The organism is Thalassotalea sp. PP2-459 (assembly GCF_001913705.1).
Classification (GTDB): Bacteria; Pseudomonadota; Gammaproteobacteria; order Enterobacterales; family Alteromonadaceae; genus Thalassotalea_C; species Thalassotalea_C hakodatensis.
Map to the genome: position 1 here is coordinate 1 of NZ_MKQD01000051.1, position 56748 is coordinate 56748.

General features: G+C 38.0%; 45 protein-coding genes and 2 tRNA genes. 17 read left to right on the top strand and 30 right to left on the bottom strand.

All coding sequences use genetic code 11. From position 1 onward, the window contains the following. Window positions 1-246 precede the first annotated feature (246 nt). Window positions 247-642 (top strand): CPBP family intramembrane glutamic endopeptidase, encoded by a 396-nt coding sequence (locus BI291_RS18745; RefSeq protein ID WP_074499129.1) that lies wholly within the window; start codon window positions 247-249, stop codon window positions 640-642. Window positions 643-764: 122 nt separating this feature from the next. Here BI291_RS18745 and BI291_RS12600 read toward each other — a convergent pair whose 3' ends face one another. Both BI291_RS12600 and fahA read right to left on the bottom strand, forming a co-directional pair. Further along, window positions 765-3389 carry a TonB-dependent siderophore receptor gene (locus tag BI291_RS12600; protein ID WP_074499130.1) on the bottom strand — a complete coding sequence of 875 codons (2625 nt, stop codon included), beginning with the start codon at window positions 3387-3389 and terminating at the stop codon, window positions 765-767. 690 nt (window positions 3390-4079) lie between these two features. Further along, complete coding sequence (gene fahA, locus BI291_RS12605) at window positions 4080-5402, bottom strand: fumarylacetoacetase (RefSeq protein ID WP_074499131.1); 1323 nt, start codon at window positions 5400-5402, stop codon at window positions 4080-4082. A 320-nt stretch (window positions 5403-5722) separates the two neighbouring features. Here fahA and BI291_RS12610 point away from each other — a divergent pair, with 320 nt between their 5' ends. Continuing rightward, entirely contained in the window at window positions 5723-7243 is a 1521-nt protein-coding gene (locus BI291_RS12610) for an HD domain-containing phosphohydrolase (protein WP_074499132.1), read from the top strand. A gap of 40 nt (window positions 7244-7283) precedes the next feature. Here BI291_RS12610 and BI291_RS12615 read toward each other — a convergent pair whose 3' ends face one another. The 6 genes from BI291_RS12615 to BI291_RS12640 all read right to left on the bottom strand — a co-directional run bounded on the left by BI291_RS12615 (window position 7284) and on the right by BI291_RS12640 (window position 14306). Beyond that, window positions 7284-8717 (bottom strand): ATP-binding protein, encoded by a 1434-nt coding sequence (locus tag BI291_RS12615; protein WP_083602045.1) that lies wholly within the window; start codon window positions 8715-8717, stop codon window positions 7284-7286. A gap of 99 nt (window positions 8718-8816) precedes the next feature. Next, window positions 8817-9122: a DUF1289 domain-containing protein gene (locus tag BI291_RS12620; RefSeq protein ID WP_074499133.1), complete on the bottom strand. Its 306-nt coding sequence runs from the start codon at window positions 9120-9122 to the stop codon at window positions 8817-8819. Between the two features lie 65 nt (window positions 9123-9187). Beyond that, window positions 9188-10744 (bottom strand): SulP family inorganic anion transporter, encoded by a 1557-nt coding sequence (locus BI291_RS12625; protein WP_074499134.1) that lies wholly within the window; start codon window positions 10742-10744, stop codon window positions 9188-9190. Between the two features lie 217 nt (window positions 10745-10961). Beyond that, window positions 10962-11624 (bottom strand): GntR family transcriptional regulator, encoded by a 663-nt coding sequence (locus BI291_RS12630; RefSeq protein WP_083602046.1) that lies wholly within the window; start codon window positions 11622-11624, stop codon window positions 10962-10964. 95 nt (window positions 11625-11719) lie between these two features. After that, window positions 11720-13243 (bottom strand): aldehyde dehydrogenase (NADP(+)), encoded by a 1524-nt coding sequence (locus BI291_RS12635; protein ID WP_074499135.1) that lies wholly within the window; start codon window positions 13241-13243, stop codon window positions 11720-11722. Between the two features lie 49 nt (window positions 13244-13292). Continuing rightward, entirely contained in the window at window positions 13293-14306 is a 1014-nt protein-coding gene (locus BI291_RS12640) for a 4-hydroxyproline epimerase (RefSeq protein WP_074499136.1), read from the bottom strand. Between the two features lie 356 nt (window positions 14307-14662). Here BI291_RS12640 and BI291_RS12645 point away from each other — a divergent pair, with 356 nt between their 5' ends. After that, on the top strand, window positions 14663-15691 hold the full coding sequence (locus BI291_RS12645; protein WP_074499137.1) for a proline racemase family protein: 1029 nt from the start codon (window positions 14663-14665) through the stop codon (window positions 15689-15691). 4 nt (window positions 15692-15695) lie between these two features. Then, on the top strand, window positions 15696-16955 hold the full coding sequence (locus tag BI291_RS12650; protein ID WP_074499138.1) for an FAD-binding oxidoreductase: 1260 nt from the start codon (window positions 15696-15698) through the stop codon (window positions 16953-16955). Window positions 16956-17017: 62 nt separating this feature from the next. On the opposite strand, the gene BI291_RS12655 is transcribed toward BI291_RS12650, so the two are convergent. Then, window positions 17018-18583 (bottom strand): ATP-binding protein, encoded by a 1566-nt coding sequence (locus BI291_RS12655; RefSeq protein WP_074499139.1) that lies wholly within the window; start codon window positions 18581-18583, stop codon window positions 17018-17020. A 132-nt stretch (window positions 18584-18715) separates the two neighbouring features. After that, window positions 18716-19672 (bottom strand): ornithine cyclodeaminase family protein, encoded by a 957-nt coding sequence (locus tag BI291_RS12660; RefSeq protein ID WP_074499140.1) that lies wholly within the window; start codon window positions 19670-19672, stop codon window positions 18716-18718. Window positions 19673-19801: 129 nt separating this feature from the next. On the opposite strand from BI291_RS12660, the gene BI291_RS12665 reads away from it, so the two are divergent. Both BI291_RS12665 and BI291_RS12670 read left to right on the top strand, forming a co-directional pair. Beyond that, window positions 19802-21250 (top strand): NAD-dependent succinate-semialdehyde dehydrogenase, encoded by a 1449-nt coding sequence (locus BI291_RS12665; RefSeq protein WP_074499141.1) that lies wholly within the window; start codon window positions 19802-19804, stop codon window positions 21248-21250. Window positions 21251-21628: 378 nt separating this feature from the next. Further along, window positions 21629-23062: an MATE family efflux transporter gene (locus BI291_RS12670; protein WP_254849578.1), complete on the top strand. Its 1434-nt coding sequence runs from the start codon at window positions 21629-21631 to the stop codon at window positions 23060-23062. A gap of 323 nt (window positions 23063-23385) precedes the next feature. Here the strand turns inward: BI291_RS12670 and BI291_RS12675 are convergent, their stop codons facing one another. The 6 genes from BI291_RS12675 to BI291_RS12700 all read right to left on the bottom strand — a co-directional run bounded on the left by BI291_RS12675 (window position 23386) and on the right by BI291_RS12700 (window position 31363). Further along, window positions 23386-23607: a calmodulin gene (locus BI291_RS12675; protein WP_074499142.1), complete on the bottom strand. Its 222-nt coding sequence runs from the start codon at window positions 23605-23607 to the stop codon at window positions 23386-23388. A gap of 427 nt (window positions 23608-24034) precedes the next feature. After that, window positions 24035-25552, bottom strand: coding sequence for a parallel beta-helix domain-containing protein (locus tag BI291_RS12680; RefSeq protein ID WP_074499143.1), 1518 nt, complete (start codon window positions 25550-25552; stop codon window positions 24035-24037). A 1-nt stretch (window position 25553) separates the two neighbouring features. Next, complete coding sequence (locus BI291_RS12685; protein WP_254849579.1) at window positions 25554-26729, bottom strand: cytochrome-c peroxidase; 1176 nt, start codon at window positions 26727-26729, stop codon at window positions 25554-25556. A gap of 59 nt (window positions 26730-26788) precedes the next feature. Beyond that, window positions 26789-27403, bottom strand: coding sequence for a cytochrome c (locus tag BI291_RS12690; RefSeq protein ID WP_175573125.1), 615 nt, complete (start codon window positions 27401-27403; stop codon window positions 26789-26791). 167 nt (window positions 27404-27570) lie between these two features. Further along, window positions 27571-28626: an AraC family transcriptional regulator gene (locus tag BI291_RS12695; protein ID WP_074499145.1), complete on the bottom strand. Its 1056-nt coding sequence runs from the start codon at window positions 28624-28626 to the stop codon at window positions 27571-27573. Between the two features lie 127 nt (window positions 28627-28753). Further along, entirely contained in the window at window positions 28754-31363 is a 2610-nt protein-coding gene (locus tag BI291_RS12700) for a TonB-dependent receptor (RefSeq protein WP_074499146.1), read from the bottom strand. Window positions 31364-31647: 284 nt separating this feature from the next. Here BI291_RS12700 and BI291_RS12705 point away from each other — a divergent pair, with 284 nt between their 5' ends. From BI291_RS12705 to BI291_RS12715, 3 genes are read left to right on the top strand one after another with little or no spacing between them, the layout of a single operon-like run. Further along, complete coding sequence (locus BI291_RS12705; RefSeq protein ID WP_083602048.1) at window positions 31648-33120, top strand: DNA-3-methyladenine glycosylase 2 family protein; 1473 nt, start codon at window positions 31648-31650, stop codon at window positions 33118-33120. A gap of 5 nt (window positions 33121-33125) precedes the next feature. Continuing rightward, window positions 33126-33596, top strand: a complete 471-nt coding sequence (locus tag BI291_RS12710) for a methylated-DNA--[protein]-cysteine S-methyltransferase (RefSeq protein WP_074499147.1) — start codon at window positions 33126-33128, stop codon at window positions 33594-33596. 50 nt (window positions 33597-33646) lie between these two features. After that, window positions 33647-34030: a hypothetical protein gene (locus tag BI291_RS12715; protein ID WP_074499148.1), complete on the top strand. Its 384-nt coding sequence runs from the start codon at window positions 33647-33649 to the stop codon at window positions 34028-34030. Window positions 34031-34095: 65 nt separating this feature from the next. On the opposite strand, the gene trmB is transcribed toward BI291_RS12715, so the two are convergent. After that, window positions 34096-34818 carry a tRNA (guanosine(46)-N7)-methyltransferase TrmB gene (trmB, locus tag BI291_RS12720; RefSeq protein WP_074499149.1) on the bottom strand — a complete coding sequence of 241 codons (723 nt, stop codon included), beginning with the start codon at window positions 34816-34818 and terminating at the stop codon, window positions 34096-34098. 158 nt (window positions 34819-34976) lie between these two features. Here trmB and BI291_RS12725 point away from each other — a divergent pair, with 158 nt between their 5' ends. Both BI291_RS12725 and BI291_RS12730 read left to right on the top strand, forming a co-directional pair. Continuing rightward, window positions 34977-36926 carry a methyl-accepting chemotaxis protein gene (locus BI291_RS12725; protein WP_074499150.1) on the top strand — a complete coding sequence of 650 codons (1950 nt, stop codon included), beginning with the start codon at window positions 34977-34979 and terminating at the stop codon, window positions 36924-36926. 9 nt (window positions 36927-36935) lie between these two features. Then, window positions 36936-37643, top strand: coding sequence for an outer membrane protein OmpK (locus BI291_RS12730; RefSeq protein ID WP_074499151.1), 708 nt, complete (start codon window positions 36936-36938; stop codon window positions 37641-37643). A 31-nt stretch (window positions 37644-37674) separates the two neighbouring features. Here the strand turns inward: BI291_RS12730 and BI291_RS12735 are convergent, their stop codons facing one another. Next, complete coding sequence (locus tag BI291_RS12735; RefSeq protein WP_074499152.1) at window positions 37675-38013, bottom strand: 50S ribosome-binding protein YggL; 339 nt, start codon at window positions 38011-38013, stop codon at window positions 37675-37677. 139 nt (window positions 38014-38152) lie between these two features. Here BI291_RS12735 and mutY point away from each other — a divergent pair, with 139 nt between their 5' ends. Both mutY and BI291_RS12745 read left to right on the top strand, forming a co-directional pair. After that, complete coding sequence (gene mutY / locus BI291_RS12740; protein ID WP_074499172.1) at window positions 38153-39247, top strand: A/G-specific adenine glycosylase; 1095 nt, start codon at window positions 38153-38155, stop codon at window positions 39245-39247. Between the two features lie 88 nt (window positions 39248-39335). Next, window positions 39336-39740, top strand: coding sequence for a VOC family protein (locus BI291_RS12745; protein WP_074499153.1), 405 nt, complete (start codon window positions 39336-39338; stop codon window positions 39738-39740). Window positions 39741-39840: 100 nt separating this feature from the next. Here the strand turns inward: BI291_RS12745 and BI291_RS12750 are convergent, their stop codons facing one another. The 7 genes from BI291_RS12750 to BI291_RS12780 all read right to left on the bottom strand — a co-directional run bounded on the left by BI291_RS12750 (window position 39841) and on the right by BI291_RS12780 (window position 47961). Next, on the bottom strand, window positions 39841-41136 hold the full coding sequence (locus BI291_RS12750; RefSeq protein WP_074499154.1) for a PAS domain-containing sensor histidine kinase: 1296 nt from the start codon (window positions 41134-41136) through the stop codon (window positions 39841-39843). Continuing rightward, window positions 41136-42470, bottom strand: coding sequence for a sigma-54 dependent transcriptional regulator (locus tag BI291_RS12755; protein WP_074499155.1), 1335 nt, complete (start codon window positions 42468-42470; stop codon window positions 41136-41138). The genes BI291_RS12750 and BI291_RS12755 overlap by 1 nt, the downstream gene beginning before the upstream one ends. Window positions 42471-42547: 77 nt before the next feature. Continuing rightward, the gene (locus BI291_RS12760) at window positions 42548-43342 is read right to left on the bottom strand and encodes a trypsin-like serine protease (protein WP_074499156.1); all 795 of its coding nucleotides are present in this window, start codon (window positions 43340-43342) and stop codon (window positions 42548-42550) included. 62 nt (window positions 43343-43404) lie between these two features. After that, window positions 43405-44610, bottom strand: coding sequence for an ABC transporter permease (locus BI291_RS12765; protein ID WP_083602049.1), 1206 nt, complete (start codon window positions 44608-44610; stop codon window positions 43405-43407). Window positions 44611-44620: 10 nt separating this feature from the next. Continuing rightward, window positions 44621-45934 carry an ABC transporter permease gene (locus tag BI291_RS12770; protein ID WP_074499158.1) on the bottom strand — a complete coding sequence of 438 codons (1314 nt, stop codon included), beginning with the start codon at window positions 45932-45934 and terminating at the stop codon, window positions 44621-44623. A gap of 17 nt (window positions 45935-45951) precedes the next feature. Continuing rightward, window positions 45952-46665, bottom strand: a complete 714-nt coding sequence (locus BI291_RS12775; RefSeq protein ID WP_074499159.1) for an ABC transporter ATP-binding protein — start codon at window positions 46663-46665, stop codon at window positions 45952-45954. Window positions 46666-46698: 33 nt separating this feature from the next. Next, the gene (locus BI291_RS12780; RefSeq protein WP_074499160.1) at window positions 46699-47961 is read right to left on the bottom strand and encodes an efflux RND transporter periplasmic adaptor subunit; all 1263 of its coding nucleotides are present in this window, start codon (window positions 47959-47961) and stop codon (window positions 46699-46701) included. A gap of 340 nt (window positions 47962-48301) precedes the next feature. Here BI291_RS12780 and BI291_RS12785 point away from each other — a divergent pair, with 340 nt between their 5' ends. The 3 genes from BI291_RS12785 (at window position 48302) to BI291_RS12795 (ending at window position 49046) form a co-directional block, all read left to right on the top strand. Continuing rightward, window positions 48302-48574 carry an oxidative damage protection protein gene (locus tag BI291_RS12785; RefSeq protein WP_074499161.1) on the top strand — a complete coding sequence of 91 codons (273 nt, stop codon included), beginning with the start codon at window positions 48302-48304 and terminating at the stop codon, window positions 48572-48574. A 224-nt stretch (window positions 48575-48798) separates the two neighbouring features. Beyond that, a tRNA-Phe gene (locus BI291_RS12790) sits at window positions 48799-48874 on the top strand. Window positions 48875-48970: 96 nt separating this feature from the next. Further along, window positions 48971-49046 (top strand) — tRNA-Thr (locus BI291_RS12795). Window positions 49047-49196: 150 nt separating this feature from the next. Here the strand turns inward: BI291_RS12795 and BI291_RS12800 are convergent. From BI291_RS12800 to BI291_RS12815, 4 genes are all read right to left on the bottom strand, one after another. Continuing rightward, a complete protein-coding gene (locus BI291_RS12800; RefSeq protein ID WP_074499162.1) occupies window positions 49197-50255 on the bottom strand; it encodes a tyrosine-type recombinase/integrase in 1059 nt (352 codons plus the stop codon). Continuing rightward, complete coding sequence (locus tag BI291_RS12805) at window positions 50248-50481, bottom strand: DUF4224 domain-containing protein (RefSeq protein ID WP_074499163.1); 234 nt, start codon at window positions 50479-50481, stop codon at window positions 50248-50250. The genes BI291_RS12800 and BI291_RS12805 overlap by 8 nt, the downstream gene beginning before the upstream one ends. A 539-nt stretch (window positions 50482-51020) precedes the next feature. Then, a complete protein-coding gene (locus tag BI291_RS12810; RefSeq protein ID WP_074499164.1) occupies window positions 51021-51911 on the bottom strand; it encodes a DUF3037 domain-containing protein in 891 nt (296 codons plus the stop codon). Continuing rightward, window positions 51908-52627, bottom strand: coding sequence for a HipA family kinase (locus tag BI291_RS12815; protein ID WP_139302616.1), 720 nt, complete (start codon window positions 52625-52627; stop codon window positions 51908-51910). The genes BI291_RS12810 and BI291_RS12815 overlap by 4 nt, the downstream gene beginning before the upstream one ends. Window positions 52628-53233: 606 nt before the next feature. Here BI291_RS12815 and BI291_RS12820 point away from each other — a divergent pair. Beyond that, entirely contained in the window at window positions 53234-53458 is a 225-nt protein-coding gene (locus BI291_RS12820; protein WP_074499166.1) for a hypothetical protein, read from the top strand. A gap of 160 nt (window positions 53459-53618) precedes the next feature. Here BI291_RS12820 and BI291_RS12825 read toward each other — a convergent pair. Then, window positions 53619-56748: polysaccharide lyase family 8 super-sandwich domain-containing protein (locus tag BI291_RS12825; RefSeq protein ID WP_175573126.1), on the bottom strand; the 3130-nt coding region annotated here is incomplete at its 5' end.

A 56748-nucleotide genomic window follows, 5' to 3' on the forward strand; every position in this document is an offset into this window, starting at 1 on the left:
GCCCTTTGGGAGCGTGTTAGAGGCGCGATAATTGCGCAAAACGTGTTTGATGTAGAACAACTATACCTGCACACGTTTCGCTTATTCTCCCACCGCTGACATCGCTCTGAACTGACTTAATCTTTATGCGAATTGGTATAACATCTTAGTGGCGGTGTTATCAATCCCATTCATCATGTCTATAAACTTGCTCCTAACATTCTCTGTGTACAAAGGGTCTCAACAAAACACATTGTTCGCATTATTATGTTTTGTACATTTATCAGTATTTGTTTCACGTTTTGCTATCAATGGTTTGACATAGAACAGTCAGACTTTCTTGACAGGTTAAGCGACTCAGCTTTAACCTTATTATTAGGCTTTATTGTTATTTGTCTGATTGGCCCAGTATTAGAAGAGATTGTATATCGAGGAATACTATTTACTGTACTACAACGTACAGGAATGCATACTTCACTTGTACTAATTATAACAACATCAATTTTTACCTTTATACATGTTCAATATGACGCTCAACAACTCGCCTTTATTTTTATTTACGGTTTATTGCTCGGGATCATTAGATACAAAACTAATAATATTCTATTATGTATTGCAATTCACATGATACATAACGTTTACAATTTATTTTTTTATATATAGCTACCCTGGCAGCAATGCACTTTTAGGAAGCGCTTATTCACCTTAAAACCACTTTCAAATGATTGATTATTTAAGATAAAAAACCACGTTAGAAAACGTGGTTTTATCATTGAAATTATGGCTTAGAATTTATAAGTTGCTTTTACGTAATAGAATGCGCCGTTGTAATCAAACGGCCCGCTTTCAAAATACATAGCCCCTGCATAGTCTTCACTTAATTCATAGGGTAGTTCTTCTGCTTCTTGATCAAAGATATTATTTGCACCCGCAGATAATGTCCAAGAATCGCTGAAGAAATAACTCACTTCTGCATCAAAAGTAACAGCAGCATCAGCATCGGCACTTGCACCACCATCATCAGCATGAACAGCCCAGTATTCTCCGTAATAGTTACCACGAATAAACATCGACACATCATCCCAAGACTGTGATATCGTTAGCGTGCCACGATGCTCTGGAATGCCCTCTTCTAATCGACGTACTTTAACTTCACCAGTGGCATCAGAAAACCTATCGACTTCTGTTTCATTAAAGTTATACGCTAAAGCAAATGCGGTATCTCCTCCAAACAATTGCATCGAATAATTTGCAACTATATCAAGGCCATTCGTGGTAGTATCAAAGTCATTCGCAAAGAATGTAACGCTGGAAATTGATTTATCCTCAATACCAAGTTGATCTAACACCGCACGCGTAACTTCAAATTTATCTGTTTGCTGAATACGATCTGTCACTTCTATTTGATAAATATCCGCAGTTAAGAAAAAGTCCCCCTGTTGATAAACTAAACCCGCAGCAAAACTTTTAGACTCTTCAGGTTCAAGTTCTTTACCCCCATAATACATTGATAACGGATTTGTCGGAGGAAACGTTGCCGATTGTACGAGTTCCCCTTCAACAAATGACGTTTGCGTATTTACGACATTAGCTTGTCCCACGGTTGGTGCACGAAACCCTGTACTATGTGATCCACGAACGGATAAATTATCTGTCAATTGATATTGCGCGGTTATTTTATAATTGGTTGTAGCACCAAAAGAATCAAAGTCTTCATACCTTAATGCACCTCCTAATAAAAAATAATCTGTCATCTGAGCTTCGATATCTACGTATGCAGCAAAAGATCTACGTTCTTTTGTACCTTGAGATTCAGGACTAAAACCAGCAAAACCATGAGAACCAACACTAAACCCTTGCGATGCTAAAACACCACTATCCCAAGAGGCTCTCTCGCCGGGCTTAATTTCAAAGCTTTCTTCACGCCACTCAACACCCATTGCAACGCTAGCATCATCCTCCAATCCCCAATCAAACGTTTTATTGATATCGAAATTAAAGGTTTTTTCTAGCTGAACATAACTACCCGTTTTGAAAGAAAGATCACCCTGTTCTGGCCCCATTGAAGGGTTCACGGTATTACGTAATGTATATTCTGATTCATTGCGCCCTACACCACCACTTAAATCAAAAAACCAGCCATCTAAAAAGCCTGATTTAAATTCACCGTCAACTCCCATTGTTAATGAAGTATCATTTATATCTCCAGTAAATTGTGGAGTATAGCCACCAGGTAGTAATTGATTGAACGCCCAACAATTATCATTATTAGCAACTTGTTGATAAGCAGAAGTATCAAGGATATTTGGTACACTGGTATCATTAACGTAATCAACCAATGTGACATCTATAGGACAGCCACTTATGCTATTACCGCTGCTGTCTAAACCTTGTAAGTCACCAACAAGCCATACTTTTCTTGTTGGATTACCATCACCATCACCATCAGGATCCCAAAAGAAATCATTAACGTCTTTACTAAAAACACCACCACGGTTTTGTGGGTTTCGGTAATAATACCCCCCCGTTGCAGTACGTTCAGAGTAGTTACCAAACATGTAAAATTGTTTATCATCTCCCAAATCTAAACCAACATTAGCGAATACCGTTATATCATCATCAATTTCTGGATTACCCCATACCATCGCAGGATCATTAATATGAGTATTACCGGCTTCACTTAACGCTAACGCATCATTACGCTGAACACTTCGACTAGTAGCATCAGCTGTTTTATATTGAAAGCTTAAATTCGCAAAACCGTATTTAGTAAATGGCAACCCGATATTGCCATCAACAGTCGTTGCGGCACCGTCACCTTCACCATACTCACCTCTACGAACAGATATCGACCCGCCGTCTGCATCATCTTTTAAAACAAAATTCATCACACCTGCTATCGCGTCAGACCCATATTGAGCGGCTGCACCATCGCGCAATACCTCAACTTGTTTAAGTGCAATAGATGGGATAACAGAAATATCTGGACCTTGTGCGCCATCATTTACCCCACCACCTTGAAAAGCAATGACTGAGGCACGATGACGTCGCTTTCCGTTTACCAGAATTAACGTACTATCAGAGGAGAGCCCTCTTAGATTTATTGGCCTAATAAAAGATGCGGCATCGGATATAGGCTGTGCTCTTGCGGCAAACGAAGGCACCGCAGCTTGTAATTGATCAAGCATATCTGTTGATGCGTTTTTCCCAAGCTCGTCTGCACCAACAATATCGACGGGAACCGGCGACTGAGCGACAGAACGCGGTGCTGAACGAGTACCAACCACAGCAATTCGCTCAACCTCTTTTTCAGCATTAGACGATTCGGTTTCTTCAGCAAATGAGGGGGATATACCAAGTGCTATGCTAATAGCAAGTGCTAGCTTAGTAGCACGATTTAACTTAGACATATTATTTCCTTCCTGGCGTTTAAATGTATTTAATTTTAATTATTTATTTTTATAATTTTATCGATCTGACGCGATCGCTTAATCACGAATTCAGACCTCTATTGGGTATAAGCTACGATTTAGTGGTTTACAAGTTTGCAGTTTTTACTTAACGAAGTTTAAGAATTAGTAATAAGCGTCATGAATACAATATTAAATAGCTATAAGTGACTCATTGAATTTAATAAAGCTTGTAGAAAGCTTTATAAAACAAAGGTTATTATTATCGACGATAAAGAGAGGTTTTAAGTTGATGACGTAATTTCTACGATTAAAATTATAAAATATTGATATTAAAATACTGAATAAAATAGCAAAAAAGTCTTAAAAACACCCTAAGTAAATGTTTGATAGATCCATAAATTAACCGAATTGATAAGTAAACAATAATTCTTGAATCATATATATAGGCTAAAAAGTTCGAGATTGAATCAAACGTTATACTTAATATTTTACTGAGGGAGGTTACAGAAAAGTAATAGCAATCATTGTAAGTTATCGTGACGGTGAAACGTCGGTATATAGAGGCGAATATTGCAAAAACACGAATATAACACGAGCGTACATTGAACTTTTCAGTTATCTATTGCGCAAATATTGCTAACAATTATCATCAAAATTCAATGCACATTCGTGAGAGTTTTCAAATAACTATTCAGCAGGCAACACTAATGCTTCAACAGAACCAAAGCCAATTCTTACTGCTCCAGCTTTTTCACACCAACCTTTCATTACCACGTTGTCTCCATCCTCTAAGAAGGTACGAGTCTCACCATTTGGTAAGTTAATAGGCTCAGAACCTGCGTTTGATAATTCTAACAACGACCCTGCTTCATCTGGATTTGGCCCTGATTGCGTACCAGAACCAAACATATCGCCAGCCCTCAAATTACAACCGTTAACCGTATGATGTGCCACCATTTGATTGACAGTCCAATAAGAGTCATTGAAGTTAGATGTTGATAGTGGTGTAGCTTCTTGATTAGCTGCGCGCATTTTTTCAGTTTCAAGTAGCACTTGCAATTGAATGTTGTAAGCACCAGTTTCACGGTTTTCTGCTGATTCCAAGTAATCCATAGGTTGCGGATCATCTGAATCACGCGTCCAGGCACCTCGATATGGCATTAGTGCTTCAGAAGTGACTATCCAAGGAGATATAGTTGAAGCGAAGCTTTTCGACAAAAATGGGCCTAATGGCTGATATTCCCATCCTTGTATATCGCGCGCTGACCAATCATTAAATAGACATAAACCAAATACATGATCATCTGCCTTATTGATACTTATTGGCTCACCAAGATCATTACCTTTACCAACAAAAATACCCACTTCAAGCTCATAATCTAAGCGTTTACAAGGGCCAAAACTTGGCTCAGTTGCTGTTGGTGCTTTAGTTTGCCCTTTAGGTCGTTTAAAGCTGCTGCCTGAAATTTCAATCGAAGATGAGCGACCGTGATAACCAATAGGGACCCATTTATAGTTAGGTAATAATGGATTATCTGGACGAAACTTTTTACCGACAGAGGTTGCATGGTGAATCGAAGTATAAAAGTCGGTATAGTCGCCAATATTGCACGGTAATGCATATTCAACATCTGACATATCTACTAAGCAATTTTCCAGCACTTGTTGATGAGCAGAGCCTTCTGATAATGCATCAGACAGTACTTTTCGTAGTTCACTCCATGCTTCTTTACCCATTGCCATAAAATCATTTAACTGCTCTTTTGCGCAAGCAGAAATAGCTTCCGCGGCTAAGCCAGTAAAAACCTTCGCTTCTTTAACTGCAGCTAAATCAACTACTTTATCGCCAATCGCTACACCACCTCGAAAAGACTCCTCATTGCCTTTTCTACGAAAAATAGCAAAAGGTAAGTTTTGAATCGGAAAATCACATTTATCTTGGTTAGCAGAGCTTACCCAGCTTTTAAGTGATGGATTATGCGTCGCATTTAACTTGAGATTAGATGACATTAAAACACTCCATAAGTCAGCATGTTACTAAGGCTGTTAATACATGCTATAAAATTTTTCTCATTATAACAGTGGCCGAAATAAACGCTATGTCGTGGGTTGAACTGCAAGAGAATGTTTGTCACTGCTCTTTGCACATATATGTTTACACTACAGTATGATTATCAATACACTATGCATATGAACCCGCCAAGTCGTGTGTTTACATGAATCATGCAATAAACCATTGGCTACCCTTTGATATATCTCCTTATTTTCTTAAGCAAAATATTTAAGAGTAGGCTATACATTAAAATACCCTACATTAAAATATACTCGTTATGCCTTTATCTTTTTTGACACAAAAAGCAACCGTAGACTCATCTCCTTGGCGTGTTCTCATTGTTGATGATGAAGAAGATATTCATCAGATCACCAAAATGGCATTAAAACGCTTCGAATTAGATGGACGTAAACTTACTTTTTTACATGCATATTCTGCAGAAGAAGCAAAAAGCGTTTTATTAGAAGAACAAGATATTGCGCTGGTGTTTTTAGATGTTGTAATGGAAAGCGATGATGCTGGATTGTTACTAGCCAAATGGATTCGCCAAGACCTCAATAATCAATTTTCCCGTATCGTTTTACGTACAGGGCAACCCGGACAAGCCCCAGAAGAAAAAGTCATCGTAGAATTTGATATTAATGATTACAAAGAAAAAACAGAACTAGATCGTAAAAAACTATTCACAACTGTATTTACTGCACTGCGTGCTTACCGCGATATTATTGAAGTCGATAAAGCGCGAAAATATCAAGAACGGTACCGTTCAGGTTTAGAACGCGTTATTGATGCCACTGGAAATGTATTAGAGCAGCGCTCTCTTAGAGAGTTTTTCAATGGTTTATTAGAGCAAATCATGTCGTTATTACAAATTAACCAACAAAGCATGCTGCTGCAAGTGAAAGGTTTAGGAGCAATTTACACTGAAAATGATTTTCAAGTGATTGCAGAGATATCTAATAACGATGAAAACATTGCTAAAAAACAAGCATTCGAATACCTAAATTTAGCAATCAAAGAAAAACGAAGTATATTTAAAAACAACGTGTTAGTTGGGTATTTCCCCAGTAATAGCGAGAAAATAAGCTTACTGTATTTAAGCGGTATTGAGTCGCTATCAGATATTGACGCAAAACTCCTTGAAGTATTTTCAGGGAATATTAGCTTAGCGTTCGATAATTTATTACTCAATCGAGAGATTGTTGAAACCCAAGAAGAGCTTATTTACCGCTTAGGTGATGTTGTAGAATCTCGTTCCAATGAAGCAGGTAATCATATTCGCCGAATGGCTGAAGTATCTTATATGTTGGCAATCAAATCAGGTATGGATTTGTCTGAAGCTGAATTATTAAAACAGGCTGCTCCAATGCATGACATTGGTAAAATTTCCACACCAGACCGTATATTACTGAAACCAGGGAAATTAACTGATGATGAAATGGATGAAATGAAGCTACATCCTACTATAGGTGAAAGCATTCTTCATGGTTCTAAACGCCCCATATTACAAGCTGCGGCAATCATTGCGGCTCAACATCATGAAAAATTTGACGGTACAGGTTACCCTAGAGGGCTTGCTGGTGAAAATATCCACCTGTTTGCACGTATTGTTTCAGTTGCAGACGTATTCGATGCACTTACCCATAAGCGTTGCTATAAAGATGCTTGGCCACTCGAAAAAGTACAATCTTTTTTGCGTGAAGCTGCTGGAACGCATCTTGATCCCAACATAGTTAACATTATGTTAGAAAACATTACTTTGGCCGTGGAAATTAACCAAAAGTACCAAGATGATTAATTTAAAATCATACTAAAACACATATAACCATAAAATTCAGTTACTTACCAGATGAGTAAGGTAAACTAATTAAATAGGCTAAACCTTTACCTTCTTCACTTTTTACTTTTATTTTTCCTTCCAAAGATTGTACTAAATTATAAATTAAATGTGTGCCTAAGCCACTCCCTCCTTGACCTCGCTTAGTGGTAAAAAAAGGTTCAAATAAACAAGACAATTGTTCGCCTGTTAACCCTTTACCATTATCAGCATAATGAATATTTATCGCAGTTTTTTTACTTCGCACAATAATTTGTATGCGACCATGATCATGTTCATCAAATCCATGAATAAGTGAATTTAAGATCAAATTACTCAAAATTTGTGATAATGCACCCGCATTAATGTTCATCGTTATCTGGTCAGGACATTCAACAATCACCTGATGATTGACTCGTTTTAATTTAGGCTTTAATGATAGTAATATTTCATCAATATATGCCTTTAAATTAATATTACGCGTTTCGTTAGAGGATTGATCAACAGCAACCTGCTTAAAGCTTTTCACTAAAGCTGCGCCTCGTATTGTATTACTTTTTAGTATGGCTAAACCTTGTGCAAGCTCTGTAAAAAAATCTTGTAAGTCTTCTTCTGATAGCATTTGCTCTTCATAGCGGCTTTTAATGAAATTAAACTCCTCCTCCAAATGGCTAACGCCAGTAACACAAATACCTAACGGCGTATTAATTTCATGAGCAATTCCAGCAACTAAGCCCCCTAATGATGCCATTTTTTCTTTTTGCACCAATTCTTGCTGCGTAGTTTGTAAATGTTTAATAGTAATATTTAATTGTTTATTTTGTTGCTCAAGTAACCGGTGTTGCTCGGCAAGCCTCTGCTGTGCATCTCTACGCTGACTTTCATTCACATGGCTTTCAATCGCACTAGCAAGTTGATTTGCAACAAAGTTTAATACCTTTAAGTCGTTGTCAGTATATAGGTTACTGTCTTGATATGTTTGAGCAACAATAACACCATGTAGCGTTTCACCACTAAGCATCGGCGCACCAATCCAACTAGTAAATTCACCCGAACCTAAAACATCTTTTATCTCCCCTTTCGCGATTAAAGTTTCAATAGTACTTTGATTCAAAAGTTGAGGTATTCTGGTTTTTATCACGTAAGAGGTTAACCCCTGTTCTAGCGGGATTATTTTTCCGGTTAGGTCTTTCTCGTCAACGTCTTTTTCATCCACAAAATAAACAAGTTCAATATGCTGTTCTTCTTCATTTAAAAGCGCGATAAAAAAATTATTCGCCTCAATAACAGCATTGGTGATCTCGTGTACTTGCTGATACAAGCTTTGTAGTTCAAGATCATCATGAGAAATTGACGCAATTTTAAATAAAGCATGTTGCAACTTTTCACTATACGTTAGTGCGAGTAGTTCTTGTTCTAATTGTTGGTAACTTGGTTTAAGGTCTTGTTCACTCAATTAAACATTGCCCATTTCATATCTATGTCATGTAAGAATAGACGAAAAATCCACAAGCGGCTTTATAAACCATTTTACAAATAATAAGTGAACGTAGAACTACAATTCAAAGTCACCAAAATCTATATCACTGCTGGTATCAAGTGACTTTTTACTAGGAGGATCAAATAAGGAGGGCTGAGCTTCATCAGCAGTATGTGTTTTTTCTTTCGCTTTAAGTTTGCCATCTTTTCGCTTTTTACGTTGAATACAGCGTTTAATGACTTTTTGTTTATCATCCGAAGTTAAGTTTATCCATAACTGTCTTTCATCACGAGTACGCATACACCCTAAGCAATAGCCTTTGTCATCTGATTGACAAATACCAATACACGGGCTTGGAACATCAAAAAATTCTAATTGCATACATCACGCAGTTAAGGGTCTATAGATTAACTATAACCTATAGACCTATTAAACAAAACTTTCGCTTAAGCAAGCTTATCACTAGCAATATGATAGTCTGGATCTTCAATCACATTAACTTCTACCAAATCACCTGCTTTTTCTAACAACTCTAAGCATTCATTGCTTAAATGTTTCAAGTGCATTTTTTTACCTTGTGCAATATAACGCTCTGCAAGTGTATCTATCGCTTCAATGGCTGAATGATCTGCAACACGAGAGTTTTTAAACTCTACAATGACATCATCACTATCTTTTTCAATCTCAAACTGTTCCAAAAAGCTTGATACTGAACCGAAAAACAGTGGTCCGTTAACTTCGTAAACGGTAGAGCCTTGATCATTTACAAAACGTTCAACAATAACATGTTTTGCATGTTCCCAAGCAAATACTAATGCTGAAACAATAACACCAACAACCACAGCTACAGCCAGGTCAGTGGCAACGGTAACCCCTGAAACTAACACAATGACAAATGCATCAGCTTTTGGTACTTTGCGCATAATACGAAAGCTTGACCATTCAAAGGTACCAATCACCACAATAAACATAACCCCTACCAGCGCCGCCAGTGGTATTTGTTCGATTAGGTCTGATGCAAACAAGATAAAGCAAAGCAATCCAAGTGCAGCAGCAATGCCTGACGCACGACCACGGCCACCTGAATTCACATTAATCATTGATTGACCAATCATGGCACACCCCCCCATACCACCAAAAAAGCCGTTAACGGTATTAGACATGCCTTGAGCAACACATTCTTTATTGCCGCGACCGCGAGTACCGGTTAACTCATCAATTAGCGTTAATGTTAACAATGATTCGATTAAGCCAATAGCAGCAAGCACTAACGCAAAAGGAAAAATAATGCGTAGTGTTTCAAAATTAAACGGGACTTGAGGAATAGCAAACGTTGGCAAGCCTCCAGCAATAGAAGCTGCTGGATCATTTGTCATATCACGTAAATAATCTACCACAGTACGAGCATCTAAATCTAAGCTTTGCGCTAATACTGTAACCACGATAATCGCAACTAAGGAAGAAGGAACCGCTTTAGTTAATTTCGGTAAGAAATGTATAATACCCATGGTAAGTACGATTAAGCCAATCATGGTTGCTAATTGATTGCCTTGCATCCATACGAAGATGCCGTCACTGTTAGCGACTTTAAATTGGCCTAACTGAGCTAAGAAAATAACGATAGCTAAACCGTTTACAAAACCCAACATAACAGGATGTGGTACTAATCGTATGAACTTACCCAGCCTAAATATACCCGCGAGTATTTGTAAAATACCGGTTAACACCACACAGGCAAATAAATACTCAACCCCGTGAAGCGCAACAAGGCTGACCATAACAACAGCCATTGCACCGGTAGCACCTGAAATCATACCTGGACGTCCGCCAAAAATTGACGTAATTAAGCCAACCATGAAGGCTGCATATAAACCGACTAATGGATCCACACCCGCAACAAATGCAAATGCTACTGCTTCTGGCACTAAAGCTAAGGCAACAGTTAAACCAGATAAGACATCATTTTTTAAATTGCCAACTTTGCTGGCTTTTAGTTCAAACATGAGTTTCCCGTGTTTTGTAGGCTATGCCAAAAAATCGGCAGATAAAATATTTAAGAGTCGCTTACTATCTATAAAGCTTAGAAGAAAAGTATGAAAACAAGATGATAAGCGTTAAAAAGCGCGGGAATACTATAGACTCGAAGGGAAAAAGTCAATAAATGCTGATTTTTCAACCGTCAAAATCAGCATTTATTTTATTGATTTTAAATAGAAAACTTTAGCCATTTTCACGTTGCAATAAAAATTCTTTAATTTCATCACGCGAGCCTAAAATATGTTGTTTCATTAATACCATAGCTTTTTCAATATCGCCTGATTTACATAACGCAAGTAATTCGTTATGTTCTGATTCTGCTTTGGAAATACCTCCCGCCCAAAGTAAATGCATGCGAATATAACGATCAGCATTTTTATTCAGCATATTCACAAGTTCTTGTGTTTGTGGTCGATTAGCGCCTGAATATAAACAGTTGTGATAGTCAGAGTTTAATTCACTCCAAGTATTTGCTGCATTCTCTTTGCCAAGGGCTTTATCTAATTTCCCAAGTAGAAGGGTTGCATGCTCTAATGTTTCTTCACTCAAGTTAGGGATTGAAGCAGCCAATAGTTCACACTCTAACATAGCTCGTAATTCGAATAGCTCATCTACCTGTTCAATGTTTAACTCTGTCGCAGTCGCGCCTTTGTGCGGCTCAAACGCAACAAGTCCTTCAGCTTCTAATTGCAATAAAGCTTCCCTGACAGGAATTCGACTAACATTTAATTCTTCAGCTAAAGCAGCTTGACGTAATGGTTGGCCAGCCTTAATTTCACCATTAAGAATTTTCTCCCTTAAGGTCTCAACAACCAATTGGGTTCGTGTTTTGTAAACTATGCTCATAAACGTTTTCCTACTTAAGATGGTGTCCATTATAAGCATTTGTGTATTAAAAAAAAGGAGCTAATGAAATTAGCTCCTTTTTTTATCTAAATTTATCAACTTTTTAACGGTTCAGGCAGTAATTCCTGTGGCATATTTTGATAACAAATTGGTCGTTGAAAACGTTTAATCGCTTCACTACCAACAGAAGTTGCTCTAATATCTGTTGACGCTGGGAATGGCCCACCATGGTTCATTGAGGCACATACTTCAACACCTGTTGGCATTTGGTTGTATATTAAGCGCCCTACTTTATGTACAAGTAATCTAGCAAGAGATTGACTTTGTGCTAAATCATCATCTACGGCATGAATGCTCGCAGTTAAATTACCTTTTAATAATCGTGAAAATTCATACATTTCGTCAAGCGTTTTCACCCGAACCATTAATGCAGATGATCCAAAAACTTCTTCACTTAACATTTCAGTATTTTTAAACGTAGCGAAATCTGTTTGAAATAGAGCCGCAGAGCAATGATGTTCGGCCCCCGCTTTACCTTGTGCTAGAAGTGAAACATTAGGTAATTTTTGCCACTGTGCAACTGTATTTTGATAATTACCAGCAATCGCAGGTGTCAACATGATACCAGCTTCAGTATTAGCAACAGCTTCAGCCGCTGCTGCTTCAAATTCCTGACTACCTTCCCCTTCAACATACACCCAAATTCCAGGACTCGTGCAAAATTGCCCTTGTCCCATCATTAAAGAAGCAACAAGTGCTTGCGCCGTTGAGGTAGCTTCAGCTTTCAACTTATTAGGCATAATAAATTGCGGGTTGATACTACCTAACTCACCATAAAAAGGAATAGGTTCTTCGCGTTCGTTAATTTGTTTTTGCAAGATCATACCAACACGTTCTGAGCCAGTAAAACCTACCGCTTTAACCAATGGATGTGTTACTACTTGACTTGCGATTGCGTAACTCTTCCCTTGTAGTAAAGAAAAAATACCAGGATGAAGTTGGCACTTAGCAATTGCACGGCTAATCGCTTGCGCGACTAATTCAGCAGTTCCTGGATGCGCAGCATGCGCTTTCATTACGACAGGACAGCCGGCAGCTAATGCTGAGGCAGTATCTCCACCAGCTGTTGAAAATGCTAACGGAAAATTACTTGCAGCAAACACACCAACAACCCCTAATGGTAAATACCCTAAACGCGTATCAGGTTTAGGTAATGGTTGTCTATTATCATCAGCTAAATCGATCACGGCCTGGTATTCACCTGATTCAAGTAAATCCGCGAATAAACCTAATTGACCTACGGTTCTACCTCGTTCACCCTGAATTCTCATCGAAGGTAAACCTGTTTCGGCGCACGCCATGTCAACTAATTCATCACCAAGCGCTAAAATTTCGTCGCCTATTGTTCGTAAAAAGTTAGCGCGTTGTAATGCAGGTAATAAATGATAGCTTTCAAACGCTTGATTAGCTTGTTGTATTGCTGTTTCAACTTCTTGTTCAGTTGCGTCTGCAAAGGTAGTTTGCATCGGCTTATTTTCAGCCGCATGAATGGCTGTAAAACCGCCTAAAGTATCACCAGACCATTCTCCGGCAATTAAATTTTTTCCTGAAATAGACATTTTGCCTCACTTTCGTTTCGTTGTGATTACTTTATTTAAATCAATTATCTTATTTAACTGTAAAACCAAATGCATAAGGATCATCATCATCAATGGTGATACAGTTCTTACCAAATACTTTTGCCCAACCTTGAATACTTGGCTTAATAGCGAGTATTTCTTCATTAGCAATATTAAGGGTGACGGTATCTTCAATACGCCCAACAAATTGACTCCCTATATAGCTTTCATGAGTGAAGCTATCTCCTACTTTAAGCAAGCCCTTAGCAAATAATTGTGCCATACGGGCACTTGTACCAGTACCGCAAGGTGAACGATCAATTGCTTTATCTCCATAGAAAACTGCATTAGCGCCGTTTGAGCTTTCATGTTTTGGTGTGCCTGTCCAAAGGACATGACTAATACCGTTTACGGTAGGGTCTTCTGGGTGTTCACAGATTAATACTTCGCTAGCAACTTGGCGTACAATTGGGCTCCAACGTAATATATCTGCTGCACTCCAGTGTTCAATCCCAGGAAAGTTCTCTTGCGGTTCCACGATTACGTAATAATTGCCGCCATAAGAAACATCAACAATTATTGTACCTAACTCAGGAATATCTAAAGCAATATTCTGATGGGCTAAATAAGCAGCAACATTGTAAATTTTTACAAATTCTACCTTATTGCCTTGCATACTGTATTCAACATTTACTTGCCCTGCTGGTACATCAATGATCAATTTCCCAGGAGTTTTTGGGGTCAATAAACCAGCTTCTAGCGCGGTTGTGACAGTACCAATAGTCCCGTGACCACACATAGGTAAACAGCCAGATGTTTCAATAAACAAAATTGAGGCATCAGCATTATTACTACAAGGGGGGTATAGAAAAGCACCGGACATCATGTCATGACCACGCGGTTCAAACATTAACCCTCGTCGTATCCAATCATATTGAGCTAAAAAGCTTTGTCGTTTTTCACTCATTGATTTTCCAGCTAGCTCTGGGTGTCCGCTTGTTACTAGACGCACTGGGTTACCGCACGTATGTGCATCAATACAAAAAAATGTGCCTTTGTTCATTTAAGTCCTAAAATCATTAACTAACATTTCAGCGAGGTTAAATTCGCTATTAACAATACTTCATCGGTAATAATTTTCACTACTGTAACCAAGGCGATAATACCGTCACCCATCTTTGATAATAGAATCTACTATTGTTTTCGTTGCCGAAAAGGTTAATTGGAAAGTCTTCCCTATAATGTCTTGTGACTGCAGAGTAACCACCACGCCAATTAGTTTTCGTCATCTATTTTTACCACATAATGAAAAGGAACTAGCTTTTGTTATTAATTGCTAGAATCAACATGGAATATTGTATACAATTATTTCATCTAGACAAGTATAATATATAAAATTTTTTAATTTGAGCGTGAAAAATGCAGTTTAATCTTAACAAATTAACAGGTTATCAATCAGTAAAAACGATTGATATGCACACTGAGGGGGAGCCTCTAAGGATTATTCTAGCTGGGTATCCAGAGATCATAGGCGATACAATTTTAGCTAAACGTCAATATGTTACTCAGCACTTAGATCATTTACGTAAGTTTCTGATGTATGAACCAAGAGGGCACGCTGACATGTACGGCGCTTTAATTACCACTCCTTGTACACCTAATGCAGATTTCGGAATTTTATTCATGCACAATGAGGGTTACTCAAGTATGTGTGGTCACGGCATTCTAGCTGTAGCCTCTCTAGCTGTTGAAACCCAAGCAATCGAATTAAACAAAAATAAGGGCTATATTGGCATTGATACACCAGCAGGATTAATAAAAGCTTACGTCAAAGAACATGAAAAAACGACGCAAATCAGCTTTGATAATGTACCCGCTTTTGTTGAGGTTACTAATCAAACAATTTTTGTTGAAGGTATCGGTAATGTCAGTTTTGATATTGCCTATGGTGGTGCATATTATGTGTTTGTAGATGCTGATAAAATTTCTGTTTCATGTACACCAGAAAACCAACTTCAGTTGATCAACTTAGGGCGCACCATTAAAAATCTAGTCGCCAAACAATACCAAGTTAAGCACCCTGTTGAACAAGATCTGAGCTTTATTTACGGTACCATTTTTTATTCTAATAAAACCACAGATGCTAAATCACACTCTCGACATGTATGCATCTTTGCCGATGGTGAAGTCGATCGTTCTCCAACTGGCACTGGTGTTTCTGCAAGAATCGCTTTACTTAATCATCAACAATTAGTCGAATTAGGTACACCCATTACGATTGAGAGTATCGTAAGTAGCAAAATGACTGTTAGTGCGACACAATCTCTTGATTACCACGATATTCAAGCAGTGATCCCTCGTGTCAGTGGCCGATCTTACATCACGGGAATTCACGAATTCCTACTAAATCAGCAAGATATTTTCCCGCAAGGCTTCTTATTAAGGTAAAGAGATGACAACAAATAACACCAAACAAGTCGCCATAATTGGTGCGGGGATTATAGGAATAAACTGCGCTATTGCACTGCAAAAGCGTGGCTATGAAGTAACAGTATTTGATCATCGCCCTGTAGGCGAAGGGTGTTCAAAAGCCAATGCTGGGCATTTTGCTACCGAACAAGTATTCCCTCTTGCTGAATTTAGTTTACTCGGACAGTTACCTTACATGTTGTTAAACCCGTTAGGACCTGTGGCAATTTCAATGCGATATTTCCCTAAAGCAATACCTTGGTTTTGCCAGTTTATAGCTAATATGCGTAAATCAAAACGTGAAGAAAACACTAAAGCTTTGCGTTCATTAAATGAACGAGCAATTGCAAGCTATCAATCACTGTTACAAGAAGCAAAAGCCAGCGATTTATTTATAAATCAAGGCAGCTTATTGGTTTTTGAGAACACACCTCTAGAGCAAATTAAGCAACAACAAAAACGCTATTTAGCGCAAGATGTCAAAGTTGAGCTATTAAATAAAGCTCAATTAAAGCAACTTGAACCCAACATTTCAGATAACATAAATTATGCGTTACATTTTACAGAGGTTGCACATACTTGTAATCCTCTAGCATTAACTCAAGCACTAGCAAAATATGCATGCTCTATAGGTGTTAAACTATGCCAGGAAGAAGTGAGTGCAGTAAATCATTATGATCAAGGAATAAACCTTGTGACGGCGCATCAAACTCATTGTTTCGACAAGCTTGTATTAGCTACCGGCGCTTGGTCGAAAAAACTTACCAGCGCATTAGGCTATCGCCTACCAATCGAAAGTGAGAGAGGCTATAGCTTAGATTTACCAAAAAACACAGCAAATACTTTTACGCGGCCCATAGCCTCTGCAGAAAGAAAGTTCATTATCACCCCAATGCGTGATGGTTTGCGCTTAGCAGGCACGGCTGAATTTGCGGGTCTAACTAAACCAATGAATGTAAAACGAGTAGAAATGCTCTATAACAATGCAAGTTATATTATTAAAGATATAATCAAACGAAAAGCCGTTAGCTCAGAAGGATGGGTAGGTTGTAGGCCCTCATTACCAGATTCATTACCTGTGATTGGCAAAGCGCCTAAGCACGAAAATATTATTTTGGCTTTAGGTCATCAGCATTTAGGCCTTACGTTAGGCGCTATTACCGGAACATTAGTGGGTCAAATTATTGATAACGACAAAACTGAGGTTGATATCAGGCCATTTTGCATCAGTCGGTTTAATTAACAGAAATAAGAGCTATTGATTGTTACGCATGTTTCAAGCTTAGCTTTTATCTTCATATTCATTTATGCGATGTAAGCTTTTTCGGCAATAGGTACTTTTACTTGAAAGCCACAGCCTTGCTCTGTAGATAAACAAGTAATTGTGCCCCCCAATTTTACGGTGACTAAATTATACACAATGTTCATTCCTAAGCCTGAACCACCTTGCCCACGCTTGGTGGTAACAAACGGATCAAAAATGCGTTTGCGAATATCAGCAGACAGACCTTTGCCATCATCACGGTAAAGTAAGGTTAAAAAGCCATTTTTATTAGTGAATTCGATCCAAATTTCACCTTTATCTCTGTCTTCAAAACCATGGATATGAGAGTTTGTTAAAAAATTAGTTAATATTTGATTCCAGGCACTAGGGTAAGTTACAAGATTTAATTGTTCATCAACTGATAAATTAATCGTATAGTGTTTACGTTTGAATAACGTTTTAACGGTATTAACAACATCATTCACGTGCTGCGCTAAATTAATATTAATTTCTGGATCTGTGTGCTGTTCAACAGCTACAGATTTAAAACCTCTGATTAATTCAACGGCTTTATTTAAACTACGCTCAATAATTTCTTGGTATTCTACCAACAATGACAAGGTATTGGTTAATTGCGCTTTTGTTAAATTTTCACTTTCAACTGCGCTATTAAGTTCGATAACCTTTTCCTTTAATGCAGAAATAGACGTAACACAGATACCTAAAGGGGTGTTAACTTCATGGGCAACCCCCGCAACAAGTTGGCCTAATGACGCCATTTTCTCTGATTGAACCAACTGATCTTTTGCTAATGTTAAATCATCTAATGACTGCTGTAATTGCTGATTACTTGCTGCAAGTTTAGCAGTACGATCATACACCTTAATTTCTAACTCGCCATTTAACTTGATTAACGCATTTTCAGCTTCTTCAAGTTTCACAATGTCATTTTTCAATGCGATACGCATATTATTAATAGCGTCAGCTAAGTCATCAAGCTCGTCAGTGTGTTCATTTCTATGTTGTAATACCAATGGTGTGTCTAGGGTATCCGTACTAATTTTCTGGGAATAAGAAGTAATATGATAAATATGACGGGTAACCACCCAATGAACTATAAACATGATAAAGAACGCGACGATAAAGGTTTTTATCGATTCAGACATCACAATAAAACCCGCTTGCTCTCGAATATTTAGATATATATCTTCGTAATCAGATACGATCTTTATCACCCCAAGATCGTTCTCGCCATAAAAGATAGGATATTCAACCGTTTTCATCGCTTCAACTTGCGCATCGCCATGCTGATATACTTTGCCAAAACCCGTAGTTATCTCAACAAATTTCACATTCGGTAAATTAACAATCCCTTGAATTTGTTGTTTCACAAGAGGCGCATTAAAATCCCATAGACTAGTAGATATTGATTTAATATAGCTAGATTCAATATTGTCCATTTGTTGATTCAAACGAACAATATCTTTTTGAAAAGCGGAGTACAGCTGTATAGAAATTGACACCAAAGACAATAATGAGCTGCATAATAGTATATAAATTAATACCCTACGACTTAATTTATTATTAAAAGAAACTGTCGAACTCATTAAAAATTAGCTTATATCCATCAGCGATAGTCTAATTAAAAGCAGCTAGATGACGAAAGTCAACAAATACTCCTTTATATTACAAACTGTTAACATTGTTAATTAACTTCGTTGATGCACTCGTCTCTAATATCATTTCGCTTTTACTGCATTTACATGCTCTGCAACTAATCTAGCCGCGGCTAAATCTTCTAGTGCATGGCCCACTGATTTAAAAAGCGTGATCTGTGATGCGCTGCGATTAACAGCTTGCTCCTTTTTGCATAGAGCAAATAAATCTGCGTGAATATCTGAAAGAGTTATAACACCTTCAGCGAGAGGGATCGCTAAATCGCCTGTTTCTCTGATAGCACTTTCTGTGTTATCCACATATATCGATGCTCTTTTAACACATTCATCATCCATTTCGCGCATATCAGGACGGTAGGCGCCGACCATATCTAAGTGTTGACCAGGAACCAGCCACTCACCTTTTATTAGCGGTGATTGGCTTAAGGTGGCGCACGAAATAATATCTGCACCGGCAATATTTTCTTCAATATCGCTAACGGCCTGACAATCAATAGCTAAATGAGCGACCTTATCGCAAATTGATTGTGCTTTTTCTAGTGACCTACCCCAAACTTTCACCTGTTTAATTGGTCTCACTGATGCATGTGCCTCAATTAGCTGCGATGACAAAGTGCCAGTACCAATAACAAACAAGGTTTCACTGTCAATACGAGATAAATAACTTGAGGCTAACGCTGAGGCTGCAGCTGTACGTTTAGCTGTTATTGTAGGTGCATCCATAATAGCCATTAACTGACCATCATCAACATTGAATAATAAATAACTACCCTGAATCGACGGTAGATTTTTTGTGGCATTTTCTGGCGCAACAGTCACGAGCTTAACACCGGCCACTTCTCCTGATTGCCATGCAGGCATAATCAATAACGTTGTTTCTCTGCTAGCTTTTGGGTTTTCAATATCAAAATGTAAACGTGGCGGAACAATAACATCACTGGCAAATGCATACTCCAAAGCAGGAACTAATTTAGGAAATGTAAGTGCTTCATTCACCTTACTTGCATCAATATTTAACATACAAACCTCTATAACAAATAATCCGCCCAATTATTGCATACTGTATACATTTAATAAATATATTCTTTTTCAGGCTTTATAAACTATGCTCTGTTTGAGAAACTAACTGAAAATTGTACGGAGGTGAGAATGAAAGACTTGAAAAACACCGAATTACTAAAACACGGCTCATTTATCAATGGTCAATGGCAAACATCTGATGATAATTTTCCGGTGATAAACCCAGCAACCAACGAAGTGATTTCTAAAGTAGCAGAGGCAACCGCAGAACAAGTAGAACAAGCGATTACTGCCGCTAATACGGCTCAATCTTTATGGCAAGCAAAAACAAGCTACGAACGAGCAGCTAAATTACAACGATGGGCTGCGTTGATCAATGAACATAAAGATGATCTTGCCCTGATCATGACACGTGAGCAAGGCAAAACACTGGCTGATGCCAGTGGTGAAATCGCTTATGGAAAAAGTTTTATCGACTGGTTTGCCGAAGAGGCCAAACGCGTATATGGCGATACCATCTCACAGCATGTTGATAACAAAATGATCAGTGTTATTAAACAACCGGTTGGTGTAGTAGCAGCCATTACACCATGGAATTTTCCAACTGCTATGATCACTCGAAAAGCTGCTGCTGCATTAGCCGCAGGTTGCACAATCGTCATAAAACCTGCATCAGAAACACCGTATAGCGCACTTGCCTTAGCCGTACTAGCTAAACAAGCAGGCATTCCTGACGGTGTATTTAATATTGTCGTTGGCAAAGATTCTCGCTCGATTGGAGAACAACTAACGCAGCACTCTTTAGTTAAAAAATTTACCTTTACTGGCTCAACAAAAGTTGGAAAATTGCTGAACAAGCAATGTGCTGAATCAATTAAAAAAGTATCATTAGAACTAGGTGGCAACGCCCCTTTTATTGTCTATGATGATGCAGATATTTCGTTAGCTGTTAAAGCTTTAGTCGATGCTAAATTAAGAAATTGTGGCCAAACATGTATAAGCCCTAATAGAATTTATTTACACCGCCCTATTGCCGATGCCTTTAAAAAACAATTAGTTGCAAGTTTAGAGAAAATAACACAGGGTAACGGGGAAGCAGCAGAAAGTGATATAGCCTGTTTAATACATCAAGAAGCGGCAGAAAATGTACATAAATTAGTTGAATCTGCTAAAGCTGATGGTGGCAAAATTTTATTAGGCGGCTTATCGCAATCTCCAGACTCAAGTTTTTATCCGATAACCGTGATTGATAACGTCAATCACAGTAGTGATATTACTCAATGCGAAATATTTGGCCCAGTATTTTCCTTAATCACTTTTGATGAACCTGAGCAAGTAATTACACAAGCAAACGATACCGAGTTTGGTTTGGCCAGTTATGTATTTAGTCAAAATATCAACCGACTACAAGAAACAACTATGGCATTAGACTATGGCATGATTGGTGTTAATGATACCGCAATATCACACCCAATAGCGCCTTTTGGTGGTATAAAACACTCAGGCTTTGGCAAAGAAGGATCTAAATATGGCCTTGATGATTACTTAATCATTAAAGCGATCACCTATGGTTTTTAACGCTTTAATTTAACCTCCAAATAGACATAAAAAAGTCGTTGACTTTAACAGCAACGACTGCCATTCTAAGCGTCTATTCAAAAATCCTTGGAGAACAAGACAATGAACAATGTAATCGCTATCACTTCAGCGGATATTGTAGTTTCAGGGATCTTTTTTGGTTGTTTCAACCTAGCATAATCTTTCGATTTTGATTTAAGTTACATCGCAACTCAAAGACTTATAGACTTCTTTATTACACGATAATCATTTGTTAGACAAACATTCGATTTGTTGTCGTTGAGAAAGTCGATCCCATCTATTTATAGTCATCACTATTCATTCTTATTATGAATTAATTTTAGACGCTCAATGAGAGCATGGAAAAGGTTTAACGTTTTGACCACAGAACATAATAATTTAACAACACCCCCAACAACAAAGAGAAAAGTAAGTATATTTGCACTTTTCAAACAGGCGTTAAAGGGAGGACACCAAGATTTAACTTCAGGTTCAATAGGTATTGCTGCATTTATTCTGGCAGTGCCTATGGTACTTGAAATGCTAATGGAGTCAGTATTTGCTATTACTGACATATTTTTTGTTTCAGGTTTAGGCGCAGAAGCAGTTGCAGTAGTAGGCCTGACAGAAGCAGTGTTAACACTTTTATACGCCGTTGCTATTGGTTTGAGCATGGCAGTCACTGCAACAATCGCACGTAGATATGGTGAAAAAAATGTAGAACAAGCAAATGCTGTTGCAGGACAAACCCTTTGGATTGGCTTGGCCGTGGCGCTTATTGTTGGTTTCATCGGACTAAACTTCGCAGAAGATATTCTTATTTTGATGGGAGGTAATGATGCCATTGTTGCCGCAGGAAAGAGCTATACCACGATCATGCTAACTGGCTCAATCACAATTTTGTATTTGTTCTTAATGAATGCGATTTTCCGTGGTGCTGGCGATGCATCAGTTGCCATGCGATCATTATGGTTAGCCAATGGCATAAACATTGTGCTAGATCCCTTGCTTATTTACGGTATTGGCCCATTCCCTGAAATGGGATTAACAGGCGCGGCTGTAGCAACAACAATAGGGAGAGGCGTAGGCGTTTTATATCAATTAAACCACCTATTTGGCCTTGCCGGACGCATCCAAATAAGTATTAAGCACCTAATGGTAAAATTAAGTTTAATTAAACAATTACTTAGTCTGTCATTTTTCGGCGTTATTCAATTTTTAATTGCAACCGCAAGCTGGATTGCTTTAGTCAGAATAGTGTCAACTTATGGTAGTGAAGCCACAGCAGGTTACACCATTGCGATCCGTATCTTTATGTTTGCAATTCTTCCTGCATGGGGGCTTAGTAATGCGGTAGCAACGTTAGTCGGCCAAAACCTCGGCGCTTCAAAGCCTGATCGTGCAGAAGCATCAGTGAAACGTATCGCTAAATATAATATTTACTATATGGTAGGTGTTGCTGCGATTTTCTTGTTGATCCCAAAACAAATTATTGGTTTATTTTCACAAGATCCATTGGTTGTTCAATACGGAGTTGACTGCTTGAGATTGATCAGTCTTGGTAACGGCTTCTTTGCACTTGGCATGATATTAGTACAAGCTTTTAACGGCGCAGGAGATACAAAAACTCCCACTAAAGTTAACTTACTATGCTATTGGTTAATTCAAATTCCATTAGCCTATAGTTTAGCCAAGTTACTTGCTTTTGGACCAAATGGCGTTTTTATCTCTGTAACGCTAGCACAAGCCGTATTTGCCTATGTAGGTTGGCAGTTATTTAAAAAAGGTCAATGGAAACTAAAACTAGTTTAAATTAACCAGAAAAAGCTGCCGTTAAGTGTCTAACTTAACGGCAGCTTATATTTAAATAAATCGTATTATTTGAAATACTCGTACTGGTTGGGAATTACAAATACAAGGTAAATACAGAGTAACCTCAACCTGTATAAGACATACCAATAAATCAAATTTAACAACTAAAATCCGTTTTTATAAATTTGAAGTTAAATTTTTATCTTATTTCAAAATATGTTGAAGAAACGATAGCCCCCTACATTCTTCAACATATTAAGTGTTAGTAAAAAATATTAACTAATGGTATGTATTCCTTATACAAAGCCGAGGTTAAAAATATATTATTCACCTGAAAAGCTTGCAAACTCTTCTTTGCTTAATTCACCATCAGCATTAGTGTCTAATTGATTAAATTGTTCAGCTAGTGCAGCATCTTTACTCGCTTCCTCTGCACTGATAACACCATTACCATCAATATCATATTCGTCAAAGTCTGAACCAGCATAGGCATTAATAGAAGCTAACATCATTGCAGTTGATAAGATCATCGCTAAATTTTTCATAATTTTTTCCTCTAACTAATTGCTTAAATAATTAAGTAAATTTTCTTTAGCACCTAGATAAGGCAAATAATTTTGTGCTTGCCATTATTTTTCAGTGCTTCGATTAGAATATATCAACTTTGGTGCCAAGATTTTAAAAACAAATTAAATCAACGACTTAAAATAAACAGCAATAATAATCTATAAAAAAGTACGTAAAACAGCTTAAAAAGTGTTGCTTCTAGGTGACACCCATGAAGACCCATATTAAAAAATATAGATATTTCAATATATTACAGTGTTGCCCATTAGAGACAGATAAAAAGAAGGTATTCAACCTTGTTGTGGATATGACAAGAGATCTTGCAAACCAAGATGTTTGATAACGAATATTAAGCAAGAATAATAGAAGCTCTTAACTTACTATTATTCTTGCATTAACTAAGACTCAACGAGTGACACTTAGCAAATACTTAGCAACCGCTAATCGTGTATCTTCATCAAGGTAATCTTGCGGTGGCATTTCTGGATAGTCGTCACGTTTTTTCGTTGGTTTGGCAATCCAATCAGCTAAGCCTTGTGGATTGTCCATATAAAGTGCTTGAATAACTTGAACTGGTGGCCCAATCATGCGACCAGTGTAGGTATGACAACCTGCACAAATCCCCATATATACAACTTTACCTCGCTCTGACGGATCTATTTCACGCGCAGGTACTGGTTCATCAAGAATATAACTTTCAACATTTGCAGTATTAGTAAAACTACATTCTTGCCAGTTTTTAACCCCAACCGTAACGTAACGATGGCGATTGATAATGCAGCTATCTCTACTCACACCTACCCGAACAATATCAGGATTACCTTGTTTAAACTCTGTCAACATTAAGGCTTTAGCTTCATCGATGGTATCGTAGCCGTTATTATCCATTACATTATCTAATATCATTACTTTATCAGGCGCAGGATCAGACTCAGGATCTATCGTAGTGTTTGGCGCATTCTGATGATCAGTTATGATGATGCCAGCGGTTTTATTACCCGATATAATGTTACCTTCTACAATAACTTCATCTGCAGCCATGATCAAAATACCAGTACCTGCAGGGATCCCCGCAACTGTAGAGCCCGGTGCGCCAAAGTTTGCCGTGTTGTTGTTGACGATGAAGTTGTGACGAATAATAACGTCAAAAGTCGTTTTTATTGGTAAACCTGGGGTGATAAAAGCAAGTATGCCCCCAGTATTATTATGTACATAGTTATTCTCGACTATGGCATGGCGTGAATTTTCAATTTCTATCCCTGCAACACTATCAAAAACTTCGTTATGCGCAACATGAATATTATCACTCATGCCTACATAAATAGCGGCATCTTCAATGCCAGAGATAATATTATGTTCTACAATACCGTTCTTGCCTAATTGCGGGAATATGCCATATACACCAGTATCAACAATAATGTTATTTCTGATCTCAAAATTGTTACCCGCTTGCCCCATAATGGCGTTGCCTTTGTATTTTGTGATCAACAGGTTTTCAACAACAACATTATTCCCAGAATACAAAATTGCATCGTTAAGCGTCCCTTGACCGTCTAGGGTTGCCCGCTTTCCTTGATCTATTACACCAACAATGCGTATATCGTCTTTGTCGATATAAACCGTTTCATGGTATGTACCAGGCATGATTTGAATGGTATCACCCGGATTTGCCGCTTTTATTGCATCCATGATTAAATCACCAGGATTAATCACATGTGTGACACCTTCTGCTGTTCGGGCTGCAACAGCGCTTTTATTCGCATTTTTTACCGCTATATCAGTTGATTTATCATAACCACCTGAATAGCTAGCACCACCACTACTGCTTGTGATCGTAGGTGATTGTTGACTACTGCCAAAATACATACCGCCGGCAAACGCGCCGACCACTAATATAGCGCCTAAGATTTTACCTGAGCTCATATTATTCCCCATTACCTGTTGCTGAACTATTGTTGTTATGTTTTGTAATACTTAATTGATATTCCTGATCTATGACTGGCAAGCCTGAAGGCACAAATGCTGGTATTGTTGGTGTTAAACTTTCATCAGTGAGTGTGCCTAAAAATTCAACGATCAATTGAATTTCTTCTTTTGTTAGGTTTGGCTCCCATATATGCCAATGTAATTGCAACGATTCGTTTTTAGGTACTGCATGCCCACGCCCCTTTGTGTAGAACTCAACAGAATCAAACAAATTATCAAAGCCGCCCGAATGCATATAAGGCGCGGTTTTAGTAATATTTCTTAACGTTGGAACCTTAAAGCCGCCCCGTAATTTTTTCGCATTGAACGTTTTTTCAGCACCCACATCAAAAGGCATACCTTCTGGCTCAGGAGTGCCTATCACTGCAACTTGATTATTAGTAAACAAAGGTGGTTGGTGGCACTCAGCACATCTAGCGACAAAGGAACGAAAAACATTCATACCCGCTATTTCTCTATCCGTTAACACATAGTGTGCGCCATGTGCATATCTGTCGTAACGGCTATTAAGTGAAATTAATGATGATTGAAATGCGGTTAACACTCGCGTTATTTGCGTTAGCGTAATCATATTTGATTGTGGGAAAACACGTTTGAATAATTCCCGATACAATTTATTTGCATTCACATCTTGTAATAATTTAGTGGGGTTATTACCCATTTCTTTTGGATCAAATAATGGCCCTATCGCTTGTTCTTCAAGTGTCGTTGCACGCGCGTCCCAAAAAAATTTGTCCAGAAAAGCAACGTTCCATAACGTGGGGGCCGAACGCACTACTTTTTCACCCGTCACACCAATACTACGATCACGTTGATCGCTAAAGCCTTTATCGGGTTGATGGCAACTGGCGCAAGACAAAGAACCATCTTTTGAAAGCAGTGGATCAAAAAACAAATATCGGCCTAAGTCTATTTCTGCGGGTGTAAAACCATCACGGTGTTTAGGTAAAGCGGTTTGTGTGCCACCAACACCTCGTCCCTGCACAGAGTTATAAAATTGATACAGATTAACCAGTCGGCAAGTACCATCAGTTGACTTTTCGAAACTCGGTGGACAATCTGACTTCAATATAAAGTCAGTTTTTTTACCCATTACTTGTAAACTCACGTTCATGAACAAAAAACTAATTATGAACGAAAGCGTATGTATTACACAACGTTGGTTCATCATGGTTATTGCTGACTAATAAAGAACAAAATATCTTTCAGCTCTTTTTCATTGACTGTTTTTGCCATCATTGCCATTTGGCGGCCCAGCTTGTCATCAGCATGAGTACCGCGAACGTCTGAACTAAAGTTACGCATTTGTTTTGATAGATATGAACTATGTTGCCCTGCTAACTTGGGGGCATTAAACGATTTATTACCTTGTGCTTGTCCGCCATGACATGCCCCACATTTTGCATGATAATATCGGCTGCCATTTTTTAAATCGCCTGATAATTTTGATACCGCTTTTACTTGAGGTAAGTTAGCAATATAGTACGCTAATGCAGGAACGTCCTTGTTCAAATCTAGCTGTTTACTGATCATCACCATTTGCTGACCAGACACGTCTTCTGGATGCTGGCCACGCTTTCCTGACGCATAATTATTTAGTTGCCGAGTAATATAACTTTCAGACAAGCCGGCAATGGCTGGCGATGAAAGTGCAGTATTACCTTGGCCATTATCATCATGACAAGCAATACATTGCAGATAAGTAGCGGGAGCTTCATCTGCTGTTGATGTTGGAACAATTGCTGTTGAAAGTAGCCCTAAACTTAACACTTTAAAAAAAGATAACACGCGCATCCAACCCAATAGTCATTAATAATTGTCTTTACTATAGGGATGAAGAGCTATGGAGTCTGACGAAATATGAAAAAAAGCTGAGTGATTCTAAAATGGGTACACGAAATATTAAAAAACCAACATAAACCACTGTTATTTAATGAATTATATTTTAGTGTATTTTACGTTGGTTCATCATTAAATACGTGTTTTTTACGATATTCAGTTGGTGTAATGCCATGTTTTACTTTAAAAGCTTTGTTAAATGAACTTAAACTTCTAAAGCCACTTTCCAACGCTAGGGTTAAAACTGGCGTTGTTTTAAAGTCGTTTTGAGTGAGTTGCTCACTCACCTCTGCAATGCGATAGTAGTTCAAAAAATCATTAAAATTACGATAACACAATTCACCGTTGATCAAATTTCTGAGTTTATATTCATGTATTGATAAATGCTTCGATAAACCCGCTATGGTTAAACCATCTTGTCGGTATAATTTATCTTGTTCCATTGATTGGAGAATTTTTTGAATCTCCTTAGATTCTACCGACACCTTTCTCTGTATACTTACCGGCTTTTCGGGGATATCAAAGAGACTGGCGCTTTTTAACTGGAAAAGAACATAATTAACAGCGGTTGTTAACATAGCAAGCAATAACCCTTTAAAATACGCTAGCCCTTGCCACTCAATCTGTAATAACTGCTCTAAAATGATCACCATAATGATATAAAAGCCAGCTGCCGTAATAACACCGCCACGAATATATCGTCGGTCTTGTACTAAGTCGTTTCGCCATTGAACGGCAGAAATGAATAATGCATGACCAATGAGTACAAGTTCTAACAGTAAAGCACCATATTTTATTAAACCATGAATCGCTTCATATTGGCTTAATGAAACAGCAAAGAGTAACTCAAAAAGCTTAGCGGTTAACGGTACTGCAAGTGTTAAGGATGCAACTACATATTGCCAAGGTTTGATAAATTTTTGCTCGCCAAAAACACTAATGCTAACCAACCAAAAAACCCCCGGCAGCGCATTGCCTCCCATATGCCCTAGCCACCATAGCAAGGTATTATTTTCAACTGAAGCATAGACAGTACTTAACAAGTAACCGCTGCCGCAGAACATCAGTAAGATAAAGAGTTTAATCGGTGTGCTGCGATGACAAGTAGCAGATAATAACAATGCACACATAAGCATTTGTGTTAGCGCAACATGAAAAAAAAATGTGGTCATGGAAGATTGTCTATTTGTTTTTCTACAGTCTAATCAGTAATTAACTGAATGAAAAGCTTTGTTATTTAAATACTAAAAAGCCGCATAGACAAACTATGCGGCGATAAAAAACGTGTTATTTAGTTGGTTAAAATGAGTATTTAAAATCAACACCTGCCTCTAAACCGCGGTTAATTCGCCCCTGAGGTGTGCCAAGTACATCAGCAGTTAAACCACCGATACTTAACATGTAACGATTATCAAGCAAGTTTTTCCCCCATAAACCAACTTCATAAGTATCACTTGCATCAGACCAAGAAAATCGTGCATTGAGGAGCTCTTCATCTTCAAAATATTCATCAACAGCTAACTTATAACTTTCAAGACCAGCAATATCTTTGTTGGTGTTCTCTCTAAAGACATAATCAACATGAAGATTCGTATGGCCAGTGCCTAAGTCAGGCATCCAGTTAAAGGTAAAAGTATAGTTTTTTGCCGCTTTTGATGATGTTTTAGTCGCAGCTACTAATTCTCCTTCACCATTATAAAAATCAGGTGAAGCATTTTCAGTAGAGCGAATTTCTGTCACCATGCCAAATTGCACAGAATCAGACATTTTCCATCGAAGATCTGCTTCAAAGCCTTTTATTTTTCTATCTTCGTTAATAATCGTCGGTATCGCTTGAGTACTTCCCGGCGCTTTTGAATCTATAGAACGTTGTAAGTTATCAAGTTCTAGATAGTAAGCACTTAAATTAGCAATAAAACTTCCGCCTAATACCGCTTTGTAGCCCACTTCCATATTCGTCGTATCTTCGGGTGCAAACGCAGACGAGCTCGGCGCTAATGAGTCAAAGCCACCGGATTTATAGCCAGTAGAATACGAAGCAAAAATCATTTGATCATCATCTAACTGATAACTTGTCACCAAACGACCCGTCACTTTGTCCCATTCGTCAGATGCAGCAAGGTCTACCTTTGGAAAAACTAAATTTCCTACGCCAGGGCGAACCGCGTTAAAGCTATTTTGTGGAATTAGCCATGTGAAGTCTTTCTTATCTTTTGAATACCGTAAACCAGCGATAATACTCCACTTGTCATTAATTTTATAATCAACATCAGCAAACACACCCCAATTTGTGAAATCACCCGTATTATTTACGGTTTCTTCCCAAAATTGTCCTCCCAACCCTGGGCCAAATATTTCAGGAAAACCTAATTGCATCGCTACAATGTCATAGGTTACATCGCCGGTTAGCGCAACAACTTCAGGTGTTAACGGCATGCCCGCCATACCAATAGCAGCCATAATATCATCAGCAAAACCTAAAGCATTTAACGCACCTGACCATTCATTTGTATTCCAAATATGGCTCATTGGAAAGCCTGAAAGTGCATATAAACTATCAACTGCACCGGCAAATGTAACTCCAGGGCCAAATGCAGCTTCCGCATGTGCGTCGGTATTACCGCCAATCATCGAAACAAGTTCTTCAGCTACGCCGCCTTTAATAAAAGTATTTACCTCTCCAGTTACTAGACGTGCCGCAGTATCTGTTGTCATGTTCAGCTCTGTAGTCTGGTGTACTTTTTCTTTTGAATAAGAAAAACCCGCAACTGCATTAATGTTATCGGATATATAATTGACTTGTAATTCATTATAAAAAATGTCTGAGTCTTCATTGTTTGAGGTATCAAAATATCGGGTATTATCGCCTGTACCATCTTCATCTTGGCGGTTTTCAGTTTCCCAGTCACGAAATGCCATGACATATTTCATCGACCAATGCTGGTCAAATTCATGCATTAGCTTTGCGGTTACACCGTACATGTCACGCGCTTCTATTCCGTTACGTACGTCATTCTCTGCTTTTGATGAAAACGGAGTTTTCCCTTGATTATAAGCATATTCACTGACACCTACAGCCATAGGAGGGCCTTGTTCTAAATCATCCCAATCGTAAGCAATTTGAAAACTAGTAACAGATGATATATCCCACAATAATGACACACGCGCTGCACGATGGTTTTGCTCACCGAGATCCCATATTTTATGATTATCATTCCAATCGGGTTTAGCAACATTTTTCACCATGCCATCTTGTGAAACATCTAAAATATTGGCACGTAAATATATACTGTCACTAAGGGTGATATTAGCCATACCTTCAAATTTTTGTAAGTTATCGGTACCTAAGGTTGCTTTTACAAAGCCCTCGTTTTCATCTCTTGGTGATTTAGGCACCATATTCACCACACCCATCGCCGCATTTCTACCGAACAACGTTCCTTGTGGGCCTTTTAATACTTCAATACGCTCCATATCAGAAAACAGTACATTCTGTGCCGCCCTCGGCATATACACATCATCATAAAATGTTGCAGTAGAAGGATCACCACCAACACTAATATTCGGACTAGAAATGCCGCGCATGGTAATACCTGCTTGCGTCATATTGCTATCGGAAAAATCAAATCCTGGAATAAATTTATCTACCTCTGATAAAAGAACTGAGCCAGACTCTTTAATGAGTTTTTCACTTATCGTGCCCACTGTTACAGGTACTTTTAAGATGTTTTGTACTCTTTTTTGCGCATTTACCGTTACCACTTCAATATCACTGGTGTCGGCTTTTTCTTGCTGTGCAAAACCTGTTGTTGTAATAAAGAATGTGGAAGCTACTGCGGTTGCAATTAAGCTTCTACTCGTTTTGATTCTATTATTACTATTTTTTGCGGCTCGATTAAGTTGGCCCATGTTGTTGCTCTCCCCTTTGTTACCATTTATTGGTAATTTTCATCAACATCATTTGTTGTCATTTTTTTTATTGTCTCTTTGACTATATGGCCACAATCATTCAAAAGCTTATCAAAAGATAAAAAACACTGACGAATAATTAAAAACGCCTGAGTCATTCTTTAAAATAACGCGTTTAAGTGAGCCTTGTTAATATTGCAGTTAAAATACCCTACAAAAATTGCTATTAACTTTTACGCAATCTTTTTTTACATTGATGTCCGATTATCGCGAGAAAATCCTTTATGATGCGATATGCTTATTCGAAAGATTTTATAAGGCTTAACATTTTGGCGCTAGATATTCATACCTGTGAACAGGCTCGGTTAAGCAGAGATGCTAGGTTTGATGGCAAGTTTTATACTGCCGTACTAACCACAGGTATTTTTTGTCGGCCTATTTGCCCAGCAAGGCCCCCAAAACCAGAAAATGTGAAATATTATCTCAGCGCTGAACAAGCTCAACAGCAAGGCTTTACACCTTGCAAACGCTGTTTTCCTGAATTAGCCCCTAGTCATGCACTTCCTAGCCATTTAAATAAATTACTCATTACCTTTGACTATCACGAAGATAATTTAACCTCATTAGCAGAAAAATTTAACATTAGCACGCGACAATTACACCGATTATTCAAACAACATTTAGGTATATCACCTAGCGAATACTTTCAACATCAACGCTTGTTATTAGCAAGAAAATTGATAAAAACAACACAGTTATCGCTAAGTGATATAGGCTTTGCTAGTGGGTTTAAAAGCATACGTCGTTTTAATGAAGCAATAAAACAGCAATATGGTTGTACCCCAAACTCATTGCGACAACGAATAGAAACACCGTCAACTAAAAGCATTGAAATTTTATTACCTTATCGTCCGCCATTTGATTGGTCATTAATGCTCTCTTTTTTTCAAAAGAGGCAGATAATAGGTATGGAACATGTTACAAGCAGTATTTACGCAAGAAATATTACCATCGACCAATGCACCGGCTGGCTCAAAGTTTCGCACCATAAACACAAGCATGCGCTCACTTTACAAGTATCATTGTCTGATTATCGTTACCTAAACGAAGTCATTCAGCGCGTACGTAAAATGTTTGATTTAGATGCTGATATGACTTTGATCCACGATGCATTAATTAAAACGCCTGTACTTGCTAAAATGGTTGCAATGTCACCGGGTCTCCGCCTGCCTGGATGTTGGGATATTTTAGAGTTTTCAATTCGAGCCATTTTAGGGCAACAAGTATCAGTAAAAGCAGCCACTACGTTAGCCATGAGAATTGTTAAACAATACGGTGATTACAATACAGAATTAGCCGAAGAAATTGCATACAGCTTTCCTTCTCTTACCGTGTTAAAGCATGCAGATTTTAACGATATAGGATTAACCCAATCACGTAAAAACACGTTGTATACTTGGCTACAGTTTTTTGAAAACAACAAAGAGGTCTTTAATACCTATCAATCTATTGAAACACTAGAAAAGCAACTATGCACGTTAAAAGGGATTGGACCTTGGACCGTTAATTATATTGCCATGCGTGGCTTAAGTGATCCAGATGCATTTCCTAGTGCTGATTTAGGTATTGTCAAGGCATTAACTCACCAACAACAAAAACCCAGTAATAAGGCAATATTAGCAATTGCAGAGTCATGGCGACCATGGCGTGCCTATGCCGCTATATACCTATGGCATTCTTTGGCTAAAAAGGATTAATCGATATGTACTATACAAGAACACAATCACCATTAGGTGAAATTCTGCTTACCGCATCAACACAGGGGTTAACGGGTTTGTACTTTACAGAAGGAAATGCAGCTTCAATTGATATCGGTACCCATGAAGAAAATACCGACCATTTTGAGCAATCACTGACACAACTCAGAGAATATTTTTCAGGCGAAAGAAAAACTTTTGATTTAACACTTGCACCAAATGGTACCAACTTTCAACAACAAGTATGGCAAACACTTTGCACTATACCCTGCGGTGAAACAAAATCTTATCGCTGGCTAGCAGAACAAATACAAAACCCCAAAGCTGTGCGCGCTGTGGGAGGTGCTAATGGAAAAAACCCCATTGCGCTCATTATTCCTTGTCATCGCGTTATTGGTAGCAATGGTTCATTAACCGGGTATGCCGGTGGTTTATCATTGAAAGAAAAGTTACTTAAATTTGAGGGTGCTATTTAACTAAAAATGATTTACCTTAACGCCATGAATTAGCAGTACCTGATTTTTTGATGGAATTAATCGTAATTATTGCCGTGTTAGCAATTAGCTGGATGGCCTGGCAACTATGGCGTGCAAAACAATTCAACGCCTTTAAGCGCGTTATATTCTCTGAATTCAAACCGCTTGTTTTGGCGCACATTGAACAGCAATTAACCGAGCAACGCTCAAGCCTTTATCCAAATAACGCTATTCATATTCAAGCTGCTCAAGAGTATTGGATCAAATACGCCAGCCGTATTTTACAGTATGCACTCACTGAAGAATTAATTACGGAGCAACAATTGAAACAACAAGGCAAATACCGTTTTTGCCAACATTTATTTCATATAGAAGCTAGTCACATGCATGTTTATCAATCATGTTCCGAACCACCAAACACCGAGACAAATTAATGACACTCTTAGCTGATGTATAGCGGCACTCAATAACTGCCGCTTTATTATAATCAGGTAAAAAGTTAAGTTCGCTCGAACTGTAAATCCCATACGCCATGCCCTAACCGATGTCCTCGTTGTTCAAACTTTGTTAACGGACGATTGTCAGGACGGGGGATATAATCATCTGTTGCAGATAAATTCTTATAACCAGGTGACGATTGCATATCTTCTAACATACATTCTGCATAGTTTTCCCAATCAGTTGCCATATGAAAAACGCCACCAATTTTAAGTTTCTGGCGAATTGTTTCAACAAACTCAGGAGAGACAATACGTCTTTTATGATGCTTTTTCTTATGCCAAGGATCAGGGAAAAATAGCTGAACCGTTGACAGCGATTCATCAGGAATACAGTCGGCTAGAATTTCAATTGCATCATGTTGGTACACTCTTAAGTTTGTTACCTCTTGCTCTTTCGCAAGCGCAATACATGCACCAACCCCCGGACGATGAACTTCTACACCAATGAAGTTTAACGACGGCGCATTTTTTGCCATTTCAACTAATGAAGTGCCCATGCCAAAGCCAATTTCTAAAACAACAGGATTGTTATTACCAAACACAGTTTCAAAAGATAATAAACCGTCTTCATAATTTAAGCCCATCTCTTGCCAGTACAATTCTAGCGCCGCTGCTTGGCCTTTTGTTAAACGCCCTTCACGCTTTACAAAACTACGTACTTTGCGAATATATTTACCTTCTTGTTCGGCTTGTTCAACAGTCTTATGGGTTCTTTCTGTCATAACGAATTTTCTTTGGTCACGCTAAAATTAAGGGCGCATATTATCTACGTTTATCCATTTAAACACAAATAGCTTTATTTTATTTTACCACTGAAGGTGAAATTTTCTTTTTTTCGGCAATACTTAAAGAATAACAATAACTTCTTAGAGTTTTTACAATGAACACCTCTCATTGGCTACGTAACGTATCTATTAGACGATTGCTTATTGCTGTGATAACCCTATCATTGATCACCTTGTCACTACTGAGCATTTCATTAAACAATTATATTTTTAGTCACCTTTTTCAAGAAAATATTGAACAGGATTTATTACCCAATCAACTTGCAAAAGTTAAATACAGAATTAGAGAGCAATTAAGTACACCTTTAATGCTATCGAAATCAATCAGTCAAAACCGGTTTATGCTCGATTGGGCCCTTAATGGCGAATCAGAAGAACAACAACAAAACGTTATTGATTATTTATCACATTTACAAAAAGAAAATAACGCATTAACTGTTTTTTGGGTGTCTAACATCAGTCAAAATTATTACACTCATCAAGGTATTTCTCGACAAGTAAGCCGCCAAGGTGACCCATGGTTTTATCAATTCTTACAAAGTGATGCACCTTTTGAAGTTTCATTTGATGTGGAAAAAGGCACAACAAAACTAACCGCATTTATAAATTACCGTGTTAACTACCAAGGGAAAAACATTGCCATTGCTGGTTTAGGTTACGGTGTTGATGAAATAAGTGCTGCCATTTTATCCAATAAAATTGGTAGAAGTGGTTATGTTTTCGTCACCGATAATCAAGGTAATGTCATTATTCATCCAAAATTATCATCGTTGTCACAACGTAATCTAAGTCGTTTTGATGGCTTTAATAACAAAGCAAGTAAGTTATTAAACAACAATGACAATTATGTTTTTGATACCGTTGAGCATCAAGGTGAAGAATATTACGTCGCAAGTGTTGGACTATCAGAGCTCAATTGGAAAATTGTTGCTATGCTGCCGCGGTCTGAGCCATTATCAAAAGTACACTCAGCATTAACAAAAACGGCCCTGCTAAATCTTATTATTGTTGCTGTTTTTATCTTTCTCATGGTACTACTTGCTAAAAGACTCACCAAGCCGATCGTTGAAATTAGTCAGCGACTTCTAGAAATGGCAGGAAAAGGTGGTGACTTAACACAAAAACTTGATGATGAACGTGGTGATGAGCTTGGCCAACTCGCAAAAGGGTTTAACGCAATATTAAGCAAAGTGCGTGAAATCATGATAGAAATTAAACACACCGAACGTATTATGACCTCTTCATTTAATCAATTAAATGAAATGGCAAACAATGTTAACCAATTAGTCATTAATCAACAATCTGAATCAGACTCAGTTGCTACCGCAACCAATGAAATGAGCCATAGTATTCAGGAAGTCAGTGAACTTGCGACCAACACGGCAACCAAAACCGAAGGCTCTGAGCAACAAATAAATTTTTCTAACCATCAAATTGAAGATACCAGCCAAGTGATGCTCCAGCTACAAAAAAGTAATCTGAGTACCCAAGAAAAAATCACCCAATTAGCCGATCAAACACAAATGATAAGCTCTGTGGTTGATACCATTAGTAGTATATCTGAACAGACAAACTTACTTGCGTTAAATGCAGCTATTGAAGCTGCACGCGCAGGTGAACAAGGTCGAGGTTTTGCCGTTGTTGCCGATGAAGTACGAACACTTGCGGGTAGAACGCAAAGCTCAACACAAGAAATAAACGATGTTATCCAAAGGTTACAACATCAAGCTAATGAAACTGTAACGGCTATGAAAGCTAATACTTCGTTAGTTAGTGAAGGTTTAGAGAAAACCAACGAGGCCAAGAAAGTACTCGGCGAGGTTGTAATTGATATCAATGAAATAACGGCAATGAACACGCAAGTTGCTACCGCAACGCAAGAACAATCAAGCGTTATTAATGAACTTAATGAAAATGTTACTAGAATCGCCGATATGGCAACAGAAATCTCAAGCTTATCCAATACAACAGCAGATATCATTAATGAATTAGATCATCAAAAGCGTCAGCTTGAGCAATTAGTTGCTCAATTTAAAACCGAATAGGAATGAAGTATGAAGCAACTCTTTACATTTACCCATAACTTAATCAAATCAACTGTTCTTTTTGCTGTATTAACTTCCGCGCAATCCAGTGCGGATACTCTATGGTCAGATTACAGCGTAACCTTACTTAAGGGTAATAATTATGAAGTTGGCGATAACGACCGTACCGTGTTTACGTTTGAGCATGCTGCTGGTTACAGTTGGGGCGATAGTTTTCTATTTGTCGATAGATTACATTCAAATAATGGCGACCGTGAAACCTATATAGAAATATCACCACGGTTTCAAATATCTTCCTACCACAACACGCTCTTTGAAAATATCTATATAGCAACTACTGCCGAAGTTGGAGATGGTTTTACTAATTATCTAGTTGGCGTTGGCACCAACCTTAAGGTACCTAATTTTTTATTTTTTAAAACTAACATTTACCATAAAAATAACGATTTAGGTGATAATGCGGTACAAACAACCCTGAGCTGGGCCGTACCAATTGGCCCTTTGATGTACGATGGTTTTTTAGATTATGTTACCGCTACCGATGACGCCAATGCACAAATGAATTTTACCTCACAGCTAAAGTATGACTTAGCGCCAGCACTAAACATTAAATCTAAACTCTACGTAGGCATTGAATATGTACACTGGGATAATAAGTTTGGCATTAAAGGTGTTGACGAGCGAAATGTTAATTTACTTGTAAAATATCACTTCTAACACTCACTCATCAATTGGTGGGTGTTGCGTACTATTCAGCCCACCAAACATCGTATAACTCACTTACAGAAACGGAAACCGCGCCATTTTCTTTAAGCCATTTTTCAACGGCTTCTCTATCGGCGTCTGTACAGCTACCAAGCTTTTCTGTACACACTAAACCGTGCCAAATGGTATCACCTTCACCACCAAAACCTAGGTTATTTGGCTGAATTACTTCAACGAAAAATTTATCAAGAAAGTTATCAACGCCAGCAGAGTCAATATCATCGGGTAATTTCCACGCCACATCAAAACCAAACTCTTTGAATTCGTCAACGCGAAGTTTTTTTCTCAACCTTCTTGAGCGGTTTTTTGCTTGAAATTTCATAATATTCCTTAATACGTATTTTGCCGCCAAATATAGTGGCTGAGCAGTAAAATGTCTACCGAAGTTGATAAATAGTCGTTCGAGCATCATGCATAAAATTGCTGGCATTAACAGTAAATTTCGCTACACTGACGCTCCTATGACACAAAGCATTAGTATTTCATCAAAATCAGCAACAGATTTCAGTGAAGCCGTTGTTAACTGGTATCATCAGCAAGGTAGAAAACATTTGCCTTGGCAGCAGAACAAAACGCCGTATAGGGTTTGGATTTCTGAGATCATGCTACAACAAACGCAAGTTGCAACTGTTATTCCCTATTATCAGCGTTTTATGGAAAGTTTTCCTAATATCACTGCCTTAGCGAATGCAGAGCAAGATCTCGTTCTACATCATTGGACTGGCTTAGGTTATTATGCTCGCGCAAGAAACCTGCATAAAGCAGCGCAAATCATGCGAGATGAATACCACGGTGAATTTCCACAAATTATCGAACAAGTAGTAGCACTGCCAGGCATTGGTCGCTCCACGGCTGGAGCAATATTAAGTTTAGCATTAAAGCAGCACCATCCGATACTTGATGGAAACGTTAAACGTGTGCTATCACGTCATTACATGGTTGAAGGTTATAACGGCCAAAGCAAGTACGAAAAAACACTATGGCCGATTGCTGAAACGTTAACACCAGCAAAACAGGTTGATGCTTTTAACCAAGCAATGATGGACTTGGGCGCAACACTTTGCACCCGTTCTAAACCAGATTGTACCAACTGCCCAATCACATCGACTTGTTTAGCCAACGCTAGTAACGAACAACAGCATTTCCCACAAAAAAAACCTAAAAAGAAAGTACCTGAAAAATCTGTCATTATGCTAATTTTAAAGCAAGGTGATAACGTACTGATGATAAAACGCCCTCCCAGCGGAATTTGGGGCGGTTTATATGGTTTTCCAGAAACAACAACGATAGAAGATATTGATAACGACTTAGTAAATTTAGGCATAAAAGGTGTTGAACAACGCACACTTACTGCTTTTCGTCATACGTTCAGTCATTTTCATTTAGATATCACGCCAATTTTAATCGAGTGCCAGCCTGAACAGCGTGAATTACGTATTTCGGAAAGTGAATCTCATTTATGGTACAACATAGCAAGTCGTGACACCGTAGGTTTAGCTGCTGCTAGTTGTAAAATACTTGATGAAGTTCGCGAGCTATACCATGCTTTAACCTAAGCTAATTTTTACTAACGCTTTGTTTACAGCACGTTAAATAGCGATTAAATTAATCTTTCAGCTCGGAGTGTATACAGGCACTACTAACATGTTAAAAATAAAAGCGATTGATCACATTGTTCTACGTACTAACAAACTTGATGAAATGTTAAATTTTTATTGTCAGGTACTTGGATGTCATATAGAACGTGAAACCGAAGATAGCTTAGGATTAACGCAGTTACGTGCAGGCAATGCATTAATTGATATCGTTACTATTGATAGTGAGTTGGGACAAATGGGTGGAGCAGCTCCATCTGATAGCGGCATTAATGTTGACCATTTTTGTTTACAACTTGAATTGATCAGCGAACAAGATATAGCACAACATCTAAAAAGCCATAATATCCCCTTTAACGGTTTTGAACGTCGTTATGGTGCACAGGGTTTTGGTCAATCGGTATATATACAAGACCCACAAGGTAATACAGTTGAGCTTCGTTCTACTCAATAACAATTTTGAATAACAATGACTTATTATCCTTAAAGTTTTTCTGTTTACAATTTCAAATCCACCGTTAAATGAACAAGATTATTGGTGACTCACATTTACTTTACCTTGGAATAACCACTGATACCGCAAGGCCTCCACCAATACGGTTATGCAAAGAAATTTTACCATCGTGTGCTTCTACAATTTCTCGGCAAAGCGCTAGCCCTAAACCAGTTCCAGACTGTTTAGTAGAATAAAAGGGGATCAAAGCATTGGTTAATACTTGTTCTGACATACCTGCGCCACGATCTTTAACTTCAAATATTGCTTGTTGACTTGTCACCGTTATTTCTAAAGATACTTGCGACAGCGCAGAGCCTGACTCTTGTGCGTTTTTAATCAAGTTGATCATCACTTGTTCTAACTGGCTTGGATCAAACATGATTTCAACATTGGCAATTTTTTCTGGCACATTAAACTCCAGCTGTGTGCGAAGCTGTGCAACAAAGGCATTAATATTGATAGCTTCAAGCCGAGGCGTAGGAAGTTTTGCAAACTTTGCATAACCACTGATAAAGCTATTTAAGTGATCAATGCGTTCTTTAATCGTTTCAAAAATTAGGGGTAACTTATTATCTTGATATTTCTTCGCAATCAATTGGCCTGAGTGCGTAACAGAAGAAATAGGCGCTAATGAATTATTAAGTTCATGGCTGATCACTCTGATCACTTTTTTCCATACTGCAACTTCCTGTCGATTTAATTCGCGTGTCATTTGTTTTAATAAAAATAACTGATGCTTTTTATTGTTTAGCAAAAAGTCGCCTCGCGATAAATGCCAGGTTTCGCTATTGTCTTGTTCTTCAATGACAAATAAACCATCTTGATGTTCAGTTATCGCTTGGCATAACGTTTCAGGCCAGTGTTTCATTAACTGTGTTAATTGTTCACCCTCCATGCGCTTACCTTGATTCAAAAAATGACGCGTCTCACTGTTTGAATAAACAAAATAATCATCATCATCAACCAAAAACATCATAATAGGAGAGCTTTCTATTACTTTATCTAACAACAACTCTCGTTGATAAATACTTTGCTTTTCTGCACGCAATTTATCTGCAACATCATTATACAAGTAACATAATTGGCTTAGTTCATCACTACCTGTAATAGCTAAACTATTCGAAAATTCATTATCTTTAAAATTCAACAACCCTGCTTCTAATGCCACAAGTTTGTTTTCAATAAAGGTGAAAAAATATTGCACGATAGCGATAACAAAAACACTACTAAACGCTAAAGTTAATAACAGTAATAGCCAATCATGCGTTGATAAAAATAAGAATAAAAGACTATTAGATAGCCAAGTAGCGCCTAACGCCGTTATTAATAACCGCCCTTTTAAGGTATTAACCATTACTTATTAATCCCAAACTTTTCCATTCGACGGTAAAAAGCCTGTCGACTTAAACCTAGCGACTTAGCCGCGCGACTGATAACCCCCTGGTTATCCATAATCGCTTGTTCAACCATGTGTTGAGTGATGACATCTTCTGTTTGATGTGATGATTGCATGACATCGTTATTAAGACCAAAATCTTCTGGCTGCCACTCTGCTGATTTTGACAACAACATGGCTCGCTGACAGGCATTTTCAAGCTCACGTACATTTCCAGGCCATGGGTGCGCTGCCAGTACGTGTGCTGTAACTTTAGGCATCACCTTACTATTATCAGTAAAGTGCTCCACTAAAGGAAGAATATCGTCAGTACGTTGATTTAATGCTGGTAGTTCAAGACCAATGACATTGAGGCGATAAAATAAATCTTCACGAAAAGTACCTTGTTTAATGTCGTGAGCAAGATTTGCATTTGTTGCACTCACAACCCTGACATCAACTTTTATCGTTTCATGGCTACCTAAACGTTCAAACTCGCCAGTTTGTAATACACGCAATAGCTTAATTTGCCCTGAAAGCGATAAATTACCTATTTCATCTAAAAAGAGTGTGCCGCCATCGGCAGCTTCGAAGCGCCCTATACGACGCTTGTTGGCACCCGTATAGGCACCAGCTTCGGCACCAAATAATTCAGCTTCCATCAAATCAATTGGCAACGCCCCAACATTAACTTTAATAAAAGGCTTTGCCGCGCGAAAGGAGTTTGCATGAATGATATCAGCAATTTTTTCTTTGCCTGCACCGTTTGGACCAGTAATTAAGACACTAACGTCTGATTTAGCAACCTGAACACTCATATCCACTAAACGTTGCATATTGGTACTTTTAAAAATTAAGCCACATAAATTAGCCTCACTTAAATGCGTTTCGCGCTCTCTATTTTGATTGATCAGCGTTTGAGACGTCTGTCTCACTTCATATAACTCTATTAAATTATTGATGGTGATGAGTAACTTTTCATCATCCCACGGTTTTGCAAGATAGTCTGCTGCCCCATGCTTAACAAGCTCTATTGCTGTCGTTAAGTCTGTCCATGCGGTAAGCAAAATGATCGGTAAATCAGGCAGCATTTCACGCATTTGATAAAAAGCCTGTTTACCTTCCTCACCACTGGTGGTGTCTTGCGTAAAGTTCATATCAAGAATAACCAGTGCAATACGCTGATAGTTAAGTATCGGCATCGCCTCAGCAGGACAACTGGCCGTAACCACTTGATAATCATGTAACTCTAATAAAATGCTTAATGCATTACAGACCGATGGATTATCATCGACTACTAATATTTTTTCCATAAATCAGCTTGTTACCTTAACTTAACTGATATCACCACAAAGGGTATCAGCCTATCAAACTCAATGATTGAAATGAATCAATTTGCTGCAATTATTGATGATATCCATGGTTGATAACTTGATACCCTCACTTGATATGACTTATGGCCATATAACCCAGCTTGAAAATCACTCAAAGGGCCGTCCACATAATCCCATGAAAACATACCTACTAACCACTCACGACCATCTTTTTTGATAATTACAGGTCCACCGCTATCTCCAGAACCATCAATTCCCTCTAACGGTAACGCTTTTTCAGGTTGGTCAAATGCTATCGCTAACCAGTAAGGTGTTACTTCCTCAATTTTATTTTCGAGTTTACGTAGCACTTTATCACGCTTGGTCTCGAAAACTGCACCGCCAATGCCATCTCCTGTAGCGCCTTTTCCGTAACCAATAACGCGCTTACCTAATTCATCTGACTTAGTATAAATAGATAACGGACTGACACTATCAACTGATGTTGATAGCTTTACCAAGGCAATATCACGATTAGCAAACTGAAAATCCATTGTGGCTTTCGTACCTTTGTCCAAGGTGGACGACTCAAGCTTTCGATAATCTTTATGGATAAAAACTGATTCAATTACATATTCTTTGCCCGCAATATCAATCGTTTTACCTTGATAATCATAGAAAATCACATGTGCTACCGTTAAAACCCAGTTTGGGGCAATTAAAACCCCTTGACCTTCATGTGGCATATTGACCAAATATTGTGGTGGTTTCTTAACAACATAATCATCTGCACTTTTGTCATGCCTAATAACTACCGCGAAACTTGTAGAACAAAAAACAAGTAAGATAAACAGACACCATATTTTTTTCATTACACTTTCCTTATAATAAAAGCATTAGCAATTATGCTAATGCTTCCTTTTAAACAACATCACTAGACTGATCGGGTGGCGATAGCCGGTGAAATCTTTGAGGCCTTTAAGGCAGGTATAAATACCGCAATTTCAATGACCACAATAATCCCCACTAACGTTGCGCCAATATAATTAAAAGATAATGCTTCAGAAGAAAAGTAGGTCATCAAGTAGTTATTGAGCACTAGCGCCAAAATAATACCTAAGACAATCCCTAAACCGGCAATCAATGCACTTTCCGTCATAAAGTAACCTTGAATATCTGCGCGACTTGCCCCTAGCGCCCGGCGTGTGCCTATTTGTTTTTGACGACGGTTTACATTAAAAATGGTCATACCGGCAATACCAAGCGCCGTGATAAAAATAAGCACTGCAATGATAACCATCAACATATTCGTCATCAATCTATCACGTTGATAACTTGTCGCTTTCATGTCGGCGATTGTAGAGGCTGGATTAATCACGCGACGATTTTCTAGCTTTAATAGAATATCTTGCACATTTTTAATCATAGTATCAGCTTCACCAGGTTCGACACGAATAGCAAAACGGATAAATTGCTGATCATAAATTGCAGGCAATAACACTGTTTTTTCAACTAACGATGAATGCACCCACGGGCCCTGCATTTTATCCATAATACCAATAACTTGAAAAGGTAAGTCGATACTGTAAATATATTTTCCTAGCGCATCACCGTCTGGAAACAATTCATCTGCTAATGCTTGTGTGATAATGGCAACTTTAGGTGCATTAGCACCGCTATCGCGAATGACCATTTCATCAGGTCGGAAGCTTCTACCTTTAGTGATTTGTTGATCAAACAATTGAGTAATGTTGGAATTTCCAGCGAAAACACCAGCACCAGACGTTAACGCACCTTCCATTTCAGGCTGATTTCTAAAACCCCAAGAATCGCCACTGCCAGAAAGTGGTAGTTGATTTATGCCAGTAGCCTCAATAACGTAAGGCAATTCCATGATTTTTTGCTGATCTACTTGTAATTGTTTGGTGATATCTACATTTTCATCATAGAAATACATTGATAAACCAACAATTTCAGCTTCAGGAATACCACTATTTCGCTGCATATCATCAATACGCTCTTTAATAATGAAAGCCGCATTGCTGACGATTGCTAACGTCAGCGCAATTTGCATAATAATCAAAACAACACTGCTTTTGTTTCGCATCATGGCATTAAAAATGGGAGAAATATGTAACATAATGCAGCTCCTATTGAGTTTTTAAATAAATAGAGGGAAGCGTAGTACACACTCGCCATGCGGGGTAAATCCCTGCCAATACTGTAGCGCTCACCGCAATGATGGGTGCCGCTAAAAACATAGTGATATCCATCGTGGCAACGAAGTCAAAGCCATCAAAATTATTTTTCAATAATGACAAACCAAAATACGCAAATGCTAATCCAAGTAACCCACCAAGCAGCCCAAGTAAACCAACTTCAACTAAGTGTTGAGCAAATACTTGCCCACGGCTAGCACCTAGTGCTCTACGAACGCCTACATGAGGAGCATTCCGTAAGAATTTAGCCAGTAATAAACCGATACTATTCACTAAACATACCACTAAAAACATAAAGCTCACCGCAACCAACACGTATGAGTCGTCACCAACAACATTGTTATAATCAAGCCATTGCTGAACATTGCGTATTAGCCCTTTTGCATCGTCACGTTCAAACCTTGCTAACTTTTGTTGTTGGCTAACATACCCTGATAGAAACTGTGAAAATGTGTCTTGATCTTTTTTCGTTGGCAGTTCTGCCCAGTATTGTGTCCATAAGATTTCAGAGTTGAGCTTTTCTTGGTAATTATTAACACGCTCTTCTTTCCAGCCATTATTATTTCCCCAAGACTGTAACTCGTAAACGCTGGATAAAACGAAGGGAATAAACAGCTGTTCAGTGCTTTGAAACGCGCCATTGTTAACGTCATAAAACTTTGGTTTGGGTTGCCAAGACTCTGTAATGCCAACAATTTGATAGGTCGTTGCATTTAAGAAAATTTCTTTTCCGGTATTATCACCACCACCAAATAGCTTGTCATTTAACTCTTCACTGATCACCACTTGAAAGGTTGGGTTTTCATCGACAGTTTTACTCCATGGGCCGCCATAAAGAAAATTAACGTCAAACATTGAAAAGAAATGACGGGTAGTAACACGGCTTGAACGCAAAACAGGGGCAAACTCAGGGTCAAGCGTACGCACAGAAAAACCCGTTTTATACATGGGTGTGTGTTTTAATTCAGGTAAAGCCCGCATTAAATTAGTTGCATCTTGATAAGTCAATTGTTCAGGTACATTATCTGTGGTGTTCCACGTAGAACTGCTACCCGTTGATTGCAATTGAACTGCAAATAATTGATCTGATTTTTCACTGATCGGGTTATTGCCCGTCATGTGATTTAACGTCAATGCTGTCATTGAAATTCCGATACCACAGGCTATTGCTAATACCATTAACAGCGTAGTACCTATCGTGCTTTTTAAGCTTTTTATCGCAAGTTGAATGTAATAACTAAACATGCTGTTTCCTTAGCCTTTTAGGCGATTGCTTCCTGGTCTTTTGCGGTTGCGCCACCTTGGTACATGGTAAAGTCACAAAGTTGCCCATCAACGATCTGAATATTACGCTCCGCTCTACGGGCAAGTTCAGCATCGTGTGTTACCATGACGATAGTAGTGCCTTGTTTGTTTATTTTTTCTAATAGTTCCATCACTTGTTTTGCCATTAAACTGTCAAGGTTACCGGTTGGCTCATCCGCTAATAAAAACTTAGGCTCACCTGCTAATGCTCTTGCAATGGCAACCCGTTGCTGCTGCCCACCCGATAACTGTGACGGTAAATGTTTCATTCGCGATGCCAACCCAACCAGTTCAAGCGCATGCTCAATTTTTTCTTTTCGCTCTTTAGTACTGAATCCGCGATACCGTAATGGCACATCAACATTTTCAAATAGGTTTAAATCAGGAATAAGATTAAACCCTTGAAAGATAAAGCCAATTTTTTCATTTCTTAAACGTGAAAGTTCTTTATCACTTAACCCAACAATACTTTGACCATCAAGTTGGTAATCACCTGATGAAATATTTTCTAATAAACCAGCAATATTTAAAAAAGTGGTTTTACCTGAGCCTGAAGGCCCAGTAACTGCAATAAATTCTCCCTCTTTTACTGTTAAGTTAAAATCACGTAACGCGTGGGTTTGCACTAATTCCGTTTGATACACTTTATTAATATCTGACATTACTAACATACTGTTCTCCATAGTTTTTTATTTTTAATCGGATTAATAAAGCAATACACGCGCTTTATCATCAAAAAGTTCTAGGCTTGAAATGACTAAGGTGTCACCTTCTTTTGCCCCTTTTACAATTTCGATATGGCTCATACTTGTTGCGCCACTTTCAATCGCAATTCGTTCAGCAGAATCATCATGTACCAAGTAAGCTAACTTGCCTGCTCCACTTTGATAAAACTGACCTCTACGCACCATTAATACATTGTCTTTTTGCTCCAAGATAATGCGAGCACTCACACGTTGGTTTTGTCTTAATCCTGCACCTTGTGTTTTATCCATACGCACTCTTGCCGTCACTTGATTGCCAATTACCTCGGGTGAAATTGACGCTAACTGGCCGTATAATGTTTTACCTGCCATGCTCACCTCTACTGTCATACCTAAGCCCAGCTCATCAGCATATGCTTCTGGTACTTGCAACTCAGCTTCATAGGCAGATAAATCAACGATCATCATCAAAGAATCGTTATTATTGACTTTGGCTTTTTGCTCAACTAACCAGTTACCAACAATACCGTTCACTGGCGACATGATATCGAGCTCATCAACCTTTCTTTGTAACTCCGTTAAGCGTTGCTGCTCGGCTTTAAGTTCTAATGCCTTGTTTTCAACTTCGAACGCTAATGTATCAATAGCCAGTGTTGCTTCTTGTTCTGCATGCTGGGTACGTAAACGTGATTTTGAAAGCTCATCTTGTGCTTGTTCAAAATCAATTTGACTAATAATATTACGCTCAATAGATTGATTAGCGCGACGAGCTTCACGCTCTGCTGCTGCAAGATCAACCTTGGCTAATTCAAGTTTTTGCTGATACTCAAGCTGCTTTCTGCGCGAAGCTAACTTTTCACGGTTTAATGCTGAACTTAAGCGCTGAACCAAGGTTTTTTGCTGTCCAAGGGTTGCCATCAGTTGTGGGCTATCTATTTCTGCCACTTTTTGTCCAAGTTCAACCATATCTCCAGGTTTCACTTTCAACGTAACTAACCCTTGCTCTGGGCTATAAACGATTGGGGCATTTGCTGCGACAATTTTTCCTGAAGCAACGATATCTCTTAATAAGTCGCCACGTTCTACTATCGCTAATTTTAATTGGTCACGCGCAATGCTTTTATCTGCGCTTAACCAAGAAGATGTCGCTTGCCAAGCAACGAACAAAATCGCGCCTATGATCGCAATATATGCAAATTTCTTTACTTTGTTTGAGTTTTTTGAAACGACTTGCGTATCTTGTTGGCTAGTATCCCTGATCATTAATTTTCCTCATCTGTCAGTGCTGACTTGATAAAGCAGACAATGTACCACCATGACAACCCATTGTTTTTAAATGATTTTAAATACACCACCCTGTATAAAAAGTGTCCGCGGACACCTAAGTTACGGACACTTAACGAATGTACGGACAACCGGACACTGAATATATTGTGACGTTAAAACAGCATATTATTCAGCGCTTGTTTATTTACTCAATTTCTAAAGTCAGACGCTCTAACAAGCGATATTACTTAGCTGTACCTTTGTAAAAAGCCAAGAAAATTTAAGCCAGTCACGTTATAATGCGCGCAAATTCAATGCACTTTGATAGAGAACAATTATGAGTAGAATGGTTTTTTGCCAAAAGTTACAAAAAGAAGCGCCAGGTTTAGCCTTTCAATTGTACCCAGGAGACGTTGGTAAACGTATTTTCGAAAACATCAGTCAAGAAGCATGGACAGATTGGCAAAAAAAACAAACGATGCTGATTAATGAACATAAAATGAATATGATGAACCCTGATGATCGCACGGTGCTAGAAAAGTCGATGGTCGATTTTTTATTCAACAATATCGAACCAAATATCGAAGGCTACACGCCAGAGCAAAAATAAACGCCGCTTTAAATTATAGCTAATATGATTAATTCAATCATCATTAGCTATAATATCAACCGATATTCGCTTCAAATGGCAACAATGCGAAGAAAAAAACACCAAACAAACATTTTTTGAAAAAAAAGGGTTGACGCAAGAAACGAAAAACAGTTTAATACGCCCCGTCTTCAAGGCGAAGCCAAAAAGACAAGTACAAAGATAGTATTTAGTATTATCAATGTGCCTCGATAGCTCAGTCGGTAGAGCAGAGGATTGAAAATCCTCGTGTCCCTGGTTCGATTCCGGGTCGAGGCACCATCATTTAGAATGAGTGTTATGTTAATCAACAAACATTGATTCGGTGCCAAGGTAAATCATTCAATAGAATAGTTTTATCGCACACAGCCTTTGTGTGCCGACTTAGCTCAGTTGGTAGAGCAACTGACTTGTAATCAGTAGGTCGCCAGTTCGACTCCGGCAGTCGGCACCATTTACAAAGAGCCTCAGCAATGCTGGGGCTTTTTTCTTTCCTACAAAACGCACTGTTTCCTACAAAAATCCGCTATTTTCTTATTAATAAATCCCTAGCGAATTAAATCTTTAATCCTTTAAAGATCATGTCCAGATAATGCCTACTTAATTATTTTTTTTCAATCTTTTGTTCATTATCCGAATCATCATAAGGCGATAAGGGCTTAACCCTCTGGAAACCATTAAGGTAAATATTCTTAGTTGTAGAATAGTTTCGGTGACCTAGCAGCTGATTTGCGTCAACCATTGATTTACAACTTTGTGCAGCTTTCCTTCTTAAATCCCGTTCTTGAAAACGTTCTTTAAGTTGTCCGGAGTCTAATGCTTTGTCCATATAACGTCTCCACATAGTTCCAAAGCCATCTTCGGTGTAAGGCTTATGATACCTATTTTCAAAAAAATGCCATTTGAACTTTGGAATTCCCTTTGATGTATAACCATTTATGGTTTTTATCTTCCCAATAATATTTTCTAAGTAAGTGGTAGGTTCAAATAGAATTCTTACCGATGTTTTAGACGTTCCTACTCGTAAGCCTTCAAGCTCTGTCCAGTGCGTATTATTAAGAGCTAACATATCTCTTTGTCGAAGGCCTGTTGCTAATTTAAGTTGAACATAAAGCTGAAGCCATATAGGTGCGTGGTTTAGAAAAGCTATTACTTCTTGATCTGTTACAAACCTATCTCTTGGTTTTTCTGGATGCTTTTTTATTCCTGCTTTTAAAAATGGTTGTTCCTCAATAATTCCCCAATTAAATGCAGATGTCATTATTGAAGACCAAAGCGCATATTCTCTGTTACCCGCTATTGGTGCTCCTTCTTTCGCTCGCAGATCTAGGTACTGTCTCGCATGCTTTGCTTTTACTTGACATGGTAAAAAGTGACCAAAAGCATCTCGTAACTTATTAGCGATTCTAATATCTTCGTCGTATGTTGATTTAGTTTTTAAAGGGGAAACATCAACTAAGTATCGGTTGATTACATCATTCATTGTAAGCAACGAGCTAACAACCTCTGTAAGCCTTTCGTAAGCTATAAGAGCTTCAGTGAAGGTCTTACCTAGCCGAATGTCTTTTTGTCCTTTACAGCGGTAATAGTAAGCCCCCCCTTTTTTATTAAAAATCATTCCTTTAGGCAGATGAATATTCTCCTGCGAACGCTTTCTACCCATTTTCATTCCCTCCAACGTTATCAAACAGTATAGGCTCTTTGTCTACCTTTCGACTTTTAGTGATACCTAACCTTTGTTCAACCGCACTTCTGAGTACTCTTGGGTGGCCGTCACGGCCAATTACAAAATCAAAGCCTTGTAGGGCAAGTTGTTTTAATTGAGAGGTTCTAATTTTAGCTCCTGTTAACTGAACTAGTTCTTCTCTCGTCAGGAATGTAGATAACATCAATATCCACCTTTTAAAAACAAATAAAACATGGGTATTAATGTATCGTGATTAAGAACTTCTATGGATGCCTCAAAAAAATTAATATTAAATTTAATTTACTAATTTAAAAACAATAAGTTACGATTACCACAAAAATAAAATCAAATTATTTACCTTAGATATCAAATGGTTAAGTTAATTTGAATTGACAGTGAATTTATTTTTTTACGTAGAAATACTAAGCATAAATTTATGTATACTGGAAGATTTTTCTATTTAGACGCTATAGCGGAATCCCACATTAAAGTACCATTTTGAGCCGTTTAGCTTCAAATGCTAGTTCCTAACTTTATCGTGAAAACGGGCAGTTCACATTAATTCAAATTTAAACAGGAATGAGCTTGAATTTATACAAATATAAAAGTTGAAATTTCAGGGCGTCGAGTGAAGGTTATAAGGAGCTAATAAAAATGTAGTTGCGCCTTCTCTCCCTTAAACGAAAAAAGCTTAGGGAATTCCTAAGCTTTTCAATATGAATAACCAAAGTTTTAAATTAATTAATGCTGAAATCCATTTTCAACACTTTCAGGTGAAAGATCAGCGGAGGCAAACTGAACGATACTTTCTGTATCACCATAATCTTTAGCTAATGCACCAAGGTTCTTGATTTCTCCGACAACGTCTTCATACACTTTCATGAACTCATGCTTACGATGAACAGGCTTTTCAAATGCAACTAATGATTTTTCTGCTTGAACTACATCAGAATCAATCAATTTCTTCAATCGACTAATCCAAGTTTCTCCATGTTCCATAGCAAGTAACACATTTTTTTGTTCAAACGCTAATGGTCTAATAATTCGATAATCCTTATCAATTTTCGTTACTAAAGGAACAGAAATATCAAATATGCCAGCTTTAAGGTTCTGTTTAGTATAACGAACACCGGAAGGTAATTTAGACGTTAATTGTTTCTTCAAAGCTCGAACCATTAACTGTTCTTTATATTCCTTACTTTCAGCGAAATTGCGACCGATTAATCGTTCATATAGCTTGTCTAATGCAATATTGATATTGTCGGTCAACAAAGTTCCTATTTCACCAAAATGCAAAACAGACTCTCTGGTTCTGGTAACTTCTTTAAAGTAATCAACTAAGTTTTTACCTTGAACATGGTTATGCGCTAGGTAATTCCTAATTCTTTTAAGTTCTTCTTCAAAACCTTCAATAGCATGCTTATATACAACCCCATCTAAATCATCAAAAAAATGAGTAACTCTTTTAAATGACTTAGGTGCTAATTTGAAGTCATATAAACCTAATTTGGGGGCTATTACTACAACACCAACATTGGCAAATTCTCTAGTTTCGGCAAAGGGCATAAATCGAACAACGGCGTATATGCACTGTACATTATTCTTAGACGTTAAATTTTTGTTGTCATTCATTTCAGCTCCTCCCAAAATTGTTTGTTTTGATATTCATTTAATATTAGCTTTATTTCGTCTATTAGACCATCAAAATTATCTACACCTTCTTTCCAATCATCAGGAATATCTTCGATTAAATCATCCCAGCTAGTCAACGCTCGTTTTATTCTTTCTTCATAACTTTGCTGTAATTCATAATCAATTTGAGCAGGCCAAAATTGGCTACTAACGTGTAGTTTGTGATGGTTTTCAATCAAAAACTCTTTATCAAACGCCAAGTTATGATCCAATACAATCACGTCTAAATTTGATTGTTGGTAGAATAAATTAGGGTTGCCAGATAATTCCGTTAAGTTTCTATCAGCGTTACGTATCCAATAATCAAAAACATACAAATCTTGTAATATATTTTTAGAAAAAACTTGAAGCTGCTGATAATTGACTTCCTGTAAGTCTGAAATATGCTCTGAACCAAACGCCATTCCTTCACCAATTTCAAACTGATAGTCATCATTGTATTCCAACAATGAGCCATCAACATAAACTAGTTCGCAGCTAGGTATAGGTAAACCAATATTCTGTCCCAAGTTGCCAAACAACCACTCTTTAATGCAACCTTCAAAACCAGCTCTCTGCCGTTTGATTACATACTTTCTACCATTATCAGCCAAGCAAAGGTAAGGGGCAGTTGCACCTTGCTGCATTTGGTGGAGGATTTCTACTATACAAATCAAAATTAGTTTATCCTTACTAATTCAACATCAATTAGGTTCTTCCCCTCTAATTAAATGGGGTCAGTATCATTGATAATATTAATTCCGCATCAAAACAGCAATAGGCTTAAGTGCTTAACTTTGAAGGTTAATATTTACGTTAACACATTTTAGGCAGAAATTAGTTGGCTAAACGCCTGTTTTGTAAAATCAAGCTAACAATTTCAAAAGGTGTTAATAACCATTGCTCGCTCAGTACAGACTCTAGATAATATGTAATTATTTTACTCACTATGAACTTTATTGCTATTTAACAAGTAGAGTCCATTAATTTTATTTTTAAGGTCTACTTTAACCAGTTAATTATGCTAAATTATCTACTAGAAGGTATTTTTAATGTAAAAGATACTGGTTAAATGGACGTTGCTGTGGTGGCACAGGGTCTTATCAGCCTGGAATCGATAGTCGTATTTCGGTACGCAGCCGCGCAAGCGGCTTTTCTGAACCTAATTTAAAATGTGTTTGTAATAATTGCTCTTATAGATTACTTCTTTTAAACAAGACACAATAAGACAAAGGTTAGTCAAAAAGGTAAAGGTTAGTCAAAAAGGTAAAAAGGAGCGATAAATGACCCCATTTGAAGTACTTGGAAATGCAACTAAAGCTGTCGGACAGTTAATGCTAGACATAATCATGAATACCGACCCTAACGATTGTGAATGCGATACAGAAAGTAGTGTTGATGACTTTTCTAATTCGGCTCGATTTAATGCTGAAGGTGATGTAGTAACAGACTTAGAAGGAAAAAACGCACCCAAGCATGGTGGCCTCTGGATGCGCTTTAAAGATTAACTGTAGTAGTGTGACTTCCAAGGGAGTCTGACGGTAGAATTATCGAGCAACTTTGTCGTGGCTCTATTACTACATATAAACATCCATTGAAAAGCCCGAATATTTCTAATCGGGCTTTTTTTATTCACTATAGAACAACTGAATTCAGATTAATTTCTGTTTAGTTAGCTCTAATTGATGCAGAAATAGTTCTACCTTTATTATTTTCTCCTTGAGGTGTTGGAACTGTGAATATTGTTCGAGATAAATCTAATGACTGTTCTGAAGAGATAATAAGTCCGCTAGTCTGGCCTTCAACTCCTACATACTTTAATTGGCTATCAACTATTTCGTATGATCCCATTAATTCAAATGTTACAGCATCTAATGTTTGACTTGGGTCCGATATGTGAATATCAAATTCGTTACTACCCTCACTTTTTGATGTAATTAAAAGTGCACCAGGTGATGTTAATTTGACTTGAATATTATTATTACTAGATACATTATTGCTCATTGCATTATGCGCTAGTAAATATGTTCGTCGATCATTATATGCTGCATGCACATTAGTAGTGGTTAAACTTGTAATTCTATTTAATTCATCGATGCTGCTACTATCTGCTATGGGAGCAATCATATATCGATAACTTTGATTAGAATTGTTTTCATGCTCAATCCATAGGCTAAATACCTTCAGTGTAGCTTCACCAGTTACAGGTCCTATAGCTGACCAGTTTCCGGTTTGCTCCTGTACTTGTAAGTGAATTTTTTGAGCAACACCGCTTACTTGAGGAAAGTAGTATAGGGTACCATTGTGTTTAACCCATTCAATATTACCAGTATAGCTGCCAGCATTGCCGGCAGCTATTATCTCTTCATTTCCGCTGATACTATAAGTAACATCGGAGCTGTCATAAAGTGATTGCTCAACAGACGTAATAACTTTGTTACATGGTTCCTCTGTGCAGCTAGCATTTATGTGGCTTCCTTGTGAAATAATTGCATTGTTGAAATATATCCAACTTTTTTTTGCATCTGTAACTTTATTATCGTCTATACCATTACGGCTAATATCAGCAAAAAAAGCCCCAAATTGATGGTCACTAACTCCACCTACAAATGTGTTTGCTCCCTCTGCATTTTTGCCTTCATCTATTTCAGGGAAATCTACTATTGGTCTAGCTGTTATGCCTGGTAAACGGTTCCAATCCCACACTGGTTGAATATAACTGTAATCAGTTTTAAGAAGTCCATCAATTTTCTTTATATATTCATTGCCACTTTTCATGAGAAAATGAGTGCCTGCGCCCATAAAGTAATTTTTTAAGCCTTCACCATTATGAGATTCTGAACCTATAGTTCGAGGTGAAATTCCTCTCACTGATGAATAATATGGACTGTTATTAATGTCACCCATTTGGACCATGATGTCGCTATGCCAAAAATTTCTATTTCCTATAAAATGTGCCTTATTTAACTCATTACCGTTAACATTTTCACGAGTTTGGTTAGTTTGAACTGGTTTCGCCCGTGTTTTTAACTCAAGGAGCACATCAGGAGTAGGAATTGAAGCATATTTTATTGAATCGATTATATCTATTGCCCCATTTAATACACTGTTATCACCAACATCCAATTGATAATTATCTTGCTTTTGGGTAATTTTTCTGGAGATAGTATGAAGATCAAAACGCCCAGCATAGCTCATCCAACCATAACTACCTAACAGGTGTTTTTCCATTTGATCAGCTGCCGCTAGAATCTTATTTTTAAAACCTGTTTCATCAGAATAGGGTAACTCATGAATAATTGTTAGCGCATTCGTAAGACTCTTTAGTAACACACTACCATAGTTGCCAGCATCTATCTGCCTAGCGACTTGGTTATTCACTGTTTGGTTATGTTGGCTAAAAGTTCTGTCTGCTTTAAATCCGTTTAAAAATATACATGTTGATTTTCGTGCAACACCACCTTCCCACCCAGAACAATCATCATCTGTTCCGGTTAATTTATCCTTATAAAATGCTAAGTTTTGTTTGTCTGTAGCTAGCCCTAGCACTGAGTACATAGTTTGCAAATATACATAGTCAGCGTCATTGGAATTATGTTTTGTGGACATTCCAATATTCGAAGACTTATTGAGGTTAGCGATACTCTGCGGGTAATTAATACTTTGTTCTAAATCTGTACCATGCAATAAAGTTAATATACCTACTACCGATTTGGGAATTGCAATTTGTCGTGTCCAAAAATCAGTACCGTAAATGTACATATCATCAAATCTAGTTGTAATTTCTTTGTTATTAACTACGTGAACAACTTTGCCATAGTTTGAATAATTTTCGAAACTAGAAAGCGCATTTTGAAGTGCAACTCTGGTATCATTACAGTTATCGGGACTTGGAGATGTAGTACAACTCTTCGCATAGTACATAGCCAAAATAAACTGATCTTGCCAATATTTACGTACATGTGCTAATTGATTTTTGCTAAGGCTTGCACCCTGCACAGGGAGATTATTTGCTGACGTAATTAGCTCCCTAACGTCTTCGCTAGTTACTTCAGGTGCTGTCGCTTCGACTATATTCCTCATTGTGGTAATAGCAGATGAAAAATCTAACTGTTCAATTGTTAGAGTAAGATCATCGATACAAGCCCAAAGATCGCCATCATTAACGCACATTTCAATTCCGATATAAGTCTGCGCTTCATTAGTTGGTGTCCCGCTGATTTCACCTGTCGAGGAATTAAATGTCGCCCAGCTAGGTTTGCTGCCATGCCAATCAATAGTATAGTTAAGTATGTCTCCATCTGGATCTGCTGCAGTAGGGATGAAGCTATACGCAACACCTTCTTTCCAATTTGCTGGAGTTCCTGATAGTTCGGGGCGGCGGTTGATGCTGATAGTTAGATCATCAATACAAGCCCAAAGATCGCCATCATTAACGCACATTTCAATACCGATATAAGTTTGCGCTTCATTAGTTGGTGTCCCGCTGATTTCACCTGTCGAGGAATTAAATGTCGCCCAGCTAGGTTTGCTGCCATGCCAATCAATAGAATAGTTAAGTATGTCTCCATCTGGATCTGCTGCACTAGGGATGAAGCTATACGCAACACCTTCTTTCCCATTTGCTGGAGTTCCTGATAGTGCGGGGCGACGGTTTGTATTCGATACCGGCAGGCTTAAGCTGTTTTTGCAAGCCCAATTTGGTCCATCATTGACACAAACTTCGATACCGCTTTTGGTACCTGCATCATTGTACCCAGGCGTCCCAGTAACACGACCTGTTGATTTGTTTATTGCC

What these genes read in the sequence shown, in the direction of transcription:
- BI291_RS12675 (WP_074499142.1), bottom strand. Translation starts at nt 23,607, where the DNA reads ATGAAAAATTTAGCGATGATCTTATCAACTGCAATGATGTTAGCTTCT.
- BI291_RS12750 (WP_074499154.1), bottom strand. Translation starts at nt 41,136, where the DNA reads ATGGTTAATACCTTAAAAGGGCGGTTATTAATAACGGCGTTAGGCGCT.
- BI291_RS12805 (WP_074499163.1), bottom strand. Translation starts at nt 50,481, where the DNA reads ATGTTATCTACATTCCTGACGAGAGAAGAACTAGTTCAGTTAACAGGA.
- BI291_RS12630 (WP_083602046.1), bottom strand. Translation starts at nt 11,624, where the DNA reads ATGAGCATAGTTTACAAAACACGAACCCAATTGGTTGTTGAGACCTTA.
- BI291_RS12785 (WP_074499161.1), top strand. Translation starts at nt 48,302, where the DNA reads ATGAGTAGAATGGTTTTTTGCCAAAAGTTACAAAAAGAAGCGCCAGGT.
- BI291_RS12735 (WP_074499152.1), bottom strand. Translation starts at nt 38,013, where the DNA reads ATGAAATTTCAAGCAAAAAACCGCTCAAGAAGGTTGAGAAAAAAACTT.
- mutY (WP_074499172.1), top strand. Translation starts at nt 38,153, where the DNA reads ATGACACAAAGCATTAGTATTTCATCAAAATCAGCAACAGATTTCAGT.
- BI291_RS12710 (WP_074499147.1), top strand. Translation starts at nt 33,126, where the DNA reads ATGTACTATACAAGAACACAATCACCATTAGGTGAAATTCTGCTTACC.
- BI291_RS12645 (WP_074499137.1), top strand. Translation starts at nt 14,663, where the DNA reads ATGCAGTTTAATCTTAACAAATTAACAGGTTATCAATCAGTAAAAACG.
- BI291_RS12780 (WP_074499160.1), bottom strand. Translation starts at nt 47,961, where the DNA reads ATGATCAGGGATACTAGCCAACAAGATACGCAAGTCGTTTCAAAAAAC.
- BI291_RS12680 (WP_074499143.1), bottom strand. Translation starts at nt 25,552, where the DNA reads ATGAGCTCAGGTAAAATCTTAGGCGCTATATTAGTGGTCGGCGCGTTT.
- BI291_RS12775 (WP_074499159.1), bottom strand. Translation starts at nt 46,665, where the DNA reads ATGTTAGTAATGTCAGATATTAATAAAGTGTATCAAACGGAATTAGTG.
- BI291_RS12705 (WP_083602048.1), top strand. Translation starts at nt 31,648, where the DNA reads ATGATGCGATATGCTTATTCGAAAGATTTTATAAGGCTTAACATTTTG.
- BI291_RS12650 (WP_074499138.1), top strand. Translation starts at nt 15,696, where the DNA reads ATGACAACAAATAACACCAAACAAGTCGCCATAATTGGTGCGGGGATT.
- BI291_RS12600 (WP_074499130.1), bottom strand. Translation starts at nt 3,389, where the DNA reads ATGTCTAAGTTAAATCGTGCTACTAAGCTAGCACTTGCTATTAGCATA.
- BI291_RS12800 (WP_074499162.1), bottom strand. Translation starts at nt 50,255, where the DNA reads ATGGGTAGAAAGCGTTCGCAGGAGAATATTCATCTGCCTAAAGGAATG.
- BI291_RS12820 (WP_074499166.1), top strand. Translation starts at nt 53,234, where the DNA reads ATGACCCCATTTGAAGTACTTGGAAATGCAACTAAAGCTGTCGGACAG.
- trmB (WP_074499149.1), bottom strand. Translation starts at nt 34,818, where the DNA reads ATGACAGAAAGAACCCATAAGACTGTTGAACAAGCCGAACAAGAAGGT.
- BI291_RS12765 (WP_083602049.1), bottom strand. Translation starts at nt 44,610, where the DNA reads ATGTTACATATTTCTCCCATTTTTAATGCCATGATGCGAAACAAAAGC.
- BI291_RS18745 (WP_074499129.1), top strand. Translation starts at nt 247, where the DNA reads ATGTTTTGTACATTTATCAGTATTTGTTTCACGTTTTGCTATCAATGG.
- BI291_RS12755 (WP_074499155.1), bottom strand. Translation starts at nt 42,470, where the DNA reads ATGGAAAAAATATTAGTAGTCGATGATAATCCATCGGTCTGTAATGCA.
- BI291_RS12610 (WP_074499132.1), top strand. Translation starts at nt 5,723, where the DNA reads ATGCCTTTATCTTTTTTGACACAAAAAGCAACCGTAGACTCATCTCCT.
- fahA (WP_074499131.1), bottom strand. Translation starts at nt 5,402, where the DNA reads ATGTCATCTAATCTCAAGTTAAATGCGACGCATAATCCATCACTTAAA.
- BI291_RS12625 (WP_074499134.1), bottom strand. Translation starts at nt 10,744, where the DNA reads ATGTTTGAACTAAAAGCCAGCAAAGTTGGCAATTTAAAAAATGATGTC.
- BI291_RS12725 (WP_074499150.1), top strand. Translation starts at nt 34,977, where the DNA reads ATGAACACCTCTCATTGGCTACGTAACGTATCTATTAGACGATTGCTT.
- BI291_RS12700 (WP_074499146.1), bottom strand. Translation starts at nt 31,363, where the DNA reads ATGGGCCAACTTAATCGAGCCGCAAAAAATAGTAATAATAGAATCAAA.
- BI291_RS12685 (WP_254849579.1), bottom strand. Translation starts at nt 26,729, where the DNA reads ATGAACGTGAGTTTACAAGTAATGGGTAAAAAAACTGACTTTATATTG.
- BI291_RS12665 (WP_074499141.1), top strand. Translation starts at nt 19,802, where the DNA reads ATGAAAGACTTGAAAAACACCGAATTACTAAAACACGGCTCATTTATC.
- BI291_RS12715 (WP_074499148.1), top strand. Translation starts at nt 33,647, where the DNA reads ATGGAATTAATCGTAATTATTGCCGTGTTAGCAATTAGCTGGATGGCC.
- BI291_RS12810 (WP_074499164.1), bottom strand. Translation starts at nt 51,911, where the DNA reads ATGAATGACAACAAAAATTTAACGTCTAAGAATAATGTACAGTGCATA.
- BI291_RS12620 (WP_074499133.1), bottom strand. Translation starts at nt 9,122, where the DNA reads ATGCAATTAGAATTTTTTGATGTTCCAAGCCCGTGTATTGGTATTTGT.
- BI291_RS12730 (WP_074499151.1), top strand. Translation starts at nt 36,936, where the DNA reads ATGAAGCAACTCTTTACATTTACCCATAACTTAATCAAATCAACTGTT.
- BI291_RS12760 (WP_074499156.1), bottom strand. Translation starts at nt 43,342, where the DNA reads ATGAAAAAAATATGGTGTCTGTTTATCTTACTTGTTTTTTGTTCTACA.
- BI291_RS12660 (WP_074499140.1), bottom strand. Translation starts at nt 19,672, where the DNA reads ATGTTAAATATTGATGCAAGTAAGGTGAATGAAGCACTTACATTTCCT.
- BI291_RS12635 (WP_074499135.1), bottom strand. Translation starts at nt 13,243, where the DNA reads ATGTCTATTTCAGGAAAAAATTTAATTGCCGGAGAATGGTCTGGTGAT.
- BI291_RS12640 (WP_074499136.1), bottom strand. Translation starts at nt 14,306, where the DNA reads ATGAACAAAGGCACATTTTTTTGTATTGATGCACATACGTGCGGTAAC.
- BI291_RS12770 (WP_074499158.1), bottom strand. Translation starts at nt 45,934, where the DNA reads ATGTTTAGTTATTACATTCAACTTGCGATAAAAAGCTTAAAAAGCACG.
- BI291_RS12745 (WP_074499153.1), top strand. Translation starts at nt 39,336, where the DNA reads ATGTTAAAAATAAAAGCGATTGATCACATTGTTCTACGTACTAACAAA.
- BI291_RS12655 (WP_074499139.1), bottom strand. Translation starts at nt 18,583, where the DNA reads ATGAGTTCGACAGTTTCTTTTAATAATAAATTAAGTCGTAGGGTATTA.
- BI291_RS12695 (WP_074499145.1), bottom strand. Translation starts at nt 28,626, where the DNA reads ATGACCACATTTTTTTTTCATGTTGCGCTAACACAAATGCTTATGTGT.